At 44.4% G+C, this 57671-nt stretch carries 55 protein-coding genes, 3 pseudogenes and 1 riboswitch (2 of these 59 running past the window's edge); of the genes and pseudogenes, 36 read left to right on the top strand and 22 right to left on the bottom strand.

The features are described from left to right. The 3 genes and pseudogenes from WA407_RS09870 to WA407_RS26735 form a co-directional block, all read right to left on the bottom strand. On the bottom strand, positions 1 to 851 hold the 5' portion of the coding sequence (locus tag WA407_RS09870) for a hypothetical protein (RefSeq protein ID WP_336077466.1). It extends 85 nt beyond the left edge of the window; 851 of the gene's 936 nt are visible here — the first part of the coding sequence; the start codon lies at positions 849 to 851; its stop codon lies off the left edge, out of view. 177 nt (positions 852 to 1028) lie between these two features. Beyond that, positions 1029 to 2102, bottom strand: a complete 1074-nt coding sequence (locus tag WA407_RS09875; protein WP_336077277.1) for a polysaccharide deacetylase family protein — start codon at positions 2100 to 2102, stop codon at positions 1029 to 1031. A 169-nt stretch (positions 2103 to 2271) separates the two neighbouring features. Beyond that, positions 2272 to 2427 (bottom strand): annotated as a pseudogene (locus tag WA407_RS26735) (glycoside hydrolase family 11 protein); the annotation flags it as partial. 391 nt (positions 2428 to 2818) lie between these two features. Here WA407_RS26735 and WA407_RS09885 point away from each other — a divergent pair. Continuing rightward, positions 2819 to 3295, top strand: a complete 477-nt coding sequence (locus WA407_RS09885) for a hypothetical protein (RefSeq protein WP_336077278.1) — start codon at positions 2819 to 2821, stop codon at positions 3293 to 3295. Positions 3296 to 3380: 85 nt separating this feature from the next. Here the strand turns inward: WA407_RS09885 and WA407_RS09890 are convergent, their stop codons facing one another. The 3 genes and pseudogenes from WA407_RS09890 to WA407_RS09900 form a co-directional block, all read right to left on the bottom strand. Beyond that, entirely contained in the window at positions 3381 to 3875 is a 495-nt protein-coding gene (locus WA407_RS09890) for a hypothetical protein (protein ID WP_336077279.1), read from the bottom strand. Positions 3876 to 3968: 93 nt separating this feature from the next. Beyond that, entirely contained in the window at positions 3969 to 4475 is a 507-nt protein-coding gene (locus WA407_RS09895) for a DJ-1/PfpI family protein (RefSeq protein WP_061831206.1), read from the bottom strand. Positions 4476 to 4746: 271 nt separating this feature from the next. After that, positions 4747 to 5195, bottom strand: a pseudogene (locus WA407_RS09900) (AbrB/MazE/SpoVT family DNA-binding domain-containing protein). 198 nt (positions 5196 to 5393) lie between these two features. Here WA407_RS09900 and WA407_RS09905 point away from each other — a divergent pair. The 4 genes and pseudogenes from WA407_RS09905 (at position 5394) to WA407_RS09920 (ending at position 8410) form a co-directional block, all read left to right on the top strand. Beyond that, positions 5394 to 6775, top strand: a pseudogene (locus WA407_RS09905) (helix-turn-helix domain-containing protein). A 221-nt stretch (positions 6776 to 6996) separates the two neighbouring features. Then, entirely contained in the window at positions 6997 to 7266 is a 270-nt protein-coding gene (locus tag WA407_RS09910; protein ID WP_336077281.1) for an aspartyl-phosphate phosphatase Spo0E family protein, read from the top strand. Between the two features lie 274 nt (positions 7267 to 7540). Then, positions 7541 to 7918, top strand: a complete 378-nt coding sequence (locus WA407_RS09915; protein ID WP_336077282.1) for a hypothetical protein — start codon at positions 7541 to 7543, stop codon at positions 7916 to 7918. A 27-nt stretch (positions 7919 to 7945) separates the two neighbouring features. Beyond that, positions 7946 to 8410: a copper amine oxidase N-terminal domain-containing protein gene (locus WA407_RS09920; protein ID WP_336077283.1), complete on the top strand. Its 465-nt coding sequence runs from the start codon at positions 7946 to 7948 to the stop codon at positions 8408 to 8410. 205 nt (positions 8411 to 8615) lie between these two features. Here WA407_RS09920 and WA407_RS09925 read toward each other — a convergent pair whose 3' ends face one another. After that, positions 8616 to 9842 carry an acyltransferase gene (locus WA407_RS09925; protein WP_336077284.1) on the bottom strand — a complete coding sequence of 409 codons (1227 nt, stop codon included), beginning with the start codon at positions 9840 to 9842 and terminating at the stop codon, positions 8616 to 8618. A gap of 217 nt (positions 9843 to 10059) precedes the next feature. On the opposite strand from WA407_RS09925, the gene WA407_RS09930 reads away from it, so the two are divergent. From WA407_RS09930 to hcp, 4 genes are all read left to right on the top strand, one after another. Then, positions 10060 to 11067 (top strand): substrate-binding domain-containing protein, encoded by a 1008-nt coding sequence (locus WA407_RS09930; protein WP_250259163.1) that lies wholly within the window; start codon positions 10060 to 10062, stop codon positions 11065 to 11067. Continuing rightward, positions 11048 to 13069, top strand: coding sequence for a cache domain-containing sensor histidine kinase (locus WA407_RS09935; RefSeq protein WP_336077286.1), 2022 nt, complete (start codon positions 11048 to 11050; stop codon positions 13067 to 13069). The genes WA407_RS09930 and WA407_RS09935 overlap by 20 nt, the downstream gene beginning before the upstream one ends. Next, positions 13020 to 14321: a response regulator gene (locus WA407_RS09940; protein WP_336077287.1), complete on the top strand. Its 1302-nt coding sequence runs from the start codon at positions 13020 to 13022 to the stop codon at positions 14319 to 14321. The genes WA407_RS09935 and WA407_RS09940 overlap by 50 nt, the downstream gene beginning before the upstream one ends. 145 nt (positions 14322 to 14466) lie before the next feature. Beyond that, the gene (gene hcp, locus WA407_RS09945; protein WP_061831199.1) at positions 14467 to 15759 is read left to right on the top strand and encodes a hydroxylamine reductase; all 1293 of its coding nucleotides are present in this window, start codon (positions 14467 to 14469) and stop codon (positions 15757 to 15759) included. A gap of 42 nt (positions 15760 to 15801) precedes the next feature. Here hcp and WA407_RS09950 read toward each other — a convergent pair whose 3' ends face one another. Further along, positions 15802 to 16149 carry a helix-turn-helix domain-containing protein gene (locus WA407_RS09950; RefSeq protein WP_023987345.1) on the bottom strand — a complete coding sequence of 116 codons (348 nt, stop codon included), beginning with the start codon at positions 16147 to 16149 and terminating at the stop codon, positions 15802 to 15804. A gap of 452 nt (positions 16150 to 16601) precedes the next feature. Between WA407_RS09950 and WA407_RS09955 the strand changes: the two genes are divergently transcribed. From WA407_RS09955 to mmsB, 10 genes are all read left to right on the top strand, one after another. Further along, positions 16602 to 17144 carry a hypothetical protein gene (locus WA407_RS09955; protein WP_336077289.1) on the top strand — a complete coding sequence of 181 codons (543 nt, stop codon included), beginning with the start codon at positions 16602 to 16604 and terminating at the stop codon, positions 17142 to 17144. Between the two features lie 76 nt (positions 17145 to 17220). Next, positions 17221 to 17547: a nucleoside triphosphate pyrophosphohydrolase gene (locus tag WA407_RS09960; RefSeq protein ID WP_336077290.1), complete on the top strand. Its 327-nt coding sequence runs from the start codon at positions 17221 to 17223 to the stop codon at positions 17545 to 17547. 323 nt (positions 17548 to 17870) lie between these two features. Then, positions 17871 to 18590 (top strand): hypothetical protein, encoded by a 720-nt coding sequence (locus tag WA407_RS09965; protein ID WP_336077291.1) that lies wholly within the window; start codon positions 17871 to 17873, stop codon positions 18588 to 18590. A gap of 1084 nt (positions 18591 to 19674) precedes the next feature. Then, entirely contained in the window at positions 19675 to 20772 is a 1098-nt protein-coding gene (locus tag WA407_RS09970) for a dsDNA nuclease domain-containing protein (protein WP_336077292.1), read from the top strand. Next, on the top strand, positions 20769 to 22493 hold the full coding sequence (locus WA407_RS09975; RefSeq protein WP_336077293.1) for a hypothetical protein: 1725 nt from the start codon (positions 20769 to 20771) through the stop codon (positions 22491 to 22493). The genes WA407_RS09970 and WA407_RS09975 overlap by 4 nt, the downstream gene beginning before the upstream one ends. A 120-nt stretch (positions 22494 to 22613) precedes the next feature. Next, positions 22614 to 22886 carry a DUF255 domain-containing protein gene (locus WA407_RS09980; RefSeq protein WP_336077294.1) on the top strand — a complete coding sequence of 91 codons (273 nt, stop codon included), beginning with the start codon at positions 22614 to 22616 and terminating at the stop codon, positions 22884 to 22886. 323 nt (positions 22887 to 23209) lie between these two features. Then, entirely contained in the window at positions 23210 to 24259 is a 1050-nt protein-coding gene (locus WA407_RS09985) for a hypothetical protein (protein ID WP_336077295.1), read from the top strand. Positions 24260 to 24719: 460 nt separating this feature from the next. Next, complete coding sequence (gene chvE, locus WA407_RS09990; RefSeq protein WP_336077296.1) at positions 24720 to 25805, top strand: multiple monosaccharide ABC transporter substrate-binding protein; 1086 nt, start codon at positions 24720 to 24722, stop codon at positions 25803 to 25805. Between the two features lie 32 nt (positions 25806 to 25837). Continuing rightward, positions 25838 to 27388 (top strand): multiple monosaccharide ABC transporter ATP-binding protein, encoded by a 1551-nt coding sequence (gene mmsA, locus WA407_RS09995; protein ID WP_336077297.1) that lies wholly within the window; start codon positions 25838 to 25840, stop codon positions 27386 to 27388. Beyond that, positions 27372 to 28535, top strand: coding sequence for a multiple monosaccharide ABC transporter permease (gene mmsB, locus WA407_RS10000; RefSeq protein ID WP_254329365.1), 1164 nt, complete (start codon positions 27372 to 27374; stop codon positions 28533 to 28535). Before mmsA ends, mmsB begins: the two co-directional genes overlap by 17 nt. A 104-nt stretch (positions 28536 to 28639) precedes the next feature. Here the strand turns inward: mmsB and WA407_RS10005 are convergent, their stop codons facing one another. Together WA407_RS10005 and WA407_RS10010 are read right to left on the bottom strand one after the other, a co-directional pair. Continuing rightward, positions 28640 to 29539 carry an SDR family oxidoreductase gene (locus tag WA407_RS10005; protein ID WP_029516135.1) on the bottom strand — a complete coding sequence of 300 codons (900 nt, stop codon included), beginning with the start codon at positions 29537 to 29539 and terminating at the stop codon, positions 28640 to 28642. A 76-nt stretch (positions 29540 to 29615) separates the two neighbouring features. Beyond that, entirely contained in the window at positions 29616 to 30368 is a 753-nt protein-coding gene (locus WA407_RS10010) for an MBL fold metallo-hydrolase (protein ID WP_254329364.1), read from the bottom strand. Between the two features lie 158 nt (positions 30369 to 30526). On the opposite strand from WA407_RS10010, the gene WA407_RS10015 reads away from it, so the two are divergent. Next, entirely contained in the window at positions 30527 to 30952 is a 426-nt protein-coding gene (locus WA407_RS10015) for an Lrp/AsnC family transcriptional regulator (RefSeq protein ID WP_025720601.1), read from the top strand. 65 nt (positions 30953 to 31017) lie between these two features. Here WA407_RS10015 and WA407_RS10020 read toward each other — a convergent pair whose 3' ends face one another. Beyond that, positions 31018 to 31530 carry a GNAT family N-acetyltransferase gene (locus tag WA407_RS10020; protein ID WP_254329363.1) on the bottom strand — a complete coding sequence of 171 codons (513 nt, stop codon included), beginning with the start codon at positions 31528 to 31530 and terminating at the stop codon, positions 31018 to 31020. Between the two features lie 133 nt (positions 31531 to 31663). Here WA407_RS10020 and WA407_RS10025 point away from each other — a divergent pair, with 133 nt between their 5' ends. Beyond that, positions 31664 to 32590 carry an EcsC family protein gene (locus tag WA407_RS10025; RefSeq protein WP_336077298.1) on the top strand — a complete coding sequence of 309 codons (927 nt, stop codon included), beginning with the start codon at positions 31664 to 31666 and terminating at the stop codon, positions 32588 to 32590. Between the two features lie 50 nt (positions 32591 to 32640). On the opposite strand, the gene WA407_RS10030 is transcribed toward WA407_RS10025, so the two are convergent. Beyond that, a complete protein-coding gene (locus tag WA407_RS10030) occupies positions 32641 to 33909 on the bottom strand; it encodes an MFS transporter (protein ID WP_235307549.1) in 1269 nt (422 codons plus the stop codon). A 357-nt stretch (positions 33910 to 34266) separates the two neighbouring features. Here WA407_RS10030 and WA407_RS10035 point away from each other — a divergent pair, with 357 nt between their 5' ends. Next, a complete protein-coding gene (locus tag WA407_RS10035; protein ID WP_336077299.1) occupies positions 34267 to 36258 on the top strand; it encodes a copper amine oxidase N-terminal domain-containing protein in 1992 nt (663 codons plus the stop codon). A 209-nt stretch (positions 36259 to 36467) separates the two neighbouring features. Beyond that, complete coding sequence (locus tag WA407_RS10040) at positions 36468 to 38237, top strand: acid phosphatase (protein ID WP_336077300.1); 1770 nt, start codon at positions 36468 to 36470, stop codon at positions 38235 to 38237. Positions 38238 to 38362: 125 nt separating this feature from the next. Here WA407_RS10040 and queF read toward each other — a convergent pair whose 3' ends face one another. From queF to WA407_RS10070, 6 genes are all read right to left on the bottom strand, one after another. Then, positions 38363 to 38860, bottom strand: coding sequence for a preQ(1) synthase (gene queF, locus WA407_RS10045; RefSeq protein WP_307348252.1), 498 nt, complete (start codon positions 38858 to 38860; stop codon positions 38363 to 38365). Between the two features lie 416 nt (positions 38861 to 39276). Next, entirely contained in the window at positions 39277 to 40140 is an 864-nt protein-coding gene (gene queE, locus WA407_RS10050; protein WP_254329357.1) for a 7-carboxy-7-deazaguanine synthase QueE, read from the bottom strand. Continuing rightward, a complete protein-coding gene (gene queD / locus WA407_RS10055; RefSeq protein ID WP_025720580.1) occupies positions 40133 to 40624 on the bottom strand; it encodes a 6-carboxytetrahydropterin synthase QueD in 492 nt (163 codons plus the stop codon). Before queD ends, queE begins: the two co-directional genes overlap by 8 nt. Next, positions 40617 to 41300, bottom strand: coding sequence for a 7-cyano-7-deazaguanine synthase QueC (queC, locus tag WA407_RS10060; protein ID WP_254329356.1), 684 nt, complete (start codon positions 41298 to 41300; stop codon positions 40617 to 40619). Before queC ends, queD begins: the two co-directional genes overlap by 8 nt. A gap of 134 nt (positions 41301 to 41434) precedes the next feature. After that, positions 41435 to 41478: riboswitch (PreQ1 riboswitch) on the bottom strand. Positions 41479 to 41557: 79 nt separating this feature from the next. Beyond that, a complete protein-coding gene (locus tag WA407_RS10065) occupies positions 41558 to 42262 on the bottom strand; it encodes an AIM24 family protein (RefSeq protein ID WP_013309110.1) in 705 nt (234 codons plus the stop codon). A 25-nt stretch (positions 42263 to 42287) separates the two neighbouring features. Further along, the gene (locus WA407_RS10070; RefSeq protein WP_023987365.1) at positions 42288 to 42728 is read right to left on the bottom strand and encodes a hypothetical protein; all 441 of its coding nucleotides are present in this window, start codon (positions 42726 to 42728) and stop codon (positions 42288 to 42290) included. Positions 42729 to 43042: 314 nt separating this feature from the next. Here WA407_RS10070 and WA407_RS10075 point away from each other — a divergent pair, with 314 nt between their 5' ends. The 3 genes from WA407_RS10075 (at position 43043) to WA407_RS10085 (ending at position 45244) form a co-directional block, all read left to right on the top strand. Then, positions 43043 to 43198, top strand: coding sequence for a hypothetical protein (locus WA407_RS10075; protein ID WP_165176511.1), 156 nt, complete (start codon positions 43043 to 43045; stop codon positions 43196 to 43198). A gap of 223 nt (positions 43199 to 43421) precedes the next feature. Continuing rightward, complete coding sequence (locus WA407_RS10080) at positions 43422 to 44189, top strand: hypothetical protein (protein WP_061831177.1); 768 nt, start codon at positions 43422 to 43424, stop codon at positions 44187 to 44189. A gap of 71 nt (positions 44190 to 44260) precedes the next feature. Further along, a complete protein-coding gene (locus tag WA407_RS10085; protein WP_061831176.1) occupies positions 44261 to 45244 on the top strand; it encodes a helix-turn-helix transcriptional regulator in 984 nt (327 codons plus the stop codon). 40 nt (positions 45245 to 45284) lie between these two features. Here the strand turns inward: WA407_RS10085 and WA407_RS10090 are convergent, their stop codons facing one another. From WA407_RS10090 to WA407_RS10105, 4 genes are all read right to left on the bottom strand, one after another. Beyond that, on the bottom strand, positions 45285 to 45956 hold the full coding sequence (locus WA407_RS10090; RefSeq protein ID WP_061831175.1) for a 3'-5' exonuclease: 672 nt from the start codon (positions 45954 to 45956) through the stop codon (positions 45285 to 45287). 243 nt (positions 45957 to 46199) lie between these two features. Then, positions 46200 to 48101, bottom strand: a complete 1902-nt coding sequence (locus WA407_RS10095; protein ID WP_336077301.1) for a 5'-nucleotidase C-terminal domain-containing protein — start codon at positions 48099 to 48101, stop codon at positions 46200 to 46202. 194 nt (positions 48102 to 48295) lie between these two features. Continuing rightward, on the bottom strand, positions 48296 to 48721 hold the full coding sequence (locus tag WA407_RS10100) for an ImmA/IrrE family metallo-endopeptidase (protein WP_061831173.1): 426 nt from the start codon (positions 48719 to 48721) through the stop codon (positions 48296 to 48298). Positions 48722 to 48732: 11 nt separating this feature from the next. Next, complete coding sequence (locus WA407_RS10105; RefSeq protein ID WP_061831172.1) at positions 48733 to 49206, bottom strand: helix-turn-helix domain-containing protein; 474 nt, start codon at positions 49204 to 49206, stop codon at positions 48733 to 48735. A 332-nt stretch (positions 49207 to 49538) separates the two neighbouring features. Between WA407_RS10105 and WA407_RS10110 the strand changes: the two genes are divergently transcribed. From WA407_RS10110 to WA407_RS10155, 10 genes are all read left to right on the top strand, one after another. Then, a complete protein-coding gene (locus WA407_RS10110) occupies positions 49539 to 50015 on the top strand; it encodes an ArpU family phage packaging/lysis transcriptional regulator (RefSeq protein ID WP_013309118.1) in 477 nt (158 codons plus the stop codon). Between the two features lie 362 nt (positions 50016 to 50377). Next, a complete protein-coding gene (locus WA407_RS10115; protein WP_336077302.1) occupies positions 50378 to 51346 on the top strand; it encodes a hypothetical protein in 969 nt (322 codons plus the stop codon). Between the two features lie 10 nt (positions 51347 to 51356). Beyond that, the gene (locus WA407_RS10120; protein ID WP_013309120.1) at positions 51357 to 51575 is read left to right on the top strand and encodes a hypothetical protein; all 219 of its coding nucleotides are present in this window, start codon (positions 51357 to 51359) and stop codon (positions 51573 to 51575) included. 2 nt (positions 51576 to 51577) lie between these two features. Beyond that, positions 51578 to 53044 (top strand): phage tail sheath family protein, encoded by a 1467-nt coding sequence (locus WA407_RS10125; RefSeq protein WP_336077303.1) that lies wholly within the window; start codon positions 51578 to 51580, stop codon positions 53042 to 53044. Between the two features lie 121 nt (positions 53045 to 53165). Next, on the top strand, positions 53166 to 53573 hold the full coding sequence (locus WA407_RS10130) for a phage tail tube protein (RefSeq protein WP_007429163.1): 408 nt from the start codon (positions 53166 to 53168) through the stop codon (positions 53571 to 53573). A 76-nt stretch (positions 53574 to 53649) separates the two neighbouring features. Beyond that, a complete protein-coding gene (locus WA407_RS10135) occupies positions 53650 to 54084 on the top strand; it encodes a phage tail assembly chaperone (RefSeq protein WP_007429164.1) in 435 nt (144 codons plus the stop codon). A gap of 23 nt (positions 54085 to 54107) precedes the next feature. Next, positions 54108 to 54239 (top strand): hypothetical protein, encoded by a 132-nt coding sequence (locus WA407_RS10140; RefSeq protein ID WP_336077304.1) that lies wholly within the window; start codon positions 54108 to 54110, stop codon positions 54237 to 54239. Between the two features lie 21 nt (positions 54240 to 54260). Further along, positions 54261 to 56057 carry a hypothetical protein gene (locus WA407_RS10145; protein WP_336077305.1) on the top strand — a complete coding sequence of 599 codons (1797 nt, stop codon included), beginning with the start codon at positions 54261 to 54263 and terminating at the stop codon, positions 56055 to 56057. A gap of 36 nt (positions 56058 to 56093) precedes the next feature. After that, entirely contained in the window at positions 56094 to 56738 is a 645-nt protein-coding gene (locus tag WA407_RS10150) for a LysM peptidoglycan-binding domain-containing protein (protein WP_061830304.1), read from the top strand. Further along, positions 56735 to 57671: the 5' portion of an XkdQ/YqbQ family protein gene (locus WA407_RS10155; RefSeq protein ID WP_336077306.1), read on the top strand. It continues 41 nt past the right edge of the window; the window shows 937 of its 978 coding nt (coding positions 1-937); the start codon lies at positions 56735 to 56737; its stop codon lies off the right edge, out of view. Before WA407_RS10150 ends, WA407_RS10155 begins: the two co-directional genes overlap by 4 nt.

Genomic DNA, 57671 nt, shown 5'->3' on the forward strand with positions numbered 1-57671 from the left:
CCCAGTTCTGCTGCGATAGAATGTGCAAAGCTACGTAGGCCATGGATAGAAGGCTCCAGGGTCTCTAACTGTTGGACTGCTTGATCGGCAATGTTCACATAGCTGGCGAGCGCACCGCGTACATAAATTGCTTCCTGAATCTGTTTGGGTCCCAATCCTTCACAGTAAGCTGTCTTTTGCTCAGCACTGATATGGGACAAAAGACAGTTATAGCTATGTTCGACCAAATCTTCTGCCCAATCCGCCCAATCATCCGACATTTGAAGTACGAGTAGCGCCAAGTCTGTCATATTTGTAATGATCTGGATCAGATCGGCACGGCCTGCGAGCAGTAAAGCACCCGTTCCGGCCATTTTTAATGGACTTGCTTTCAGCGCGACCTTATTTCTTTCTCCTTGAAAATAGTCCTCTGTTCCTTCGGATATCACACTAACGGCCCATTCATCAACATACGTTCGGGCATATGACCAAAAAGGAGAGGTTGCCGGAAAAAGGTCCCGATACACGCTTATACACTCGGTATAGAAGAGCTGGCTTAAGGCGAGTTGCGTTTTACGGTTGTCTGCTGCTGTGTCCATCACATCATCTTGAATTAAATAGTGAGCCATGACGAACACGTTGCCAAGTGACAGCTTGCGGCATGTTTCGGGGGAGAGTCCGGTGAGTTCTTGCAGCCAAAATGGAAGCAAATAGCATATGTAATTACGCGTGCTGTCTTCCCGCAACGGATTAAAACGCGCCAGAAAGTCCAAACCCTCCTGCTGAAAGGGAGCTGGAAACGTGGACGTCCGTTCCTCTGCTTGACGAAATACTTTTTCCAATTCGTCTTTGTATGCAAAATACCATTCCATCGCCATCACCTGCATCTCTTATGAATATTTTTATAGCGATTTCTAGTTGTTACCCGCCATTATACAACAGATTGCAATTTTCAAGATTTTGTTATTTTTACATTGAGAATGTTGTAAAAAGGATGTCGACAAAAATCCCGGCTGGGAAGATCCCGCCGGGATTTTGTTTTTTTAAAATTAGATGATCTCTAAATAGTCAATATAAGCATCCCATGTCCCATCATCGGCTGTTACAACAAGCTCAATCTCTTGATTTCCGGTTCCATGGCTGACATTGTTTAAAGTATAGACCGCAGGACTGCTCCCGCCGTAGTAGAAGGTACCCTTCGTTTGTCCACCAATTTTCAAGTCAACTTTGGCCATGTTGGAATTATTTGAAGCACCACGGAGTGAAAAACTATGGGTGCCGCTGGTAAAATTCTGTGTGAATTTCACTGAATCATTGTTGGAGTATAAAGCCACTCCGTTGAACGGCGAGCTGATATTTGAAGTATACTGACCGCCTTTGGTCATATTTTCTGCTTCCACTTTTGTGCCTTTGTTTGGCGGCGTTTCGCCGTTTCCGCCATCAGGCGCTACCGCCCGGCCATTGCTTGGTGAGATCATACCAGAGCAAAGGTTACGGTTTTTGAGGTTCTGTGCAATTTGTGGAATAGCTTGGAGTGTAGTCTGGTACTGATCATGCATCAGGATCACATCGCCGTTTTTAAGTTTGCCCGCAGCAGCTACGATCTGTGCGGTGGAGGCGCCGTTCCAGTCTTGGGAGTCAACGTTCCACAATACTTCGGTAAGACCGTTTTGGGTCTCAATGGATTTGAGGGTTGCGTTGGTCTCGCCATACGGAGGACGGAACAACTTTGGTGCCGTGCCCGTAATGGACTGTATCGTTTGCTGCGTGCGTGTAATTTCCGATGACATCTGCGATGTGCTCAGTTGTGTCATATGCGGATGTGACCATGAATGATTACCGATCCACATGCCTGCTGCTTGCTGGTCACGTACAAGCGAAGGATTATTCTGCGCGTTTTGTCCAAGATTAAAGAGCGTCGCGCGTAAACCGTTTTGCTTCAGAGCACTAAGCAGCGCTTTGGTGTTAGAGGGATTGGGACCATCGTCGAAGGTTAACGCTACATAACCGCTCGAGCAATCAGCCGCAAGCGCCTGGTTGCTCGAGATCACCAGCGAGCCTGTGAATAAAGACAAGGTGATTGACATAATCGCCGTCCATTTTCCTGCTTTAGCTATAAACATGGGTCTACCTCCTAGCTATTTTAATATAGTATGGATGTTCCGATATTCCGAACCGATTCAACTCTTTACTAGATTTGAAATTTTAGTCGATCTCCAAATAGTCAATATAAGCATCCCATGTCCCGTCATCGGCTGTTACAACGAGCTCGATCTCTTGGTTTCTGGTGCCATTATTGCCGCTAATCGTAATTGTATTACTAGTTACATTGGCACTCCGACTGCTTTGGTATCCCTCTACAGTAAGTGAAGCTTCATACATCTTGTCCATGTCTTCTCACTTTTTGAAGTGCTCGCTGACCGAAATGGTTTTGCTCGTGCGTTTGGATGTCCATAAAAATAACCTTATTTTTTTGTTTCATTGGACTTTCCTCCTGTAGCCTCACTATGATGCAGTGCATTCTGTAGTAGCTTGATGCAACATGTCTTTCAAAAATAAAATTGTAAACGTTTACAATTTGATTTTATCATATTTTCCTTAATATATAACTTGAAAAATTTCAAGTTATATTGTAGAAAGTATAGTTATTCATTCTTACTCACTCTACAGGATAGGGTTCCCAAGGAGCGCGTGTAGATCGAAGGTTGGGTGTAATTGTGATAGCAATGTTCATAATTTCTTTTTCCCGTCTTATGGTTACTTAACAGGCGAAAATATGAATAAAAATAGCGGGAAAAGAAAATATTATTTTAAAAAGGATGAAAGAAGGGTCTGCAACATGAAAAAACAATGGAAATTGACCGCTGCTATCCTATATGGAGGAGTGATAATGTATGGTACTGCGGGTGCAGCAGGAGCTTCCGGGACCGAACCGGGTAATTCGTTGCAAATTCTCACTCCCAACGACTTTATCCAAGGGGCAGCCCGCCAATGGAATGTTGAACCACAGGACGACCACGGACATGGGCATGTTCACAGAAATAGGCACGGCAAAAGGCCTAGCGGCTTGAATCACCATCTCAACGAGAAAGTAGCTAGGTTGCTGGGCATCACTCCTGTACAGTTAGAGAAAGAGCTGGGACAAGGGAAGTCGTTGGCCGAGGTTGCTAAAAGCAAAGGCATCAAAGAAGATCAGCTCATTGATAAATTGAAGAATGAAATGACTATGGATCTGAAACGGCTTGTGAACCGTAAAGGCCCGATTACATTCGATCGTAAGTCCGGAGCTTCGAGTGAAGCTCAATTGAAGCGTTAGTCGGGGATACCGTGGTATATCTGCTCTTGAATAAGTCGAGGAGTAGATCGTTTGACAATAAAAAAAGGATGGTGGAAACCCATCCTTAAATTTCTAATTCCTTATCTTGTGCTATGTCATATTTAGTTACTTTACTGGTGTATTTATCTACATAATAGAATCCATAAGTTGCAATGTGATCAGGGAAATCTTCGTAAACTCTTATACAATATTTAGTTCCTTCCAAACCTTCAACCATTAAGTTTAAATTATATTTAACAGCATCCTTTTTTATTTTATCAGAAAGAATATTGAGTGCTTGATTTTCTGTAATCATCTTTTGCTGTTTACCTAAATACAGTTTATTATTAATGAGGCTGATTTGTCTGCTTTCTGCAATCCCAATATCCTTAACAGAGATATACGTGTTTCCGTTGTAAATCAAGCCAACGGCAGTGTTCTTTTTTGTACCCTCTAAAAATACATCAAACTTTTTCACAACAGCATTTACGCTTGTTCCAGATGCAGCCATTGCGGTTGCACCAGTAATCATCATACCAATGGTTAAGCCCACTAATAGCCCCTTTAATTTGTCATTCATTTTAATTACCCCTCTTATGTATGCTAATTCCCTCACTATAGTATCCTAAATATCACCATACATAAAGTGATTGTTGTGGGGGGAGCAGAAGAGTCAACTATCTTTAAAGAGCTTAAAAAAATCAATGGTTTCTTTTAAATCTTCATCATCCGTATAAATGTCCATCACCTTGCCTATTTCAATTGCAAAGTCCACATACTTATTTGGTTTAGCCGTAATGATATTCTTGTATATCTCCAGACCCGTTGGATGATTCACAGGATTTTTATAGGAGACACCTGCTATCTCCAGAAGTTCAGTGGCAGAACAAATGGTCGCTATCACTTTATTATCATTATTCAGTGTATTGATTAAAGCTAAAAGTTGCTTGTTCGTCTTTAATGGAGTGTTATCTCCACCAGGTATAATTAGGAGTTGAATATCCTCCGCAGACACTTCATCAAGGGCTACCGAAGGCGTAACTTTAAAATCCTCATAGGAAATCACTGGGTCTTTGGTTACACCAATCGTAACAATGTCCCCTTTGGTTTTCATAAAATAGGTTGCTAACATAATTTCAAAACTCACATAACCATCATAAATTAGAACATGTGATTTCATTTATACACCACTCCAACATTTAATTTTGTAGCTTTGTATTCGTTAGACGTGCCTTCAGGAAGTTTACATATAGTCAGAATATATCACCTTGATAGGTTTAATTCCATAATTTACAGCAAATATAGTCTGATTGTTTTTTTGGAGTCTCTAATTTTTGTGGTCATGGGTAGGAGTGGTAATTCGTTCAGGTTTAGAAGTTGAAATAACCAGTCGCACGAAATCAACCAGCGACTGGTTATTTAGCTTTGCTAGAATAAGAGTTGAGCGATACCTATAATAGCTTTTTAAGCTGGGAAATACGACCTTGGGATACGCCGAGCCATTCAGCATATTCGCCTTGCTTGGCTGTTGGATGCTCGCGCACGAGTCTTCTTAGCTTCTCAACCAAATGTTGTGAAGACAACCGATGTGCATTTTTTTCTTTGCACGCAGGTTCCTTAATAACAGGAACAGGTAATGGACTCACACCTATATTTCCCTTCAGATCGTTTATGCATTTTTTACATAAAAATGAATCCCTGAAATAGCTTAAGTCCTGAATCGAATAGCATAAGTGACAACAGACTCCAATATACTTCCGCATACTCAACAATCCTGTCTCAACATCTAAATAAAACTCTAAGGACTCACCAGCTTGAATACCCATAGAGGTTCGCATCTCTTTAGGAATAACAATTCGACCTAACGTATCAATGGACGTGTCATACCTGTATTTTTCAAGTGATCTTCTCCTTCCATTATTCAACATCCAATGATCTCCTAAAAAAAATATAAAAATCAATAAAGTAAAAGCATTTATGTTTGTTCCAAAAGATGGTATTATCGTGAAGGAAAATCAATAATTATACTATTAGTTTCCAAACTATATTGTTTATTGAAATTGAAATTCTATGAAAATGCTGAAAGGGTGGTTTATCCATGGAAATCACACCTACGATACAGGCAGAAATTCAAACCTATTTGAAACGAAAAGGCTTAACGATGACCAAGTTTGGCCATACGATTGATTTAAATGTAGGTACAGTTAGTAGCATTGTGACTGGTAACCGATCTATTTCTGTTCACCAACTGGACAGTATTACTGCGGGAATGAATTTACCACCGGATTATTTTTACGAGCGTTATATTGAAGAATGCATTGAAGAATCTCCGCTCAACTGGAAAAAAATCAGTCCTTTCTTATACCGGTGCATTGAGCTAGGACGACTGGACTGCTTGCAGCGAGTTGTAATTTTGCTATTGGATAACCCTAATTATCAGCCATCGCTCTTTGAAGTTGCCGAAAATGTATACAAAGACGGTTACAATGAAGCAGCGGCATACCTTTACAAAAAGGTGGCTGAAAGTGAGAAGCAGCAGCATTCAGAGCGATTGGCGATCTGCCAGTATCGCTTGTTCCAAATCAATATTGGACAAGATAGAGCTATAAATCTTCAAGCTGCCATTGAATTTGCCCCTTTTGTGGATCGTTTAGACGAGATAGAGCAATTAGATGCATTAAAAGATTTGGCGAACATACATCGTTCATTGAATCATTGGGACACTGTATATGAGTTAGCTCAGGAAATGGGGCGTAGAGCAAAAATACAGTACAAATTGAATCGTGACTGTGACAAACAAAAGAAACCAAGCAGGCCGCTTTTTGTATATATTGCTTACGCAGACCTGTTGTGCGCAGCCGTTTGTCATGCTCAGGAGATTACGTACAAGGTCTTAAATACATCCAGGCTCACGCCGATTTAAGTTGGGTAAAGGAAAGTGATCCTGAAACACAACATTGGATCGGTTTGTTTCAAGGATGGGGAAAAATCAATACATGTGTAAATCGGCTGATGGCAGGTGATGCTACTGTTTTGCCGGAATACGTAGAGTATATGGAAGGCAAAGATGAAATTTTTGCCGAACTCTTAAATATCGTAGAAGCAGCCAATCGGTATAATATTGATATAGATCATATCCTGAAACACTTTGAGCCTCAAATTGCAACCTATAAGGAACCAATGTCTGCTGATATGTATACTCAGCAAGTCTTGCCTGAGGAAGCTGCGCGGTTTTGGTACAAGTTAGCTAAGTACAACCTAAATAAAGGTAGATATCCATATGGTTTCAAATGTTTAATAGACGCATTGGAAAAATCTGATAAGATAAATAATGCACAGCTCTCTCATACTTGCGCAGGTTTATTTGATCGTTTCAGAGCTTGTGCCGATCCTGAAATACTGGATCAGTACGAAAAATTGTCACAGGAGGTGTGGGAAAAAAATGATCAAAAAGATGGCTTTGCTTTTGGCAATGACTAGCTTATTGTTGGTATTCGCAGTACCAATCCAAGGCTTGCCTCAAGGTCATGGAACGATTTCTACAACTGGAATTATCGGCGGTGCATAATTCGAAAGCTTACCACTGGACCAGCTTACTGCTGGTCTTTTTTTGTATTATTTTGTAATTTTTTGGTTCAAAAAAACTTCTGAAATAGTTGGACATTCCTCCTTAAAATGAAATTCATTAGGAGGTATGCAGGATGAACAGAGATGACACGTTAACGTTAATTCAACAAATGGAAAGTGCTAGACAACACTTGCATGATCTTTACGAAGAGTATGGCTTCGGACATGCTTGTGTACTTGAACAGTCTATGCTTTTGGATGAACTGATTAATCAGTACAACCGTATGTTTCAGACCAGAAAGCAGCCTCACCATGTTTTGGATCAGATTATTAACAACGACGATGTTATGTTCAGTCCATCCTCCCCTTTCTTTTTATGCAAAACTGTGACTTCTCCCACGTAACGTTTATGATTATTCTATATAATGACTTATTTTAAAATAAAATACATATTCATGTCATAAAATGTTAATCATCTTTTTGGAGGGTGGCATACTCTGCATTCACAATAGTAGCCAGTCTGGTCGCATTAGAAACAAGTGATCATTGGCGTGGAAGACCTAGCTAACAAAAAGGCAAAGCTCCATAGAGAGCATTGCAGTTTGTGGATTATATACACATTCTTAAGAGATGTGACGCGAGCTTTAAGTGCAAGGTTAAAGGTAAGGAAGTAATAGGATGATAGAGATTGCTTCACTTCTTTTATTTGTTACAAATAAAAGAAAAAAATACCCTACATTAACTATTAGAGAGCAAATTAACTATTCTAATATCTATGTAGTCAAATTTAATGGTTTGGGTACGACTGGTAGATCCGTTAAAAGAGTTACTGCTATTGCCATGAATAATGCTGGTTCTCCTAATACATCTTTTTCATACGGATTTAACTCGCCAGCTATTTGGAATAATATGAGATTCCTAATTAATAATAGTGCTGGAACCAAGTACCCCGAAAATGTTACCAATTTGAGTGATGATGTTTGGAATCATGGTGGACGAATTGATTATGTCAAGGATTCAAATCATGTAGAGAAGTATACTTTTTACAAACAATGAATTCGATTAGAAAAGGATTGATGCGTTATGTTAAAAAAGGCAGTTAACACATTACTTTTTTCCTTAATCTTCTTTTTGGCAGTAGATCAGGCCAATGCAGCTCTCCCTAAATATTTGTATAATCTTGTGATTAAGGTCAACAATGTTGAGGTTACATCCGATGCTAATCCTTATATTGAGAGAGCGACAAATACTACTTATGTTCCCATTAGATTTGTATCAGAAAATCTAGGTGAAACTGTAAACTGGAACAGAGAAAAGCAAGAGGTTACAATCCGTTCGGAAGATGGTAAGACAGTACGCTTGACAATTGGAAGCAAAGTTGCTTATGTGAACGAACAGCAGAAAATACTGCCTAGCGCTCCTGTAATGCCGGTATCTCCTAACCGTGTCATGGTGCCACTCAGATTTGTTTCCGAAGTTATGGGTGCTATTGTAGACAGTAGTAAGAAAGATGAGACTCTGTACGTAAATATCACCAAGGCTAATTAATCATTCCGTCTTCATATTGGAGTTGATAGTAGGTTGTTTCTAGTTGAGGCCTCAATAATATCAAATGGTAAACGCATTAGTCTGGAATCCTTGTTGTATAAAAGCTTTAGGTAATATGATAATTGTTTTTAATTTAGCTTAAAGCAGGACATTCCCGAATGAATCGGGAGTGTCCTTTTTTAGTGCTGTAGCATCCCTTTTTTTATTAGCCAAGCTCCTGCGTGCTTTTGGAAGCACGTTTGGAGGAAAGGAACTGGAAACGAAAGGAATGCCAGTTCAATCGCTGTCTGCCTTTGGAGCCAACAATCCAGTTGCCGCCAGGCAGATGGGCAAAGAGCCAGCTGATGCCCAGAGAAACACTTGCCACGACGACAAACGTAATGAGCGTAGCTGTAAAATGATGATCGCCCAGTGCAAGCGGGCGGGTGTAGTAGGATATGAAGGCCAGCACGAGTGCATGAGCCAGATATCCTCCAAAAGAATAACGTCCGATCCAGTTCAACATACGGCGAAACGGCTCGGATCGTGTATCTTTTTGCAAATGGAGCAGCAGTCCGTACAATAAAAGCAACTGCGAGACAATGAGCACAAAGGTGCTTGGCTTCAAATAGGTGGAAATATTAAGATTGATCGTATCGCCCGACTGGATCAGCATCGTGTGACCCATGAGCATGAACAAACCAATAAACACAAATACATTCCACGGCAACGTCTGTTTGGCCAGTCCACGCCAGGTGTCTGTCATGTAAGCACATACTGCGCCCAGCATAAAATAGAAAAAGTACATGACAAAGTTATAGGTGCGATAATCCAGCAGAGTCTGCCAAAAGGACGGCAACCCAGTGCTCCATGCAGACATGTCATAGTAGGACCATTGTAACAGCAAAGCATAAACCGTAGCGGCAATCAGCATAATAGCCAAAACAAGCTGTTTGCGTCTTTTCGTGCTGTAACGACGTAGAAACGCTTGAACCTTCCTGGCTGCTTTTGCAAATAAAGGAAACAAAATATAAAACTGAAAGATCATCACTACAAACCATAGATGATATCCGCTGACGGGGATGATCATTTCCTCGAACATACCTTTATAAAAGTAAATATTTCCCCACTGCGCCGTTGACCAGTTTTGAGTACATACCCAATAAATAACAGTCCAGCAAAGGAAAGGAACATAAATATCTCGAAACCGCCTGCCAATATAGCGAGGATAGCCAATCGGTTTGTTGCCATTATAAAAAAGCAGCGCCGCAGACAGGAAAACGAACGTCGGTGTGCCGAAACGTGTCAAATGATACAGCATTGCGAGCATAACAGAATCTGGCTGTTGGATGTCGCTGCGATAAATATATTCGCCAATGCAATGCTGAAGCACGACAGCGAGGTAGGCAAGGCCCCGTAGTTCTGTCCACTCCGCGATACGCGGCTTGCTCATCCATATCACTCCTTTTCCGCGAGATATGCACATGTTTTCCCTAGCACAATTGTAGGTATTGTAACGTAGAAACATTAGTGCAGGATTAACGCCACCTGAAAGTAAGAAGAGTGAAGTAGTTCCAATTTAATATGATTGCGTTTACAATCAAGTAAAACCAGAATAAATTAAAGTGAATTTATAACTTAAGGATACACACAGGAAGAGGAGAGGAAGGATGAAAAAAACGCTGCTGGTATATATGCTATTGATTGCGGCCTTTGCTCTCTATGTGTTCAGGTATGAACAATCTGGCCCGTTAAATGGCACTTGGGAGGATAAAGGGCTGCGAGGCAGTATCGGAGAGACCTATATAATGATTACGTTCCAGTCCGGTTTGGAGTATTGGAAAAGCGGGCTCAAGGGCTTCGAGGATGCGGGTGATGCTTTGGGGGTGACTGTGGAGTATCGGGGAGCTACCCGTTATGATGCGCAGGAGCAGACGACCGTTATTGAGCAAGCGATTGCTCGTAAACCCGCAGGGATTGCGATTTCTGCGATTGATCCTCACTCCCTGATTCCGGTGATTAATAAGGCGCTGGATGCGGGCATTCCTGTGGTACTGTTTGATGCCGAAGCGCCGGGGAGCCGGGCGTATTCCTTTTTGGGCACGGATAATTATAAGGCGGGCGTGACCGCTGCGGATAAAATGGCAGAGCTGTTGGGACGAGAAGGTCAGGTCGCTGTTCTGACGCTGCCTGGACAGCAAAATCATGAGGAACGCTCGCGTGGCTTTCGCGATACCATTCAACGGCAGTATCCTGCGATGAAGGTGGTGGAAGTCGCAGATGGCCGCGCAGACGCGATGGTCTCCCGGGATGAGTCGCAGAGACTGATGAAAGCTTATCCGAAACTGGCGGGCATTTTTGTGACCGATGCAACGGGAGGGGCAGGTGTGGGTGAAGCGGTACTTAGTCAAAAAAACAGCCATCCGCTGAAAATCATTTCTTTTGATACGAATAAAGCGACACTGGATATGATTCGTGGTGGGACAATCTCGGCAACGATTGCCCAGGGAACATGGAATATGGGTTATTGGTCGCTTCAATATTTGTTCCATCTGCATCATCATTTGACGATTCCTGCACCTTCTTCCACTGGAGACAACACTCCGTTGCCCGTGCGGGTAGATACTGGGATTTCCGTGGTCACCCGGGCGAATGTAGATGATTATTATGCGAAATAAATTTTGGGAGCGTATCCAATTAGGGGTGCGCCAAACGATGCCGCGGTTACGCTTGCGCAATATGCCTTTACGTTATCAGCTCATGCTGCTGTTCCTGTTGTTTGGCATTGTGCCTTCGCTGGGATTAGGTCTACTGGTCAATTGGACGGTGGAACGGATTATTGAACGGCAGGTGGAAGATCATACGATGCAATTGATTGGCAAGGTGAACGAAGCGCTGGACACCAAAATGGAAAATTTGCAAAACATGACGTATCTGATTGCTTTTAACCCTGATATCGGGGAGTTCTGGAAAGGGAAGACGCTGGCTGACGGCCACGCGGGTCATGTGAGTATCGTAACGCCGGAAAACCAGACTCTCACTTCCAAGCAGGCATTAAGTTCTGTACAGGAGCAGGATACGCTGTATAAAATGAAGCAATTTTTGCAGGGCTATACCACGTTATATCCTGAAATTGCAGGGATTCTGATCGTGAACGAAAAAGGCGACTATATCAGCAACGAAATGTACGCTCGAAGCACGCGTAGCCTGACGGAAGAAGGCTGGTACCAACAGGCGGCGCAGCATGCAGGCATATTCACTGTGCTAGGACAGCCGAGCCACCGTAATGTGACCACTCATGTCCGGTACAAGGACAGTGAAATTGTCTCCGTCGTTCGCTCGGTTACAGATCCGGAAACCGGACGCGTGCTAGGCGCGATTATGATTGACCTCAAGCTGCGGGCTGTATCGCAGGCTGCCAGAGATGTAACCCTGGGCAAAAGCGGGTATTTAATGGTGACAGATGCTGAGGGGCGCAGCGTGTACATGCCGGATATGCCTTTGATTGAGCGTATTCCGCCGCAATGGTTCGGGGCAGGTGACAGCGGGATGTTTACCCGTGAAGCTGGAGGCAGGGAATTGCTGTTCATGTTCAGGGCTTCCGAATTCACGGGCTGGAGAACAGTGGGGGTATTCCCGGCACGCGAATCTACACTGGAAGTGCGGCAAATTCAGTTCTATGTCATCTGTTTTGTTTTCATTGTATGTCTATTTGGCTTAACGGCATCCTTGCGATTATCGAGTTCTATAGCGCAGCCAATTTTCCGGCTGATGTCCTATATGCGGACGGCAGAGACAGGGGATCTTACAGTTCGCCAATGGAGTGACCGTGGGGATGAAGTTGGAATGCTGGGGCGGAGCTTTAACCGAATGCTGGAGCAAATTCGCCGTCTCATGTCACTTAGCGAACTGAGGGAACGGCAAAAACGGGATGCCGAGCTGCGCAGCCTTCAGGAGCATATTAAGCCCCATTTTCTATACAATACGCTAGATACGATTCATTGGATGGCCCGAAAAAATGGAGCAGACGACGTGTCCGATATGGTGGGAGCGCTATCGAGATTGTTCCGTCTCGGGCTGAGCAAGGGGGATGACTTTATTCCACTGCGCTCCGAGATGGAGCATATATCGAGCTATATGCAAATCCAGCAAACCCGCTATCGTGACCGACTTCGCTGGGAATTGAATCTACCTGACGAGCTAAAGGATCTGTTCGTATTGAAGTTAATGCTTCAGCCTGTAGTGGAAAACGCGATTTATCACGGCATCAAGGCCAGACGTGGTCCAGGCACGATTTGGATAGAAGCTAAAGCTGAGGGCGACAAGCTGCTGCTGACGGTACGTGACGATGGCGCAGGGATGACGGCGGACCGTCTGCGTGAATTGCGTGAATGGCTGGAAATACCCCTTGAGGCGATGGAAGTAAAGCAGAAGCAAAAGGGAGTTAGTACCCATGGCAGAAGCTATGGCATGCTGAATGTACAAGCGCGTATCCGGTTGTCTTTTGGCGAGGAATATGGAATTGTACTGGAGAGCAAAGAAGGGACAGGTACCTGCGTGACGATCACTCATCCGTTGCTGCTGGATATGGCGCAACTGAAGAAGCCTTATGAAAAAGGAGAGGGTCAGGATGACGAAATCAAAGGCCACACACAACTCGACTACGGCGAGTCTGATTGACCAGGCCATAACAGAAGTGACCATAGGCACAGCAAAACGTTACCAAGTATTGATCGCAGATGATGAGCCGATCATTCGTGAGGGGATACGAGATTGCATAGATTGGACGGCACTGGGCATGGAGGTGGCAGCAGAGGCGGAGGACGGAGAAGAAGCGCTGGAGCTGGTGGGTCAGCTTCATATCGACATCGTGCTGGTCGATATGAATATGCCGTTCATGGACGGGATTGAACTGATTCGGCGGCTGCGGGAAGAACGTCCAGAATGCCGCTGTCTGATTATTTCCGGGCATGATGAATTTGCTTATGCGCAGGAGGCTGTCCGACTTGGTGTAGAGGATTATATTTTGAAGCCGGTAAATGCGGATCAGCTTCATGCTGCGCTGTTGCGGCTTCGTCAGCGAATGGACGAAGAGCACAAGCGTGCCGCCTATGTAGAACAAGCTGCCGGTCAGATTGAACGGAATATTCCGCTGCTGCGCCAGCGGTTTTGCCTGGAATGGCTGGAAGGCCAACACACAGGGAAAGACATCATGGAACAGTTGGCGTTTTTACGGCTTCCATCGCGACCGCCTGCTCAGATCGGTGTGGTACGGTGGCCTGCGGCAGAGGCACGGCAGACGATTATGCGTGAGAATGACCGCCAGTTGTTTCTTTTTGCCGCTGAAAATATTATTGGCGAACTGCTGGAGGACCGACCGCATGTGTTGTTCCGCGATGCGAACGGGCTGATCGGCATATGTCTGTGGCAGGAGGCACCCGAGACGATAGGCGCTTCCATGGAACAGGCGATTGGACGCTACCTGAATATAGCGGTTCATACGCATGTGGAGTCCAACGCGGGTGGACTAGAAGGTGCAATTGACGCGTACCGGGTGAGTCGGGATCGAGTGTATGGCGAATCGCAGATGTCTCCCATCGTACGTCGGGCCCGGCAGCTCATTCAGGAAGGTTACGCCGATCGGGAACTGACGTTGGAAGCCCTTGCTTCGCGGCTACAAGTATCCGCCGTATATCTCAGCCGCGTGCTCAAAAAGGAGCTCAACGACAGCTTCGTGACCCTCGTCACGCGTGCCCGTATCCGTAAAGCAGTGCAGCTGTTGGATTCCACGACGTTGTCTATCTATGATATAGCAGAACGTACGGGTTACGACAGTCAGCACTATTTTAGCACCGCTTTTAAAAAGACTATGGGCGTGTCCCCTGTGCAATACCGTAAAGGCGGGGGAATTCAAGAAAACACGGTGGAGTAGGAAGGATTGAAATGGGGGATGAGTCCCACACTGTCTAATAATAAACTGTAAGAAAAAATGTGTGTGTAATCACACCTACGCATTCAGGGGTTTGTTACGCTGGGGATAACGAACAAATATCTATCAATATTTGGAGGAAAACAATATGTTTTGTTATCAGTGTGAACAGACGCCGAGTGGCGGGTGTAAAGTAGTTGGGGTGTGCGGGAAGGATGAGACGGTAGCGAGCTTGCAGGATACGATGATTTTTGCATTAAAAGGGATCGCTGCCTATGCAACACATGCTCGTCAGTTGGGATATAGCGATCCTGAGGTGGATCGGATCACGCACGAAGCGTTATATATGACCTTAACCAATTCTAACTTTAATGTACAAGAGCATTTGGAAATGGCGATGAAGGTCGGAAATGCAGCTGTACGGATCATGGATGTGCTGGATCGTGCGCATACGGATCGTTTTGGTATTCCGCAGCCGATTACCGTCAGTCAGAATAAAATTGAAGGCCAATGTATCGTCGTGACTGGACATAATTTGTATGCGCTGGAGGAATTGTTGCGGCAAACGGAGGGTAAAGGCATCAACATCTATACCCACTCAGAAATGCTGCCTGCCCACGGTTATCCGGCATTGAAGAAATATGCACATCTCAAAGGGAATATCGGTAAAGCCTGGTACGATCAGCGTAGACTGTTCGAGGAGTTCCCGGGTGCGATTCTCGCCACGACGAATTGTGTTATGCCGATTAAAGGCACGTATGCAGACCGCTTCTTCTCTTATGAAGTAGCTGGGCTGGAGGGAGTAGCCAAGATCATGGACGACGACTTTTCACCATTGATCGAGCGTGCATTAGCCCTGCCAGCCGCAGATGTAGATTCGGAGCAGGTGCTTACGACAGGATATCATCACGAAACGGTTATCGGGCTGGCTCCTGAGATTATTCAGGCGGTTAAAGACGGGCATATCCGCCGTTTCTTCGTCATTGCAGGCTGCGACGCACCGGGCAAAGGCGGCAACTATTACCGTGAGCTAGCTACATCCTTGCCGAATGATACGGTCATTCTGACCACGTCCTGTGGTAAATTCCGCTTTAATGACGTGGATTATGGCACCGTTGGAGATACCGGCATTCCGCGTTATATTGATTTGGGGCAATGCAACAATTCGGGTTCTACTGTGAAAATCGCTCTGGCATTAGCGGATGCTTTCGGTTGTACGGTGAACGAACTACCTGTCAGCATTGTATTGTCCTGGTTTGAGCAAAAAGCGGTCGCCATCCTGCTGGGCTTGTTCAGCCTTGGCATTCAGGATATTCGCATAGGACCGAAGCCGCCTGAGTTTATTTCTTCTGGCGTACTGGATGTGCTGGTGGAGATGTTTGGCTTGAAGCTGATTACAACAGCAGAGGAAGATATGAAAGCGATGTTGGCATTGTCGTAAGGGATTGGTGGGGAACTGCAAAGCGCAGTTCCTTTTTTTGTTTCATCGTTCATCGATTCTTATAAAGATGTCTGTAAGAATCTTTAATGCCAGCTCAGTATCTTTGGATTCACGAGTTCTTAGGAGAGTCAAAATGGTTTTTATACTCGAATCTTCTTCGGTAAGCTCATCATTGTCCTTTACATATGTAAGCAACTGATAGACGCCCACGTTCAATGCCTTCGCTATTTTCTCCAGATTTTTTAAAGATATATTTCTCTCCGCACGCTCAATGAAACCAATATAACTCGAATTGAATCCTGCTTTTTCGGCTAAAGCTTCTTGGGAAAGCCCTTTAGACTTTCGAATATCTCGAATACGCGTACCGACCAATTCTAAAAGTTCTGACATGATTACACCTCTCTATAGTAAGAATTTCACAAAATTCGATTCCAATCGCTCCGAAATGTAATATATAGACGAACGAGATCATCTCGACCTATATATTATTTATTGGAAGTCGCTTATTGGATTTTGCAAAATCCTCTAGTTAGAAGTGTAGAGAAAGAGTTACATCTAATTAATAAGTGTTAGTAAGTAAATTGAATTAAAAACTACTATATAGTAATATTTATTATGAAGCTTGTCCGATAGCTAGAAAATTATACATCTTGATGGTTACATAATTGTGCTACGTTGCTCACATTGTTTCAGGATTTTGCAAAATTCGATTCCAGTCGCTCCGAAGTGCAAGATATAGACGAACTAAACCATTTCGATCTATATCTTGTTCATTAGAAGTCGCTTATGGGATTTTTGCAAAATCCTCGTTTATGAAATTTTAATTCAGGAGTTGATTCCCTTTGAAACATTACTCCTTAAGTCCCCAACTACATAGTGATTTCGATTTCAAACTGCCTAAGTACAGCGACACCTACATATTGAATTGCATGATGGATTTTCAAAAGCTTGCCGAATACCAGATCAAGCTTGCACAGATGATGCGCGACCATCATCAGTTTCACAACTGCCTCATTCTTTGTGATCGTGCGCTGTTTTCTATGGCTAAGGCCATTTATGTTCACCGAAATCAAATCATTCCATTGTATATTCGTTTATCCGTGACTGACCTGTTCCCTTTAATTCACACAGAGGCTGAGCCCAATTTAGATATGGTGCTGTTTATCGGTACGGTACATTATCTGGTTTCGGGAGAAGATGATGTATCTAAAGAGCCGATGAAGCTGGGGGAAGTAGACAGGTTGCTTTATAAAACGGACTCTATTCTAGAGTCTCTGTCACAGCGGATCGTAGCTGATCCATCTAAGCGATATCCATCTATTTATAAAGAAAGTCCGTTCAATGAATCGGTAGATCTTTTATCAATCATACCCGGTTCTTTTTGAGCTAATGATATAATGATGAAAAGGAAGATGTTGGATGATAACTAACACTTCCACATCAGAAAGGGTGTTATTTCATATGCCTACATACAACAAACTGGTGCGGGATCGGATTCCGCATATCATTATGTCTCAAGGCAAGGAATGTCGGACACGCATTTTGGACCCAGAGGAATATAAGCAGGAACTGCGAACGAAGCTTCGTGAAGAAGCCGAGGAATATTTTGAAGCGGACAAAGATCAGGATGCGCTGGAAGAGCTGGCGGATATGCTGGAAGTCATTCGAGCGCTGGCAGAAGTACATGGGGCGAATGCAGCAGAGCTGGACAAGCTGCGGGCAGACAAAGCCGAGGCCCGAGGCGGATTCCAGGAGCGGGTGTTTTTAATTGATGTAGATGAAGCTTAACGTCAAGTGGTACACATAGAATAAACCTATTTTCTTATATATTATGTATAGATAACGTTTGATGATTCTTACGTACATGCCATTGATGAGATGTTCGTGTGAATCAATTTTTTACAACTTGTATTAGCAAGAGCTTTTTATCTGAGGCTTCAGAATTATCAAAAGTAATATTCTCCTGACTTGTAGTATGATAATACTCGGATAAATTACATTCCTTGGAGTCTTAAAATATCCTGGTTAAACAACTTTAAATAGTAATGTGTAATTAATCCATTAATTAGTGCTAATAAATTATATTTTCAAAAAAGAAAGGGAGTTCCTTAGTGCAAGAAATTATTGAAAAACTGCCTACATTAATTACTGTTGTAGGGACGATCATAGTTTGGGTTAGATTATTTATTAGAACATCGAATAAAACTATTGTGGATATGGTGGTAGAGCCAAGAAACGTGAATATGTGGGACAAATTTATTGAAATAATATTGTTGTCTTCGATAATGGTAATTATGTTTTTACTTCCAATGTTTATGTCTGAAATAAATCCTAGGATATTTGATGTTATAATGATGGTTGATATTATTTTATATTTTATAACTCTGATTATCATTTTAATTTATTGGGTATGTTCATGGTTTAAGCAAGTAAAAGGTAGAGTTCTAAATATCTCTATATTTACAAATTATTTATTAACATTTTGTATGCCTTTAATTTTAATATGTTATAACAAAAGTAAAGTCTTAAATGGAGTTAAAGAGAATTACATCTATGGGTTTATTGCCTTTTTGGCTCTTGTGGCTTTTCATTGTATCTTGATAACATTTTATCCGTCAGTTCTTAGGTACTTTAATAAACCGGAAATAAAAATGTATAAACTTGAGCGAATTCAAACACCTCATGATATTTTACAAGGTTTATATTTGCTATATATGCTGGATAATGAAAGACATGTACTAAGTGAAAATTCTAATATTGCTAAGATAGGAGATGGAGATTTTTATATTTACTATCCTAAAGAAAATGCTCTAATTAAATACTTCAAATAAAGACCCATTCAATCATAATGAGACCTACATAGCTATAGCACCAGCTGTAAATAGAAATCAACTCAACTCTCGTAGCCAAAAGCACGGGAGTTTTTAAATTGGGTAATGCTTTTTACTATATTGAATTTACTATAAATGCCCAATCCACGCCAATATCTCATTATTATCCGGCTGGAAATGAATGAATCGCCCATTTTATGTACTTAATAGCTATACTTAATTGCTCTGAATTCAAGCTGGCCTCAGACATAAACTGACTAAGCATAAATAGTTTGTCTTCCCATTTACCACGTAGCCTAATATCCATTCATAGGACAATGGTCTGAATGGGTTCTTATAAAGCTGCTAAAGCTGCTGTTTATGTATGGAATCCTGTTCAAAAGCCTCATCCAGCAGCTTAATAAATGCGGTTAAGTTACATTCTATATTTCCGCTTAAGTAAATATGTTCCTTGTCCAACCTAAGAAAATGGTACTCATCGTTCCTAATGAGTTTTCGCAAATGACTCAAATACATCCGTAAATTATGCCTTGCTTTTCCTACTGTCACTTCTCCCCATAAGAGTCATTACATAATTGTTCGGCTCATATGTATCGTTTATGTCTCCAGGTGACGTGCCTCAGCTTTCATGGTATGTAAGAAGTCATCGGTTGATTACTTTAGTTCTCAGTATAACTTAAATGAAAACGGCATAGATGGCGTTTTTTTTCTGAATAAAGCAAACATACGTTTCGATATATGTTAAAATTATTACATATTGAGTTAATGGTAAGAAAATCTATGAATGGAGATATTGGTATGGTCGACACCATTGCAAAAAGTAATCATTACTTGATTGGTCTGCTTGTAGATGATGCAACTCTGACCAGCTTCTCAGAATTGCAACCTTTTCCTCGAACATGGCAGAACGGGTAAATCAACTAATCAGCGGCAGTTTACGAAAGCCACTGAAGAAGAAAAATGTATAAAATAGAAGGGATTTGAATATATTTGTCGAAATATTCCTAATACTATAACCCCTGGTGTGACGGAGGAAATGGATTAATGCAAATTTATATAAATAATTTGTGTAGAGGAATAGACAATGAATAATCAAAGTAAAGCTGCTGTAAATGCTGGTGTTCATGGTTCGACGGGGACTGAATTTCAAAAACATTGTGCATTATACTTTTTGTTCGATAAGTATAATGATTTAAAAGATAGAAAGTACTTTATTTGTATTGAACATCATGATGATTTTTTGTTTTGTTATCAAAATAATGATGAGCTTATTTCTTCTATTGACTCTTATCAAGCAAAGAAGTCTTCTGAAAAGTGGGAAATGAGCGGCTTATATGAATTACTTAGAAAAATGACTGGAGTAGGCTTATCACTGAATGCAGATAGTATGCCTAAAGTAAATAACTATACACATAACTTAGAGTTCATAACTAACAACTCTATACAATTAAGTAATGGTCTTAGAGGAAAAAATAAGAATAAAAGTATAACTATTAACGAGAGTAATAGTAGATTAAAATTTACTGATTTAGATACTGAGATTACAAATAAAATTGAAGCAGAATTAACGAAATTGCTAGGTAAGGATCTAGAAGGTTTAAAGGAATTAAATAATGTTTCATTAGCCTATATTGATTTTCCAAAGAAAAGCGCTGGGCAGAAGGATTCACTAGTTGGACAGCTCAGTAGAATATTTGGAGCAAAGGTCAGTGATCATAGAGCTGCTGTAGATGCGCTGTTGCTTCTATTTAGAGATGTAGAAAACACTTTAAACCAAGGCAATGTTGTAAAGTTAATGGATGAATCAAAACGTGTTAGTTCTGCAAGTATTAATGATGCTATTGATATAATTACTACAAAAACGATGGCATTTGAATTGTGGCGAAATGAGGAAAAAGAAGTTTGTATAAATCTGGAAATTTCCATTCCAGATAAGAGCGAGTTTAAGCTGAATTTTATTAATAGCTTTGATAGATTTAAAGATTATCAACAAACTGAACATAAAAAAATACTCTCCTTTGTTAAGGAGAATAGTAATGTAATGTATCGCTTTACTGTCGAGACTGATTGTATTTTAGAATTATATCAAATGTTTCGAAAAAACATAAGTTCTCAATTGTCAGAGCTAAGTATAAAAGCTGCTATTTATGCTGCATATATAGAAGTAAGGGGACAATTATGAAAACAAAATTATTAATAAACAAACTATTTGCATTTTCAGAGAGTGAAAATAAATATTTTTACACAGAGTTTGATCAAGGTATAAACATTATTTATGGAAAAAATACATCAGGAAAAAGCACGGTTTTTCAGATGCTTTTATACACGCTGGGTATAAATGACAGTAACGACCACTTGAAAGAAATTATTGAAGAAGGTGCTTTTATAAGAGTAGACTTTCAAGTAATTAACAATGGAGAAAGTGAAAAAATTACTTTTGTTAGAGATGATGAAACGATATTCATTAAAAGGGTAGATAAACCTATTATGAGGTTTAATGGTATTAGAGCGAATCAGTCTGCTGAACATATTAAACTTAAAGGATTCCTTCATGAATTATTTAATTTCACACTTAAATTAGAGAATAAGGAGGGGTACAAAGCTGCTCCAATCGAAGCAATGTTTTTGCCTTATTATATACCTCAGTCAGTAGGGTGGGTATACCTTAGAAAATCCTTTAGTAGCCTTGAGTATTATAAAAATCTTAAAGAAGATTATCTTGACTATTATTTGGGAATTGAATCACTTGTTGATAGGGATAAAAAGCAGGAATTGGAAAGAAAATTGAAGAGTAAAGAAGATGAAATTAAATTTTATATAAATTTGGAAAATAGTAATGACGAGTTCCAAATTACAAAACTAGTTGATGAAGAATTTATTGAAGAGTCATTAGAATATATTAAGTTACACAGTGATAATCAGGTGCTTTTAAATGAAAATGAAGAAGAATATATTTCTAAATGCAATGAACAGAGCTATTATAAAGAACGATTGTCTTTACTGCGAAAAGTGTCAAGACATCACAAGAAACAAAACCCTTTAGAGGGAACATGTCCTGCTTGTGATCGGGAACTTTCATTTAGTATTACTTCGTCATATAAGTATTTTCAAGAAGAGAATGACACTGAGGAAGAAATGGTAAAATGTAAAGCGATGATAAAGAAGCTGCAAGGGGAAATTAATTCTTTAGGAAAACTTATAAATGTTCGTAAAGAAAATAACTTAAAAACATATGGAATATTAAAAAGGTATTTTAAGCATAATATTTCTTTTGATAGTTGGTTGAATAATAAAGTGAATATACAGTTAATTCATGACATTAGATATAAACTTGGGGTATTAAGTAACGAAAAAATTACTATTGAGAATAGCCTTAAAGGGTTTAAAACAGAAGAAGAAGTCCAAAAATCCAGAATATCAAAAAGTAAAGAATTTGAGCGTCTATTCCTAGGATATATTGATGATTTAGGTGTAAAGACCTTAAAGGAAGATAGATATATATCGTTATATAACATTTCAGCATTTCCTTCTCAAGGGGTTGAGCTTCATAAAACAGTACTTGCATATAACTTTGCTTTAAATAAATTAATAGAAAAGACTGATGGTATACATCGTTTTCCCTTTATGCTTGATGCAATTTTTAAGGAAGATATTGAGCAATCAAATAAAAATGCTATCATTGAGTTTATTGGGAAAAATAAACCGAATGATACTCAATTAATACTGTCAATTGCAGAAACTAAAGAAAATGAAAAAAGCATACATGAATATAGTAAAAAATATTTTAATGGAATGGCTAAATTGATTTGTATAGGAGAAGGGGTAAGAGAACGCGCTTTTTTAACTCATTATGATGGTAGCATGGAAGTTTATTTAGATGAAACTCTGAATATTATTAATTGATAGGAGTAATTAATTTTGTGCTACTCGATCATTTAGTGGAACGACAGAGATGTCGTTCTTCTTTTTCATATTCTGCGCCTTCCCTCACCTTTTTGGGTAAACTAACCCTAGTGATGCCCAATGACGACTCACAAAGTACCCAATAGATTAGCCAAGGAAAAGTCACCTTATTTGCTGCAACCCGCACATAATTCGGTGAATTGGTTCCCTTGGTCGGAAGAGGCTCTTGATATCGAGAAGCGCGACAAAAAGCCTGTCTTCCTTTCTATTGAGTACAGCTATTTATTGACCCACACGTACCTGTCATTTTTTAAAAGTAGTCTTTTAAAAATGGAGGAAATCGAACAGAATGAAATCATCACTGCCAATAGTCGTCTGCTCAACGGAAAATGACATCAACAACACACAAACAACGCAAAATATTTCGAATATCCAAGGAGTGGTATGAACAGTGTGGGCTAGTCTACCAGGTTTTTGGAAATATGGATATTCAATCGGTTACTGATAACATTAATGTCAATTATAGAAGAGTGTGCAAATAAGGATGAGGAATTATTCGTCACTTGCCCGCTCGAAGCGTAACGACGGATCGTTTTACTCGCAAAAGCGGAGAAGTATCTTATGAGCTAAGGAAGTTTAAATAACTAGGGACGAAATTTTAGAGCCTTATTCTGAAAAAAAGTAAGACGCTTCAAACAAATTTTAGGAGGAAATAAATGAGTAAGAAAAGAACTGGTAATTCTAAACATAAAAATATGGAAGTATTAAGAAGACTGGAAAAACAACAAGCTTGTCTATTTAAAGACATTAAACATACATGTGATGGCAATAAAAAAAACAAATTGACAATAGGGAGTCATATAATATCAGAGAAAGATTACCTATCCAGAATTGCTTCTAAAGATGATAAAGTTCTTGTTTTTAACATCCGACATGAATCGTATTATGAAAAAGAGGAAAGGGGGAAACTTGAAGATTTATTAGCTCCTGTACATATTAGTAATACAGCGAATACTAGGAATATTCTATGTGGTAAGCATGATAAGTCTCTATTTGACAAGATAGAAAATGGTATTAAGTTGGATGAGAACGGGGCGAACTATAAGCAACAATGTTTTCAGTTTGCTTTAAGAGCATTTATTTTTGATTATATTCATGAGAAAAATGTAAATGATAAAGAAATAAAAACAGGTCACAGTGAGCTTGCTAATAATCGTGCAAGTATTGGTTTATTGCGTAGTGAAAAAATTCTAAAAAAATTTCAAGAAGCTTACTTGAATAGCAATTGGGATTGTATAGAAACCAAAGTAATTACTCTTGACAAAAGAGCAAACTTCATTTCTTGTCTGTCTTTTTTTCCAATGACTTATCTTAAGTTTAGGTATAGTGGTCACGTTGGTGATAAGATATATTTGAATATATTTCCTGAAAACAACCAAACTAAGATTGTTATTTCATATTTTGTGAATAGTTCAAAACATTGTAAGCGATTAAGTGATATAATATACAGCCTATACTTGAAAAAAAATTTCAAGAAAATCGAGGAGTTTCTTACAAGATGTGTGCTGTTATATGACTTAAAAGTAACATATAATATAGACTATTTTAATAGATTAATTCATGATGAGACTAGGAAAATGCAATTTATTAAATTTTCGCTTTATATAAGGAAGGCAAGAAATTTTTCGGATATTTATAATAAAAACTTTCTCCGAATCTTTGTTTTTGAAAAATTGAGGATAAATCTTTTTGATGACTATTTGTAACTCTACGTAAGTTAGTTCACTATACATTTGGGTATATCCAAGAATTATTGACCCACACGTACCTGTCATTGATGAATTGTAAATAAAAGTGTGAACTCTTTAGATAGCCGATTTAATAATTCAACAAATCGAGACTTTGCCAATCGTAAGAAGGCTAAAGTCTTTTTGTGTTTCAAAATATATGAGCTATTTCCCGACAATCTCCATTCTCCTCAAATCCAATCCCGTCTCCCTCCCCATCACAAAGGTTAAAATTTTATAAAAAAAGTTCAAAACCAGCAAAGACCTTTCCCGGCCTGGAATGATACCATGTGTTTGCACATAAAAAAAGGAGAGGTACTCGTTGCCTCACTTATGTAAGCGCTATCTAACTTCTAGTCTAATCAGCACTGACCTGAGGATTTTGCAAAATCCTTACCTTCAAATTGACCCGCATCACATGAGGAAAGGGGAACTTCATATGAAAAAAGGAGCTGTTGTCGTATGGCTTCTGGTTTTGGCCCTGATGCTTTCGGCCTGTAATTTGGCGGAGAGTGGAACGGGTAGCAAGGAAAAAGGCTATGTGGGCATTTCCATGCCGACCAAATCGTCCGAGCGTTGGGTAGGGGACGGAGAGAATATGGTCCGGTTGTTTCAGGAGCAAGGCTATAAAACGGATTTACAGTACGCCGAGGACGTGGTGGAAAACCAAATCTCCCAAATCGAAAATATGATCACCAAGGGCGTCAATGTTATGGTGATCGCTTCGGTCGACGGAAACACGCTGACGGATGTAATTCAGAAGGCACACGACCGAGGCATTCAGGTCATTTCTTACGACCGTCTGATTCGCAACACACCGTATCTGACGTATTATGCGACCTTCGATAACTTTAAGGTGGGCGTGCTACAGGCGGCGTATATTGAGAAAAAGTTAGGACTTAAGGAAGGCAAGGGCCCATTCAATATCGAGCTATTCGGTGGTTCACCGGATGACAATAACGCTTATTTCTTCTTTAATGGTGCGATGTCTGTACTTAAACCGTACGTGGATTCCGGCAAACTGGTCGTGCGCAGCAAGCAGATGACGATGGCGCAGATCGCTACACTGCGATGGGATGGAGCATTAGCGCAGTCGCGGATGGATAATCTGCTGAGTGCCTACTATTCAGGGGCCAATCTGGACGCGGTACTATCCCCGTATGACGGCATTAGCATCGGTATCATTTCATCCCTGAAAGGGGTCGGATATGGATCAGCGAACAAGCCGCTGCCGATCATTACAGGGCAGGATGCGGAACTGGCTTCGATCAAGTCCATTGTGGCCGGGGAGCAGACGCAAACCATATTTAAGGATACCCGCAAGCTGGCTGAGCAAACGGTCGTGATGGCCAACAGCATTTTACAGGGCAAACAAGCGGAAGTGAATGACACGGAATCCTATAACAACGGTAAAAAGGTCATTCCTGCTTACTTACTTGATCCAATTTCGGTGGATCGGACGAATGTGGAAAAGGATATTGTCGGCAGTCACTATTACACCAAAGAGCAAATCGGATTGAAATAAGAGTAGGAATCCAACCGAAAGGAGCGTATCCCATGACTGGAATCATTTTGGAAATGAAGGGAATTACCAAAACCTTTCCCGGCGTAAAGGCATTGGAAAATGTAAATTTCAAGGTCAAGGAAGGCGAAATCCATTCCTTGTGCGGTGAGAATGGTGCGGGCAAGTCGACGCTGATGAAGGTACTAAGCGGTGTATATCCGCATGGAACCTATGAAGGGGATATTGTTTTCCAGGGCAAAACGTGTGAGTTCAAAGATATCAAGCAGAGCGAGGAATTGGGCATTGTCATTATCCATCAGGAGTTGGCGCTGATCCCGTATCTCTCGATTGCGGAAAATATTTATCTGGGTAACGAACGCGCCAGTGGCGGCGTGATTGATTGGAAAGAGACTTTTGTGGGTACACGCGATCTGCTGTCCAAGGTCGGTTTGAGTGAGAATCCCAATACATTAGTTACGAACATCGGGGTCGGGAAGCAACAACTGGTCGAAATTGCGAAAGCGCTCTCTAAAAAGGTAAAGCTGCTTATTCTCGATGAACCGACAGCAGCGTTGAATGAGGATGATAGTGAAAATCTGCTTAATTTGATGCTGGAATTTAAAAGACAGGGCATCTCCTGCATTCTCATCTCCCACAAACTGAATGAGGTCGCGAAGGTGTCAGATTCGATTACGATTTTGCGGGACGGGAAGACGATTGAGACACTGGATATGAAGAAGGATGAGGTTACGGAGGATCGGATCATTAGCGGGATGGTTGGACGTGATCTGACCAGCCGTTATCCAGAGCGTCATGCCGAGATTGGCAAAGTCGTTCTGGAAGTGAAGGATTGGACGGTGTATCACGAGCATCATGCAGACCGAAAGGTGCTGGATCAGGTGAATTTGAACATTCGTCGCGGTGAAATTGTCGGTATTGCCGGGCTGATGGGGGCGGGACGGACCGAGCTGGCGATGAGCATTTTTGGCAAGTCGTACGGACGCAACATTTCCGGTCAGCTGATTAAAGACGGCAAGCCGATCCAGAACAACACGGTTACGGACGCGATCAACAACGGCTTTGCCTATGTGACAGAGGATCGCAAGGAGTACGGTCTCATCCTGATGGATGATATCAAGCGTAATATTTCGTTGACTGGCCTGAACAAGCTGACGAAGGGCGCTGTCGTCAATGAGCAGGAGGAAGTCGTTGTTGCAGAGGAAATGAAAAAAAGCATGAACATCAAAGCGCCGAGCATTTTACAGAAAACGGGTAATCTGAGTGGCGGCAATCAGCAGAAGGTGGTGCTGAGCAAATGGATTTTTGCCGGACCGGATATTCTGATTCTGGATGAACCGACACGCGGCATTGATGTGGGCGCCAAATATGAGATTTACACGATTATTCATCGACTTGCCGCTGAAGGCAAGGGAGTGCTGGTCATTTCGTCCGAGCTGCCAGAGGTACTAGGTTTGTGTGACCGGATTTATGTCATGAATGCTGGGCGGATCACTGGAGAGGTTAGCCGTGAGGACGCGTCGCAGGAAACGTTGATGAGATATATGACCAAGTCAGGAGGCGTGAAGCATGGAAACCATAACTAAACTATTTAAAAATAACATCCGCCAATATGGCATGATGATTGCGCTGGTCGTCATTATGATTTTGTTCGAGGTGCTGACGGGCGGCCTGCTGTTGAAGCCGATTAATATTACAAATCTGATTCTGCAAAACAGCTATATTCTCGTGCTGGCCATCGGGATGGTGCTGGTTATCATCACTGGGCATATTGATTTGTCCGTCGGCTCCATAGCCGCTTTTGTCGGTGCGGTTGCCGCCATAATGATGGTCGATTGGCAGCTTCCAGCATGGATCGCTGTGATTGCATCTTTGCTGGTCGGGGCGTTAATCGGCGCATGGCAAGGGTTCTGGGTCGCTTATGTACGGATTCCGGCATTTATCGTTACATTGGCGGGGATGCTGCTCTTCCGTGGATTGACCATGATCGTGCTGGAAGGTCAATCGATCTCTCCATTTCCGGGGGGCTTCCAGAAAATCAGTTCAGGCTTCCTACCGGATTTTTCATCTACCGGTTATAACCTGGTATCCATCATTGTCGGTATTGCACTCACGGTATGGTTTATCGTGAATGAACTTCGCGAACGTCGTTCTCAGCTTAAATATGGATTCGAGGTTCCGTCACAAACTTTATTTGTACTCAAGTTGATTGTGGTAGCTGCGGTCATCAATTTGTTCACCTTCATGCTCGCGAGCTACGCGGGGATACCTAACATTCTCGTGCTGCTGTTCATACTGATCGTTGTGTACTCCTTCATCATGAACCGCACGATTATGGGCCGTCATGTGTATGCGTTGGGTGGAAATGAAAAGGCAGCGGGTCTGTCCGGTGTCAAAACGAAAAAGGTAACATTTTGGGTATTCGTCAATATGGGTGTGCTGGCCGCCATTTCCGGTTTGATCTTTGCTGCACGTCTGAACGCGGCTACGCCGAGAGCGGGTACGAACTTTGAGCTGGATGCCATCGCAGCCTGCTTTATCGGTGGAGCTTCGGCGTCCGGCGGGATCGGAACCGTTTTTGGAGCCATTATCGGTGGTTTGGTCATGGGTGTACTGAATAACGGTATGTCTCTGATCGGTCTGGGTATTGACTGGCAGCAAGGAATCAAGGGCTTGGTACTGTTGCTGGCGGTTGCCTTCGATATTTACAACAAAAACAAAAGATCAGCTTAAGCTCAGATTCGATATCGTAAAACAAGACACCTCCAGTCCCACTTAAAATGTGGATGCTGGAGGTTTTCTTGCTTGTTGGGTCTTGTGGCTATCAGCCAACGAAACTAAGTCGTGACCATTTGGCCGCCGTTTATATGCAGCGTTTGGCCTGTAATGTAGGAACCGTCATCCGAAGCCAGCAGCACATAGGCAGGAGCCAATTCATAAGGCTGCCCGGCACGCTTCATTGGTGTATTGCTGCCGAAGGTGCGAATGACTTCAGGCGACTGTGTGGCCGGATTTAGCGGAGTCCAGATCGGACCGGGAGCAATGGCATTCACGCGAATACCCTGATCGACCAGATTATTAGCCAAAGCGCGGGTGAAGCTGACGATAGCTCCTTTGGTGGCTGAATAGTCGATCATATTCTTTTGACCAACATAGGCTGTCACCGATGCCGTATTGACGATGCTAGCCCCAGCCCGCATATACGGCAATGCTTCTGTAGTCATATGGAAGAAGGAAATAATATTCGTATCAAATGTATCACGAAGCTGCTGCTCACTGATATCCAGATACGATTCGCGCACAAACTGAATACCTAGGTTGTTAATCAGGATGTCAATCCGACCAAAGGTTTCCATCGTTTGTTGAACAACCAGACAGCAGTTGCTTTTTAGCCTTAGATCACCTGGAATTAACAAACAACGTCGGCCAAGCCTGTGAATGACATCACGGGTTTCCATAGCATCTCGATGCTCATCGAGATAGGCAATGACCACATCAGCCCCTTCCTTGGCAAATGCCACTGCAACCGCGCGACCAATACCACTGTCCCCACCGCTAATAATAGCCACCCGATCCTGAAGCTTTCCGGTGCCGATATACTTTGGATTATCATAAATAGGGCGTGGAACCATCAGGTATTCCAACCCCGGTTGTCTATATTGATGCTGGGGAGGAAAGGTAATCGGAACTTCTTTACATTGGGTTTCTGTACCATAATAAGGATATTGCCAATTCATTGATAATCCCTTCTTTAGCCGTTTTGAAATCCAATATATTCAAAATAGGCGCAAGCGGTGACTCGGGATTATCGCCTTATCCCGAAATCGTCGCTCCATCTGCTGGAATATGGACACGTCCCTCCAAACCTTCACGGTTGATGTATTCCGTAAGCTCGGAGCGAGTTAGTAAACAATGGTTGATTGCTTCCATGTGGACAGCCACGATTTGTGTGCAAGAGGCATGCTGCGCAACAGCCGTTACATCTTGGGCAGTCATAATGATGGGATCACCAATCGTAAACCGAGCCCCTCCAGCGTTCACAATTGTCCACTCCGGACGGTATTTATCCAGTGCTTCCGCGACTTCACTGCACCAGATCGTATCCCCGGCCAAATAGACGACAGGTTCACCTGGTGCCTGAAACACAAAGCCGGATACGGGTCCCATCTGTTCCCCGATTTCTCCGGTGCCGTGATGCCCGGTAGTACGGATGAGCTCAATTTCTCCCACGGAGCCAGCCACCGAAATCGGAGTAACCTGTGTAAAACCGTCAGCAGTAATTTGTTCTTCATTTCCGGGCTGGCAGAAGACGGGAAGTTGTTTGTCCAACCAGCGTACTGCTGCCGGGTCCCAATGATCGGGATGCAAATGTGTAACGATCACAACATCAGGCTGTCCGAGTGCCTGCCATTGCGGCGGCAAGGGAACCAGCGGATTACGGCGGGCATTTTCCGTATTGGGAACCGGCGGATTTGCGCCAGCATCACTCAACATCGGATCAACCAGAAATTTTACTCCAGCGTATTCGATCCATAAGGTTGCGTTGCGGATTAGTGTGATTTTCATCTATGGAAGCTCCTTTGGTAGTGAATGTTTTTGGACAGAGTGTATTTTCGGTGGTTCTTTGTTTCTGTTACAATCATATCTGACGCAAGGAGCTACAGGCTACGGCCTGCTGAAAGGAAAACCAGCATTATCGTTTCATCATGAAAGGAAAAATAACTATGGAACTATTCGTACCTGATGACACCGATCTGCGCATTCTTCATCATTTAATTGAAGACAGCTCTTTATCGCACAAGGAGATCGGTCAGCTTGTTCATTTGACAGGCCAAGCAGTAGGAGCGCGTGTTCGAAAAATGCAGGATGCGGGCATTATCGAGGGCTATACGCTGCGCTGGAACCCTGAGAAAATTGGACAGACGATTCATGCCTTTATTACGGTTTTTTTGAATTCAGGAACAACTCACAGTGCTTTCCAGGCTTTTGCACGGGAGCATCCCTATATTGTCGAAATCCATCGAGTGAGTGGGGAAGGCTGTTATTGGATGCGCTTGCGCATGTCATCACAGGCAGAGTTAAATACCATGCTGGATGAGCTTACGAAGTTTGGTAATTACAAATTGAGTTTTTCCATTGGTGAGATTTAACGATAAAAGCTTTCGGCGTTTGTGCCGAAAGCTTTTTTATTTGGGCGAGGGCTATGAGGTCAACGTTATAGGCTTATTTTTAAAATATGCTGCAATCCGTGTTGTCCCATTTTAGTGTTGCCTTCATCGATAAAGCCGCATTTGCGATACAGACTTTGGGCAGGCAGATTACGGGCATTGACGCCCAGTACAATCTCGCGAATATGTGGGAAGTGTCTGGCGATGAATTGTGGTAGTAGAAGCAGCCCTTTTTTAGCGAATCCTTGTCCCTGATCTGCGTAATGAATAGAGAACGCGCGCAGCAACAGTGCCTCAGAAATATTCGTATAGTCCGCTAATTCATCCCCATCGTATAAAATGAAAAATCCAACGGGTCTTCTAGTAGCCGTAATCACGACAGGATGGCGGTGCGGATCTTCCTTGGCCAGTGTCAGCATTTCATCCGGCATTCCAGTAAACTGCTTCTGCTCCTCAGGCAAGTAGAAGGTATGTAAAATGGCATCATGTTCACAATGGTAAGGGACAAGCTCTACATTAGCAGTTGAAGAAGACTGTGAGGCGAATGTGGGATTATTCATCATTACACTCCGATCTGTATGGATTTTTAACTTTCTTTATCATCTAGTTTGCTAAAAAAAGAAACCTGAACTCGCCTTACTTACGTATTACCCATACATAAACTAGCATAGTCAAAAGGAGACGTCTACGGTTATGAAGCAGCTTACAGAATATCGGGAAAGCCATGATGTATTGCGTCATGAGCTGAAGAATATTGAAAAATGGGAAAAGGAACAGAAGGACATTTTTTTCTGGGAAAAAATCGGCAGATGGCCTTTTATGTTGCTGGATCGGCTGACGCCCAAAGTCATTAAAGACAAGCTGGAGCAACTGCTTAATGAAATGGGTAGTTTCATTCAGAACGGCGGCAAATATTTGGTGAAGGAAGAAACGGTTCTGAACAGGCTGAAAAAGACGGCCCATGAACATGTAATTCAGCAAAATGGCGTAGATTCCGTGTCGGATACGCAGGACCTGCCTCATGCCGGGGAAAACGCTGATTCGGAACATAGTGCCGAACCTAGGTGGGAGTTGAAGCAGGCGGCTGAGCTCCCGCTAACAATCATGGATCGGACTGCTGACGATATGACGTCGGCTCGCATTACCTTTGCTACCGCTCAGGGAGCAACAACGGGAATTGGCGGTGTGTTTACGATTGCGGCGGATATTCCTCTTTTGCTCGGCTTGTCACTCAAAGTGCTTCAGGAAATAGCCTTGTGTTATGGCTTTAATCCCCATGATAAGCAGGAACGCATTTTTATTATTAAATGTATGCAATTTGCTTCATCCGATATTGTGGGTAAGAAGGCCGTATTAGAGGAGCTGGCTTTGTTTGATGATCCTTCACGTCAGGCACAGGTTTTTTCCCAGATGCAGGGATGGAGAGAGGTCATTAACACTTATCGTGACCAGTTTGGATGGAAAAAGCTGCTTCAAATGGTCCCGATTGCGGGTATTTTGTTTGGCTCCATTGCGAACCGAAGCGCTATTAGTGACGTAGCTGAAGCAGGGAAAATGCTGTATCGGAAGCGTCGGATTTTAATGCGTTTGACAGTAGTAGAGAGTGAGGAGTTACGTTAGTTGGGTATAAAGGTGTGCAGCGGCCAAAATGGCCGCCACACGTTTGCCTGTTACACTTCGGCTCCATTTTCTTCCGCCCAACGGTTCAGGGTTTTATCTGTAGGAAGCAGGAAGGTTAAGATGCCGAGCAGTGGCAAAAAGCCGCACAGGAACATGATGTGAGTGATGCCTACCTTGTCGATCCAGTTGCCGAGCACGAGTGCGCCCACACCCCCAAGGCCAAAAGCGAGGCCCGTAATGAGACCGGACACGGTCCCGATTTTGCCGGGCACGAGCATCTGCGCATATACGACTGTGACCGAAAAGCTAGACAGCATAATAAATCCGATAATTGCCAGCAGGATCGCCGTCCAGAATTGGTTGGCATAAGGTAGTGCCAGCGCGAGTGGTGCGGCTAATACCATGGACAGAAAAATCATATTGCGTTTACCAAAACGGTCCGCGAGCGGACCGCCAAAGAAGGTACCCAGCGCTCCAGCCCCGAGGAACAGGAAAATGTAAAGCTGTGCATCAGCCAATGGCATTTTAAATACTTCCATCAGGTAAAACGAATAGTAGCTTCCGACCGAGGTCGAGTACCACGAACGGACGAATACCAGTAGAATGAGGACAATCATGGCAAACATAACGCGGTTACGCACTTCGGGCTTCATGCGGCGTGCCACCGCTTTTTTGCGTGCAATGCCTTCTGTACGTAGGACGTTACCGTACCAGCGTGCGATGAACGATTGCACCACAATTCCCGCTGCCGCAATACCTGTGAACCAGATCGCGCCAAATTGTCCTAACGGGATAAAAATCCAGCTCGTGAGCATCGGCGCCAGCGATTGGCCCGCATTGCCGCCAACTTGAAAAATGGATTGTGCCAATCCCCGACGCGGCCCGGCCGCCATATGGGATACGCGCGAGCCTTCAGGGTGAAAGGCAGCCGAGCCCAGACCCACAAAGATGACTGCGATCAGCACCGCTTTATAATCGGCAGCATAGGCGAGCAACAGCATGCCAGTCAGCGTAAAGCCCATACCGATGGGAAGGATAGCGGGCGTAGGCCGTTTGTCTGAAAACAAGCCAATCACGGGCTGCATGATTGAAGCTGTAAAATTGATCGCAAATGAAATCCAGCCGATCTGCGTGTAGTTCAGGCTCATAGATTCCTTTAAGATCGGAAAGATCGCTGGAATGACCGATTGAATCGAGTCATTGAACAGATGGACGAAACTGATCGCAATCAGTATCGCAAAAACGGTGCCTTTCGCTTGTGGACCCGGGAGGGGGAGCGATCGGCCCGTTTCAGTTTTTGTAGCAGATTTACTAGTCATGGCAACCTCCGAATATGTATGTATATTTTAAGATATAGGAAGCGATCCGTTTGCAGCAAATGGCTGAAAGTGGGATAAAGGCCACCTTTACTCATTACTGCTTGCCCATCCTGCTGGATACTCTTCATTGCTCCATTTAGTTAGAATTTCTAAAATGACATATCCAAATTCAAACATTTACCATCCTCAAAACCGATATATATGTGAGTATTTTGCATAAGTCCCAAGAGCGCTTTTCAAATCAGAAATATAGAGATCGAAGTGATCTAGTTCGTCTATATAATGTATTTTTGAGCGTTGGGAATGGAATTATGCAAAATACTGATATGGAAATATAGATAGAAAAGGGGAACCACGATGAGAAAAGCAACGAAGATTTTGCTGGCAGTATCTTTGGTATGTGGAGCGGTGGTGGGAACTGCGTTAAACAATGGAGAAACAGCAGTAGCGGCAAATGTAACGACGAACAACACTTGGAAAAACGCTAAAATTACAGACGTGATCGACCGGAATAACTACATACTGGATGATGGTTCTTTATGGAGAAAGAGTATAGATGGCCCGGTTATTGAGAAATTGAATTTGAAAGGCATTACAGGCAGTAAAGACAAGAGCCAAGGTTATTATGGCTGGACTGAGGACGGGAAGGTAGCCATCTGGGATGATAACTCCGCCCCAAAAGTGACGGCTCAATCCTCAGGAGTTAAAGAAATTACAGGTGAGGGTTTGGCTATTAAAACCGATGGGACGATCTCCTGGGGAAGAGAACAGGTTGAGGGAATATCGGATGCTATAGACGGTGACAAGGTAAGTACCTACTTTACGGTTCTTACTCGATCCGGTGATGTATGGTATTCCACAGGGTACGCAGAATCTAAGCCTCGCAAGATAGGTCATGTAGATGGTGCGCTTGATATCAAAATGAGTACGGCGTATGCTGCAGTACTTAAGGAAGATGGCCATGTCACGATGCTGGATATGCTGACCAATGAACCACCGCGCGAAGTGGGAAGTGATATTGCTTCGATTTTATGGAAAAAAGGTACACATGTCTTGATTACTGTACATCATGATGGGACTGTATGGAGCTATGACCGAATGAAGAAATATCCAGCTGTGCAGCTTAGCGGGTTGTCTAATGTTGCACGGTTGGTTGATTCGCCTGACGAGCTTTTTGCACAATTAAAGGATGGCTCTTGGGTCGGCTATAAGGACGGAATCACGACTGCGCTGAGCTTGCCTACATTAACGGGTATGTCCTTGTTGACGACCTCTAAAGAGGCTGCCATCGGCGATACGATTCAATTAAATGTACAAGAGACGTATTCGAACGGTTATCGACTAACACGTCATCCCGAAGCTAGTGAGATTGAAGTGGAGAAACCGCAGGTTGCCGAGCTACAGCAGAATGGTTCCGGTACACTCAAAGTAAGGGGCATTGGAAGCACATCCGTAGCTCTGCGGACCGAAGGAATACCCTCTTCTTTTACACTAAAGGTTTCGTCCGATCAAACCTTGACCGGGGCGGCTATACTGAACGGCAATGTGTATTTGCCTGTGCAGTCTGTGTTCAAGACGCTGGGTGGATCTGTTACCGTGGCAAACCAGACCTTTACGATCAAGCTGGGTAAAAACAATATCGTACTCCAAAAAGGGAGTTCCACCGCAATGGTGAATGGTAAATCTGTTGCACTGAAGGGCAAGGTTCAAACGGTTAACGGACAGGTTGTATTCCCGGGAACATTACTGACCGATCTGAAGTTGGGCGGATTCAAATGGAATCGTGACCGTCAGCAAGGAGAATTATCTGTGGGCGCTACCAAGCTGGTCATTGAGACGCCGGAAACGGCAAAAATTATCAGAGCCATTGATCTGGGCAGTCTGTCCAAATTAATTGGCAAAACCTATTGGGTCAATAACTTCTATAGCGCTGGAGAGCGATTTGGCAAGGTAACAGTTAAAGATATCGAAGTCAGCACGGACCCGAATGGTGTTAAATCTTACGAAGTTATTTTCCAGGGGGCCAATGGCGAAACTTATGACACGTTTTCCATCATCGGAGCTTCACGCATTCCACAAATGCTGTCTGATTCCGATCAATTTCTGACTTACGATCCGTACAAGAAATACCAATGGTCGCAAGCCATCTGGAACAAGATTAAAAATAATGAGGTAAGCTTGGGCATGAATACGACGCAGGTGCAGTTCGCATGGGGAAACCCAACAGTCAGAGAAAAGGGGGCTGCTTCAAACGGAACTCAAGTCGAAGCCTGGGTATACGGCAACCGTAGTCTTTATTTCAAGGCGGTAGCTTTCGTGAATGGCAAAGTCATAGAAGTATGGCTGTAGGGTAGCTGGTTTTCTATAACGGTTTGAACGAGGTGTCTCCAGAGTCGTATATACGGCTCTTGGGATGCCTTTTTTTCATTTAACAAAACTAAGCTCTTGATTTAACAAACTTAAGATATGATTCTTTATGTCATACATCTTGTTATTTAGATAATAGCTCCGTAGAGAAAGTATGAAGAGCACAAGAGAAGAGAGGATCTGATTTGAGAATGAAATCGCTAAGGAAACCATTATCAGTTGCATTACTATCTTTACCATTACTTCTAGGTTCCCTGGGTGGAAGTTATGCGAGTGCGGCAACCCTACCAACAACGGTAACTCCAACAGAACCGTCATGGGGATACTTCGTAGATCATTATAAAAATAATAGTTCTGCAAATAAGACGGAAAGCTCTAATCCGACTCTCGGATTGCTCTCCGAATTTAATAAGCTTTGGACTCCCGGTGCTACTTGGGATACAGGTACCAAGCTAAACAGCAGCGTGCTGGACGCCAATATTCAAAAAGTGATTGATATAGCTGCCCGTCGCACTTCCAGTGAGGCTGATGCAGCTTATTTGGATGATCGCAGAAACCAGAGCTACAGTGTGATCGACGGTCTAGGTTCGCTCACTGATGTATATCGAAAGAATGCAGGTGCCACGACAACGATCAACGACATTCCGGCAGATGCCCTGACTAAGAAATACGAAGATGAGGGAACGAATGCTGGGAGTACAAGCTCCAATCTCAGCAATATCGTAAATCTGGTAAATACCTTGCGCGGGGAATACTCTACGACGAACCCGGCTAAGTCTTATTTTAGCTACCCTCGCCCATTTCGCTGGAGCGATAACTCAGTGGTTGTTCCGAGCCTTATTCCCGCTCTCAAAGCTGATGCTACTAGCGATGGCGGCTTTCCTAGCGGTCATACCAATGCTGCGTATCTCAGTTCTATTGCTATGGCCTATGCCGTGCCGGAGCGTTATCAGGAACTGCTGACGCGAGCTTCGGAGCTGGGCAATAACCGTGTTGTTGCTGGTATGCATTCCCCGCTTGATGTTATGGGAGGACGTGTCATGGCAACAGCGATGGCTGCTGCTATCCTGTCTGATCCAGCCAATAGCAGTTTGAAGAAAGCGGCTTATCAGGATGCTCGCAAACAACTGCTGTCCCAAAAAGGTTCAGCTCCAGATCGGTTCAGCAATTATGTCACAAACAAAAAAAATTATAATCAACGATTAACATACGGATTCAGTCAGGTTAATCCAACTACGACACCAATGACAGTGCCTAAGGGAGCTGAGGTATTGTTGGAGACACGCTTGCCTTACCTGGATAGCACACAACGTCGTTGGGTTTTGGCTACTACAGGGATTCCTTCCGGGTATCCTGTACTTGATGATGCTGAGGGATGGGGACGATTGAACCTGTTTTCAGCTGCGGATGGCTACGGCGCTTTCGCCAATAATGTGACGGTGAATATGGATGCTTCCAAAGGCGGTTTCAATGCATTGGATCGCTGGCGCAATAATATCTCTGGTGTTGGAAAGCTGACTAAAAAGGGAACAGGTACGTTGAAGCTAATGGGCAACAATACGTATTCCGGGGGTACACAGATCGACCAAGGTACTTTGGAGGGAACTTCGGAAACGGCTTTCGGAAGTGGTGGAATTACGAATAACGGGGGAACTTTTCTTAAAAATGCCTCTGGAAAGCTGATTATTGGCGGAAATTACAGACAATCTGCCAAGGGAACACTTGAGCTTAACCTGCGCAGTAAAAATGATGTGCTCAAAATAAAAGGAACAGCTATACTCAACGGAAAATTACGTCTGAATTTTTCTAACAAATATGTACCGGCTAATGGTGCTACGATCTTAACTTATGCTAAACGAAATGGCGCATTTTCTTCCATTGAAACGGTAGGTTTACCAACCAATTATAAAGTGAAGGTTATCTATACAGCTAACAGTGTTCATTTGAAAGTCACTAAGTAAAACATAATTAGTTCGCTATATAACAATTGAAGTGCACCTTTAAAATACATGGGGATAAACCAGAAGGTTATCCCAACGTGTATTCTAGGGGTGCACTTTATGGTTTAAGGATAGGGAGTATCAACTTAACGGTTATCGATCTTTTCCGGGTACATATCATGGTTCATCATGCGGTGCTCCGCTATCTTTTCATACTTCGTTCCTGGCTTGCCGTAGTTGGTATACGGGTCGATAGAGATGCCACCGCGTGGCGTGAATTTGCCCCATACTTCAATGTAGCGAGGGTCCATCAGCTTAATCAAGTCATTCATGATGATATTGACGCAGTCTTCATGGAAATCGCCATGGTTACGGAAGCTGAACAGGTACAGCTTAAGGGATTTGCTTTCTACCATTTTAATATCGGGAATGTAGCTGATGTAGATGGTTGCAAAATCAGGCTGTCCTGTAATCGGGCACAGGCTGGTGAACTCCGGGCAATTGAACTTTACAAAATAATCCCGATACGGATGTTTATTATCAAAGCTTTCGAGAATGGCGGGATCATAGGCAAACGTGTATTGTGTGCCTTGATTGCCAAGTAGGGTAACGTCGGTCATTTCTTCGGGTGTTCTTCCGGTCATATGGATGAGGCTCCTTAAGTTTAGTTTGGTAAAAGAGAGAGGGAGTTATGGTGATGGGGAGGTCGCTCCGCGAAGGATTTGAGCTTCCGATCGCTGTTGAAATGGGATTCTTTCTGATAAGATGAAAGATATAGGTTAGAATCCCATTTCAAAGGCGAACGCTATCGCTTCTCCAGCTTCAATTCCTCCGCTTCGCTGCCGACCGCCGTCAACACCATAAAGTCCCTGCTTGTTTACCTGTAGGTTGGGGCAGAAGTGAATAATGCTCGCTCCTATATGAAAGGAGCGTTATTTTGCGAGAAACCCCGCCCTCACGGACGAGGGTTTCTCTTTTGGATGTCGAGGATGTACTTCGACTAATTTGGTGTAACTTGTGTATCACATACAGTTCATACGGAATATATTACATATAAGTGTTATACGCCGCGTTTGTTGCCCCATACGAGGGTGTGGAGCTGTGGGAGTACTCTTACGTCGTTTAGTCGGGAATCGTCCATGACACGGTCGATAAGCCATTCATAACGATGGAGTAGGGACTCCGCAATCTGTCCGGTGTTCTCCGTGTTTACATCTGGATTACCCGTCTGGAGGAACAGCGGTACGTGTGGATAGCGCTCGTGAACGGTGCGGGCGTAGGCAAGATCGGTGTCATCGAAGATGACGACCTTCAAGCTGCAAGCTCCAGTATAGAGCCGCGCAGATTCATTAGCGGGTTCCTTCAAGCCTGTTGCGGTTGGGACGTTGGACGTAGCTCGGGGCTCACCAGCCATCTTCCGGTTCGACAGACGGGCGACGATATCATCCAGCACATCCCAGTTGGTCGTCATACCCGAGCTAGGTGGCTTCGGGGATAGGGTTACCTCATCGATATCGTACAGCCATTCCTGCCAGCGGGAGCCTTGTGTTTCGACAGCGGTGGCAATGCCTTGGCTCCGTAGCAGGGTGATTAGCTCCCCAAGCTGCGGCAGCAGGGCAGGATTGCCTCCAGAAAGGGTCACATGCGAAAACCGTTCGCCACCGATGGCCTTCAGCTCCTGCCAAATGTCAGTGGCACTCAGACGACGGATCTGATCCTTGGCGCTGCCGTCCCAGGTAAAGGCAGAGTCACACCACGAGCAATGGTAATCGCAGCCTGCGGTACGAACAAACATCGTCTTACGACCAATGACCATCCCTTCGCCCTGAACGGTGGGTCCAAACACCTCCAGTACGGGAATAGGGGCTATTTGGGTCCCGTGGGAGGCTATCATGGGTTGGTGAGTAGTCACGGTATTACTCATCGAGCATCCACTCCCGTCGGAACTCGGCGTAGCTGGTAGGTGTCTCGAACAACCGTACAAACTCGGTACGTCCACCTTCGACACGGTTGCAGTATGCATCCGAGGTCAAGGCGGACTCCATTTGTTCAAAGATCCAGACGACCATATTTTCCGCCGTTGTATTCATTGGAGGAAGCGTCTCATTCAAGTAACGATGGTCCAGAAAAGGTTCAATCCGCTCTTTCCAGATCGTTTTGATGTCACCAAAATCCAGCGTTAGACCCGTTTCGCCGGGTATACCGCTTATGCCAAAAACGACGATGTAGGTATGACCGTGCAGATTTTTGCATTTGCCTTCATAGCAGTGCAAATGATGTGCTGCATCGAATGTAAATTGTTTGCTGACTAGTACACGTTTGCGGTGATAACGCAGCTGAGAGTGCTCAATGTCTGTCCCGAACTGCTGGAGCTTGTCGACAATGCGGAAGGTACCTGGCTCACGCATGACCTTCAACTCCTTGGGAGGAAGCTCCGCGCATCACGAGATATTGCTCGAGTCCAGCACGGCGAAGTTTGCAAGCAGGGCATTCGCCACAGCCGTCGCCAATGACGCCGTTATAGCACGTTAGTGTACGTGTTTTTACAAATTCAAAAGCTTTCAGCTCATCGGCCATCTGCCAGGTTTCGGCCTTGTTCAGCCACATGAGCGGGGTATGAATCACAAAGGGATAGTCCATCGAAAGGTTCAGTGTGACGTTCAGCGATTTGATAAAAGAATCCCGGCAATCGGGATAGCCGCTGAAATCCGTCTCACAAACGCCTGTAATCAAGTGACGCGCTCCTTTTTGCTTGGCGAGAACTCCCGCGAAGCTCAGGAACAGAAGGTTGCGACCATCTACAAAGGTGCTAGGCAGTTCGCCTTCCTGTTGTGTAATGTCAATGTCGGTACGTGTGAGGGCATTAGGGGCTAGTTGATTAAGCAGGCTCATATCCAGTACCGTTTGTGGAACACCCAGTTCACGGGCGATTCCAGCGGCTACTTCGATTTCCTGCTTGTGGCGTTGACCATAATCGAACGTCACGGTTTCTACTTCAGCAAAATGTTTTTTTGCCCAAAATAAACAGGTTGTGCTGTCTTGGCCGCCGCTGAATACGACGACCGCTTTTTCGTTTGCAAACATAAAAAAACCTCTCGATCTTCTTGGAATGGTGCAAGACACGGAGTCTTGTCACTTGGAAGAAGGAGAGTTCTTGAACCGACTTCAACAAAAAACAGGCCTTGCCCCGCGAATTCATTTTTCTTGCGGAGGACAAAGCATCGTTAGTTTTTTATAGAGGGAGTTCGCGAACCTCTCCCATGCATGACGCATGGACTTTCTTCATTAGTATCTGCCACGAGGACAGACGGCTTTAGCATTGTCATTATAGCATGGCAGGGCTATTTGATAAACACTCCACCAAATGGAATGACTTCCCGTAAAAAGCGCTTGATCACGCCATCGTCGTTCATATCCTGTTGGAGCCGTCGATGATGTTCCCCGGCATGGAATAGTACGGTACCCTGTCCGGTCATTTTAAAATGATAGTTCATATGCTGGCTGGCCAGATGGTTGCCGTACACGGTCAACTCCAGTTTGGCGTTTTCGGGATAGGCAATGACGCTGCTCGCATCCACATATATCGGCTCTGTCGGATGAAGCTGTTCTTGACATACCAATCCCTGCGTCAAAAGACCGATTTGACCCACACCGTCAAATTTCATTTTTATAACATCGCGGCTAAACAACATGTTTTTCATGCTTAGCAGCTTGGTACGCATTTGAATACCGGAGCTGTACCAGAACAGGTTGCGAAAATCGTATAACAGATCATCGCTTCCTTCAAGCTTAATCATTTTTAGACTAAAGCCAGGTGGAAGTGCGGCAATTAGGCGACAAGCTCCGGTGAAATCGGCCTGAATCAGTTTGTGTTTGCGATACATGCCCTTAATGTTCATTAGTTTATCACTACGGCCTGAGCTGGGTCCGCGGTATGCGATGATTTGCTGCGGATGCAGAACGTGCAGCTTTTCTCCTTCCGCCAGATCGAGCGTTACGACCGAACCGACGCTTTCATCATGGTGTTGTCCTGCTTGTATGTCCATTCAGACCTTTCATCCTTTCAGGCAGTTAGTATCTTCCCGAACGTCGACGCATCCCGTAACGCAACAGTCGGATACCGATAAAATAACCGGCCAGCAGAATTATAGCTGTGATGATGAGCATTTTATTTCGGTGTGAAGCCTGATCGCGCTGGGTTTGAAGATTTTTTAATTCTGTGACAGTGTCAGTCAGCTTGCGGTTTTGCTCCAGTAATTGGGCGTTTTGCTCTTGATAGGCTTCTAAGCTGTTACGGGCCTTCTCCAGATCCTCCTGTGTTTGTCGGTAGCTTTCCTTGAGCTGATACACATCACCGGGTAACCGCGAAAATTGCTCGAAGCCTTGGTACACATCATCCCAATAAGCAGCATGTACTTCGGGTACACGAGTTATCCCAAAAATAAACAAAAGTGCTATAGCAGCGCAGACAATGCGGCGGTACAAAGCAAAACGACAAGTTGGTCGTGCCAAGAGATGTTCCCCCTTTTGATAAACCAAGATGTTAGATGATACAGATCATTACCCATATGACATGGTTACGTATAATATAACGATTCGGATGCAGATTTTAGAATAAACAGACGACAAATATGGGGAAAATGTTTTCAAAAAAAGTCGATATATTAGTTTAAGTGTACCTTAAAACGGGTATATCAAGGAAGCGGCAACATTCCGGCATTTTTCCCAGCATACGAGTAAAGAACGATCCGCACCTGATCAGGGGCTTAAGTTGAATAAATGAACTGAAATATATTAAAAATTGATATAAAAGGAGATTTTGCAAGATGAATGAGAGAGAACAAAACTATAAAACTTTAAAAATCACTGTAAATGGAAAGCCGTTATCAAAGGATCTCGTCGTAGATAGCACTACTTTTGCTCCTATATCTGATATTTGCACAAAAACGAATGTTTCTTTAACAGAAACTACAATCTCATAAGTTTAAATATAGAAGTAGACTATAATATGGCCCGGCATACGCCGGGCTATTTTTGCGCATTCATGTAATTCAAATGGTTTAAAATGTTATTTACCAAACTAGGTCCCCCTTCATAAAGATTCCCATGTATAATTTTCACAATCAAACATACGTTCCCTGACAATATAGTGTCAGATAACACTGTTAATTTAGAGTTACATGTTCTTTTAGGGGGAATTTACCAGTGGTGAAGTCAATGCTCAATGTAACGTACACATGGGACAAAGAGTCTATATCTGCGAATGGGTCCAAACAAGTAAATCTACTGATAGAATGGGGCTATGGAGCTATACGCAAAAGAAAAGGAAATCTAATACCGAAAGCAGCGGGATGTGACCTTCAACTCCAGTTCATTCCAGAAAACGGGGTAAGTCTATTAAAAGCTGAAGGGGTAAGGCTCGGTTTTAAACGCTCGGAAAACGGAGATAGCATGTTTGTTCACTGTGGTGATGTAAGGCGGGGAAAATATAGACAGGCTATTTTGACGTTTTCTATACCGGCTCACTCGTCCGGAAGACATACGATTGGAATGATGGAGTGGAGCTGGCGCAAGCCATCGCAGGAAAAGCGAACGCTGATCCGGACAGACCAGCTCTACATTCATTTTACGCATCATCTTGGTCTGCTGAGCATTCCATCCAACCCGAAGGTGGAAAAATACATAAAACTGAATGAGACGCCTCCTATTGTAAAAAAGGCATTGCGTATGTACGAGAAAGGGGAATATGAGCAAGGGGCGTTCATCCTTACCAGACAAGCAGATGAATTACTTATACGTGCAGCAAGAAGCGATGATATGGACTACCTGCAGGAAGCCGAGTTGCTTCTGGCTATACGTAATAAATGGAGTGGTACTTTTGTATCATTTACAGCGTATAGTTCTAAAGTCTTTTTTAATAAGGCGATATCGCTAGAAGATGTTCGTTTTACTGAAAATGATACTTTGAGATAGGCAATTATGCTAGTTTATTTGTGTAATATAGTGAGTCTAATTTACTATCTTTTTGTAAAGGAGAGACTTCCTTGACTGATCGGTTGATACGTTTAATGCGGATTATTACTATTGTTCAGGCAAATCCAGGGATATTGGCAAGAGAGCTTGCCGAACGTTGTGAAACATCAGAACGTACCATATACCGAGATATGGAGGCGCTAAGCGCTATGCATATACCGATTACGAATATGGGGCATGGCAAGGGGTACATTTTTATTAGCAATTTTGCTTTGTATCCTCTAAATTGGACGGAAGAAGAGGCAGAGGCTTTTACTAAGCTGGGAGAGATTATGGAAACGGTAAAGCCTCTTTTACCGCCAGCTTTTGAAAGTGCTTATGAGAAAGTGATGGCCTCTAGTCAGAAAAAAAAGATGGACCAGACGAGCTTCGCGCAGGAAATGAAAAATATTGTCCGGCTCGGCTCGACACTTGATCGGGAAAACCAGCCCTATCTGCTCAGGCTGATTGTTTTAGCGAGTCTTACGCAGCAGACGATTGAAGCGGAATACAGCTCACCTCAAAATGAAGATGTATCACTCGTTCAGGTGGATCCTTATTGTTTGGTTCCGCAGGATCGGCGATTCTATATGCTTGGTTTTTGTCACAAGCAATCCGCGATGAGAACCTTTCGGATCAGTCGATTTCGGAACATGAGAATTTTGCCGTATACGTTTCAAAAAAATACAACTGAAATGGAAATGTTTTTTAAAGGGACCTGGTCGGTGACCAAAGGAAATCAGAATATCCGGTTTGTGGTACGTTTTTCTGCCGAGTCTGTATATCGGGTCAAAGAAGAGGAGCTGTTCATCAAGCCTTTTCTTAGGGATTTGCCGGATGGAAGTTTGTTGTTTGAGGTGACGGTCAATCATGACCGTGAATTTTTGGATTGGCTCACTTCCTATGGAGCTGAGGCCGAGATCCTGGAGCCTTTACGGTACCGCAAACGAATGCAAGAAATGCTGCGGACCTGGGGGACATTCTATTTCGATAAAAAGGCAGGGAATCAAGAATAACAGGGGGAGATCCCCCGGAACGGGCCGGGGAGCTATCCGCTTAACGGTCCTTAAACAGGTTGGCGAGATTGCCAAAAGGACTGTACTGCTCCTGTTCTTCTTCTGGTGAGGAGTAGACGAGCTTCGATCCACGGCTTTCCTCATCGTCAGCAGCATTATGAACTAATGTAATACGATCAAAATGGTACATGAAAACCTGAGCGGTGTTCACGGCATCATCCAGTGCCCGGTGTTGTTGACCGTCAAAGTCAATGTTGCACAATTCCAGCGCCTGAGACAAGCTCAACTGACGGTATTTTCCATTGGAACCAAACAGACGGGAAATCTGCTTCTGTATATCATTTGTATTATGAATCCATCCGAGATCTACATGATGGGTACGACAATGGGATACCAGCTTCTGACGGTCATCCGGGCCCCATGCGCATAAATAATAAGGGGAATCCGTACCGAGCCAGGCTATGAATTCCTTCACAGCTTCAGGAAATAGTGGAGCGGCATCAATATCTCGTTGAGTAATACCCGTGAACTGAACGGTATCTGTAGAGAGTACAGGCCGATTCGAGGGTCTTACAAAACTGTGAAACGTATCCGCAACGTATAGGCCATCGTCTCCCTGAACAACTTTGACGGCACCAATATCAATGATTTCGGAGGAATATCTGGCGTTGCGGCTAACAGTAAATTCAAGATCGTAAATAATATATTGCATTTCAGGACTCCTTTCACACATATAACTGATCCCGATGGGTATCGGGACGAATGTTCTCTGCCCGAATGACTCTTCTCCATCATACCTCTCGGTTCACAACTTGTCAGCGGTTAAAAGGTTTGCTTTTAAAAAAAATATGCGATGTCCAAATGAGCTTGGACTATCGCATATCTAAAAACGCCTGACATACAGCAGCATCCGAAACCACTAGGATTCCGGATGCTGCTTTTGCTAGCTATTGAATTAGGCCGGGAGGTCTAACTTTTGTCCCGGATAAATGCGGTGAGGATTCTTCAACTTATTCAACTGCTGAAGCTGTTGCCAGGTGGTACCATGTTTGCGGGAAATGTCATACAGCGTATCCCCGGATTTCACAACATATACATGGTTATTTGTAACTTGTGCAGAATTTGATGTCTGCTGTGGCTCGGCTGTTTGAGACTTTGCCGGCGCCGGTTTTGCGGGTGCTGGTTTCGCAGCCGGTGTAGGAACGGGTTGCGGCTTTTCCTGCACAGGTGCAGGTGTTGCGGTTGAGGCAGACGGCCCAGCTTGTGTGGCAGGGACAGAAGTTTTACCGTCAGCCTTGGCTTCTTGAATGCGACCGTCCGCTTGTACTTGCAGGCTAGCGGAGCCGACCTTTTGCATATAGCGGATTAACGCCTCATCAAGCGAGCCGAACATACCTGCTTGTGGATATTTAGCGAACATCGTATATTGGTCACCACCTACGGCAGTAAAATCATTGGTGGCCAGTGTGTATGTTGCCTCAGGATCAAGTGTTTTTCCGCCGATCAGGATGGAATGAACACGGCTGCCTTTGGCTGCTGATGTGTCTATTTTGAAGGTGATACCTGATACCTGTGGGAAACCTCCGCTTGGCTCTGGATAGGAGGCTGTACCATTTTCCAGTGCGGCCTGAATGTCAGAGCCCTTCACTTTCAGGGTAACGATCTGGTTGCCGAAGGGCAGTACAGTGATGATGTCTCCCTTGGTTACCGTTCCCGTCTTGATGGAAGCCCGGATGCCGCCACCATTCGTTAAAGCCACGTCTGCTCCCGAAACGTCACGCATAGCATCGGTGAGCAAGTCACCGAGATTGGTTTCACTTGCACGTACCTTTTCGCGTGCTCCTTCCAAATCCACACTCGTTTGCGTTACAACCTCTTTAAGAATAGGTTCCTGGTCCTTTTGAATGGAGGCGATCAATGCAGCAATCTCAGCGTTGGGCTGAACATCGACTGCTTGAGTCGAATCAATCAGCTTGGCTTGCTTTTGCGTAACCTTACCGCCGTCGACCCATAAGTCCACAACACCCAGATACTTGGTGTATTCACCTGCGCTAGCGATCAATGTACCATTGTCACTAACCAAGCCTTTTTCCAGTACGGTATGGCTGTGTCCATCGATGAAAATATCAATGCCAGGCACTTCCTTAACAACCTTGAGGCTGGTGTCCTTACTAGACGCATCCTGCCCCAGATGACCAAGAACAACAACGACATCTACTTTGCTGCGGATTTCATCAACAGCCGCTTTGGCCTCAGCCGCAGGATCGGTGAATTGAATACCCTCAACATTTTTGGGATTGGTCTTATATGCCGTTTCTGGCGTAGTCAGACCGATAATACCGATTTTAACGCCGTCCACTTCTTTAATAATATAGGGTTCGAACAAACGTGTTCCGTCTGTTTGTTTAATATTGGCGCTAAGCATAGGGAACTGAATTTCCTTACTTAGCTCAACAAGATGCTTCCAACCATAATTAAACTCGTGGTTACCCGGAACCATAGCATCATAGCGCAGCTTGTTAATCACTTTCACAATACTTTCACCGTTAACCAAAGTAGCGAAGGTCGTTCCGTGAACGGTATCCCCGTCATCCAGCAGTAGTGTATTGGGATTGGAAGCCCGGTACTGATCAATGATACCCGCCAGCTTGGCGAATCCCATTTCCTTGTCGTTCGCGACCACGTGGGCATGGGTATCGTTCGTATGTAGGATGGTGATGTGTTTACCGCTGACTGGAGTCGTTGCCGTTCCCGCTGTTCCCACATTGGTTGCTGGGTCTGCTGCTGCTGTACCGAGACACCCAAGTAAAAGCGCGGCAGTCGTCAGGATTGACGAGAGTTTTTTCCATGAGTTCATGTTGTTCCTTCAACCTCCCATAAAATGAATGAATTAGAGAAACCGCTTACGACCACATTTTATCAGATGATTGTAAAAATAACTTCTATTTTATATCAAAGCATTAAATTTTTTTGATATATCGGTTGTTAAATCTATCGTCTAGTTACCTATATTATAGAGGAAGTAATCAACAGCAGCGCACAGAATGAGAACTAATGTTCTGATTTATGATTAAAAAAAAGGGCAGTCTCTTTGGGCAGCCCGATCCGGGGTAAATAGTGATCCAACGTTTCGTCAGCTAGTGGCGGTTTTCCTTCACTCAGCAAAAGCACGGCAAACCGATTGGCCTGCTGTTCAAATTTTCCTGGGGAAAAGTAGGAATGCTCCTCCATAAAAAAGCGGCTAATGCCTTTATGCAGTCGGTCATGTCCCAATTCATGCGCACAGACGAACCGTTCCCATTCGGGTGTGAGGCCATTGTGGATAACGATAAATCTTCTACGCAGCTTGTGGTAATACAGCCCTTTGGTTGTGGGGCCTAGATCGCAGTATCGGATATGGATACCTAGGGCTTTCGCAATATCGAAGGGGCAGTTGGTACGGTATTTTCGGACAAGTCTGTGAATGAGTTCGTTCATACGCTCACCTGCTATCCCTGATCTTTGCCCGTTCGGGGCTCTTTGGGCTTTTTATGTTTGTTCATCTGCTTGGCTTCCCAGAACAGACCTGTCAGCACGTCCTTAATCCGTTGACGATCTTTTTCATCCAGCGGAATGCCATCGAACATTAATTCGTCGTCTTCCTCCAGCATTTTTTTAAAATCCCGGCGGTCTTTAGAGGTTGCCCATTCCGGCACAGTAGAACGATAAAGTTCATGTGGACTTGGCTCCATTGAATCATCGTCTCCCCAATATCCGGCGGCCTTCATCATTTCGGTATAGGATACGCTAAGCGCGTCCGCTATTTTGCGGAGAGTAGAGGGTTTGGGAATTCCGCGCAGTCCATTTTCAATGCGGGAAATTTGTGAATTGCTAATACCTGCGGCATCTGCCAATTGGTTGATGCTCCATTGTTTGTGCTCACGCTGCTGCTTTAAGTAAGTTCCGAATGCTGGCTGTTCCACAATGGGGGCTCCTTTCTGCAAGAGAATCATAGATATTAGTTTTATTATACCATTAGGTAAATAGTAAAAGCACGTAATATGCCAAAAGGCATAGGAAAATGAAGCGAATATCCTGTTATTGGAGGTATACTGCTTTTTTTGACGATGGATACCTATCCTAAATAATGTTATGTTATACTCAAGATACGAACAAAAGGGGAACAAATTGTAAACACGAGCGTTTTTCTATTTCAGGATTTTGCAAAATTCGATTCCAGTCGCTTCGAAGTGCAAAATCCTCATTTAAAAATACATCATTGTCAAAAGGCATAAGATAAGGAGTGTTGCTTTACATGAGAAATAACTTACCCGAATTGGACCGTCGCAAAACGCAGAATGCATTGGAGGGTGTGTTTGAGAAATACCGGATTTATAAAACGATTACTTTTATGGATCGGGAGAGCTTTATTACTGCTGGCTATACGGATCGCCCGAACGGACCAACGAATGTGACAAGCGATCCAACGGCTCGGACAGCCGTATATAATGTAGATGCTCCTGCCGCCCGCTTGGCCTACTGCGAAATGGTGGATGCGGTAGTGAGTCGCTTGAATGAACGCGAACAGCTGCTCATCCGTGAACGTTATTTAAAGGATGACGATGTGTTTGATTACAAGGTTTACAATTATGTGTTAGACCCGCCAGTCAGCAAGGATACGTATACGAAGCTTCGTACGCGTGCTTTTTACAAAATGGCGCTTGCGCTGGCGGACCAAGGCGTTTTGAATCTGGCAGGCTTACAGAAGGGCGCGGATCGAAAACTGGGTTAATGTAATAATTATCTACTTGTTCTCATTTCTATTTTAAAATCGTTTCCTAAAAGGCGTTGATTTCCTGTAATAACAGGGATCAAGGCCTTTTTTTATGATGGGAACACATGTTCTCAAAAAACCTCCCAACATCATCCCTAGTCTCTGCTTTTATCGTCCATTTCCCCGGCAACGTATTCGTTATTAGGGTGTAAGATTATATCATCGGGAATCAAGACAAGAGGACATACCGAAGACACACACAGTCAAACGTTAGCCGGCCATTAGGGCCGGTTTTTTCATGCGGTGATCGTCTCTGTCGGTTCCCGGGAATTCGTTGAATAGAAAGGAGGAGTCGTGTTGCCTAAGCAAGGGATGCTGCAATGCATGAGTACGAGGCTACGCCGGCTGAGAACACGGAAGTGGAAAAAAGCCTGGCTGAACAGCCACAACATGCGAACGCAGGGTACGCAAAGGTGGCATGCCGCAGGATGAGACAAGCCTTTAAGCAAAAGCTCATTGAAATTATTCCAGCGCTGCAAGGGCGTGTATACGATGTTCAGCCACCGTCGCAGACGGCAGAGGAGCCGTATGCTGTTATGGCGCTGGGCGAGGAAATCTGGAAGTCTTCCTGGGCTGGCTATCGGCAGGTTGTTCGCATCAAGCTGTACGCAGGACAAGCCGGGCTGGCGCAGGCTGATGTATGGGCGAATGCCCTGATTGCTGGGCTGCACCGGGAACCAGTGACAGGTGCAGGTGAGGACACATCGGCTTTTACCGCGCACTATTTGGGCGTGCGGGATGCAGAAAAGCTGGACACTGTTACGGGCAAGGCCTATAGAACGCTGCGTTTTGGCGTGTATGTGCCTGAGTCGGAAGGTGGTTCACCCGCTCCAGCAAACGGTGCTACACAGCCGGAAGAGTGGCTGGCCGCGCTGGTCCGCTGGACGCAGAAGCAACTGGGCGAAACGTGGTCGGTATACGCCAACGCATGGCCCGCACAGCCGGGGCGGCAAGCGGTACTATGGCGGATGAGCGGCTGCGAAACTAGGATGGCGGGAGCCTCCATGTATGAGCTGCGCAAACGGTTCATCGGGCATATTACCGCCCCGGACACCACTGAAGAAAACCGCGCAGCTTCCGCACTGATTGAGGGCTTTGCCGCTCAAATCCAGCTTCCTCTGGATCAGGACAAAGGCCGTTATATGTCTACAGCTGAAGCTTCAGCCGATTTGCAGGCGGATGCCATTTTAGATGGTCAGCTTCGGCTGACGCTGGTACAGCGGCGTATGCGCCCAGCTGAGGAAGCGGCGTTGATTCGCAGAGTGGAAATTCATCCTATTTTGAAATGAGGTGGTCCGAGTGACCTTGGAAAACCATGAGAAGGCCCCGGTATATGCCGGGCAGGAAGCAAGTGGCCCTCGCTATACGCTGGAGGAGCTAAAGGAGCACGCAGAACAATTGTTTTCCGTGAAAGAAGAAGTGCTGGCAGGCGCCTTTTTTGGCACACAGGACAAGCTGTTTACGGTAGCAGAAGCACACACTAAAATCGAACAATTTATGAAAGCGAAGGTGGACTAATTATGGCAGGCGGAACATGGGAAAACACGAATAAACCGGTATTGCCGGGTTTGTATATGAATTTTCAGGCAGCAGCAGCTTCAGCGATTCAAGGTGGGTCGCGTGGTACGGTCGTTGTACCCGTTAAGGCGAATTGGGGCCCTGTACGTGAGTTTGTAGAGATCGGCAGTGAAACGGCAATCAGTCAAATCTTTTCGGGTGACAGTCTGGACGGTGCGACCGCGTATTCGACGCTGTATCTGGCTTTGCTGGGCGGTCCGAAAAAGCTGTTAGCTTACCGTTTGGCAGATGATACAGCTGCTGAAGCATCTGTGACGCTGAAAAGCGGCGGTGAGACCCCAGCGGATGTGCTGCGCCTGAAGGCTTTGTATACAGGTAGCCGTGGTAATGGTTTTGCTGTAACTGTACAGCCAACTTTGGGTGATGAGCAAGCACGTGAGGTGCGCCTTTATGAAGGAACCAAGCTGCTCGGTACGTACAAAGGCAGTGACGGTACGGCTGCCTCCATTGCCAAGGCCATGAACGAGAACAGCGAAAACGTATGGGTGAAGGCTGAGGTTGTCGGCGACGGCGGCATTCCGGTGGATGTCAGCGGCGTACACCTCACTGGCGGCAACAGCGGCAATAGCAAGCTGGTTAATGCCGATTACATCGCGATGCAGGAGGCGCTTGAAGGACAGGAATTTAATGTTTTGGCCCTGGATTATGCAGCTGATCTGGCATTGCTGCAAAGCTTCGCGGCCTGGATCAAGCGTGTCCGGGGCGAAGGTAAAGGTGTAATCGCTGTATTCGGCGGTTCTGCGGCAGATGATATGTCCAAAACAGCCGTCAGCTTGGCCTCTGCACGTTCCCTGGCACTGAACCATGAAGGCATCGTGAACGTCGGTACAGGCGTACGTCTGGCAGGTACGGACTACAGTTCTGCCCAAACGGCTGCTTATGTAGCCGGACTGATCGCAGGCCAACGTCTGAATCAATCGGCAACATATGCGGTTACGCCATTTGAGGATGTAACCCGCCGCTGGACACGTTCCGAGCAGGAGCAGGCTGTCCGTAATGGTGTCTTCCTGCTGTTCTTCGACGGACGTCAGGTCAAAGCGCTGCGTGGCATCAACAGCTTGGTGAACCCGTCTGCCGGACAAAATAACGCATGGAAGAAAATCCGCTCCATCCGCGTTATGGACGCTATTAACGCTGACTTGCAGCGTGCAGCCGAAGAGACATACATTGGCAAAATCAACAACACGGTGGAAGGTCGTCTGGCGCTTATCGGTGCAATCAAAGAATACCTGGCACAGCTGTCGCTGAGCAACGTCATCGAAGCAGACGGCTACGATGTCATTCTCGACCCGGCTTACTACGGCGATGCACCAGTCATCAAACCGGAGCCGGATCAAGTGTTCCTGCAATGGAACGTGAAGCTCACCGACGTGATGGAGCAGCTGTTCGGCACATTTTACGTGCAATAAATAAGCATTTTACGTGTATAAGCAATTCAAGGCGATCAGCAGAAATAAAGTAGCTTGTTAACAACGAGGATTTTATGAAATCCCGAACTATATTATGGATTATTTTGAGGAGGAAAAAGAAATGTTGGATGCTTCAAGAGTCATTTTAGGTACGTATGGTCAGGCGCATGTGGACGGGGTGTGGCAGACGAATATCAATAAGCTGGAAGCTAGCGTAGAGATGGAAAAACGCGAGCTGAATCTCGTGGGCAACGAGTGGAAGGTGCACAAGCGCGGTATCAAAAAGGGAACGGGAACGATGAGTGGCTACAAGGTCACATCCGATATGATTCGTCGCGGTTTTAACCGTTTTGAGATTATTACAAAATTGGATGATCCAGAAGCCTTCGGACATGAAAGTATTCGTCTTATTCGTTGCACTCCTGACAAAATTCAACTGGCCAACTGGACAGCAGGTGAAGAAGTACAGGAAGAAACGACCTTCACCTTTGAAGGCTATGAGCTGCTAGATCCGATTGTAGCAAACTAAATTGAAAGACGGGGGATGGGATGCTGTCAAGCGTTCTGTTCCCCAAATACAAATGAACAATAAGGGAGAATGACTTATGAGCTTGAATGAGAATATGACAGAAGAACAAATTTTGGACAGCCTGTTTGAAGCTGCTGAAAAACTACCTGAGGAAACGGTCCGCATCAAGCGCCTCGATATGAAAATTGTGCTGCACGGCCTGACCTCGAGTAAGGTGGACAGCATTCGTGAACGCTGCACGATTCGCCGAACCGTGAAGGGGGCAGTAGATGAGAAGGTAGATACTGAAACGTTCAACGCCTTGTTGATTTCGGAAGCTACCGGCAAGCTAGAAGTGAAAGGCTTGTCCCTTAACGGTTGGGGCGATCCCCGGATTACAAGCCGCTTGAAGCTGTCCGGTGGCGAACAGTCTGTCCGCCGTATGCTGCTGGCGGGTGAACTGGACGCAGTAGGGGATAAGGTGCTAGAACTGTCCGGTTTTGGCGTTGAGATTGCTGACCTAAAAAACTAATCGGCTCCGGGGGAATGACGACGATGCTGTACCACTTGTGGGTCCGGCACCACCTCCGCCCCGGAGACTTTTGGCGGCTTTCCCGCGGTGAGCGTATACTGCTGCTGGCGTTTGCCGAACAGGAAATGGATAGCATAGCAGCTTCAAAATCATAAACAAGGAGGTGAACATGATAGATGGCAGAAGCATTAAATTACCGCATGAACCTTGTGATCGATCCTAAAAACGTCATTAAGGCGAACAGAGAATTACGTGCAATGGAACGTTATTTTGAGCGGATTCAAGGACGTGTGTTGAAAATCGGCCGCACCCGCATGGCCCCGGAAATTGTGCTGAACGATATGGCTTCTAAAGGCTTGGATAATCTGTTGAACAAGATTAATCGGGTCAAATCTCAGATTATTAACGCCTCGGGGAATGTAAATGTGAAAGTAAGCTCTCAAGACGGATCAGGCTCGCAGAAGGTTGATAATAATCCAAGTATCGTTTTGCTAAGCACTGCGGTGCAATTAAATACTGTTGCAGTGAATGCGAATACGACAGCTATTGCTGGTTTAATTGCTAAAGTGGGTTCTACGACGCCAGCTGCAGAGAAAAAAGAGGAGCCTAAGGGGGCATGGGCTAGCATAAAAGAGCTTGCTGGTAATGGTAAAAAGCTTGGTGATGGGATTAAAAATCTATCTGAAGCTCCTGAAGCTTTCAAAAAATTCAAGGTTGATTTCGCTAATCTTAAGGGACCCGTCGAAGGAGCTACTCGTACAGAAAAGATTAAGGATATTTGGAACAAATCTTTAGCTGCCGGGAAATCTGGGGGGGATTTTTTATCTAAATTTAGTGGTGGGGTTTCAGATGTTATGGAAGGTTCGGAGGGACTATATGGACAGGCTAAAAGCTGGGGGATGATAAATCCAAGCGAAGCCGCTGGTGTAGTACCTAGCACTGCAAGTTCAAGTGCTGCCGCAGATGCAGCCTCAAGTATTATCAGACCCAGTAGCGTTGCTGGTGCAGCTGAGGAAGCAGGATCAGGCTTGTTCAAAAACCTTTTAAAAGGTGGCGCGAAAAAGCTATTGGGTCCCTTAGGTTATGGAATGGATGTTATGAATATAGCTAAGGCTAAAACTGGTAAAGAACGTGCAGAAGCAATTGGTTCTACCGTAGGCGGGACGGCTGGTTCTGCGCTAGGTGGAGCTATAGGCTCATTTTTGCTTCCGGGTATTGGTACTGTGGTTGGCTCTACGCTCGGAGGTATGGCGGGAGACTTTGTTGGTGGGAAAATTGGTGGATTAGTCTCAGATTATGGTCCAGCCTTGATGGACAAAGCGAAGTCCGCTGGTAAATTCCTTGGAGAAAAAGCTTCCCATGTTACAGGCTGGCTTTCGGATAAGGCTGGAGACTTCGGTAAAGGCTTTTCTGATTTCTTTTCTTTTGGTAAAAAAGATGAACCTAAGAAAGAGCCAGCTAAGCCGCCTGAAGTACCTAAACCAGCAACCTCTAAACCAGCAATCCCACCTCATTCGAATTTAGGTAAGTCATTTGAGCCCTTAACGCCTATGGCTATAAATTATAGTGCTCGTGCAGTTGCAAACGTACCTCCGCAACCAGGTGGAAAAGGCGTCCCTAATCCTTATGGACCGATGGCTATCGCTAACCAGGGAGTCAATCCAAACCCACTACTGAATACTGCAGCTCATGCGAACAATGGAGCCAAAGCTAAAGGCAAAGGTAATGGTAATCCGACACCTCAAGTAGTACAGATCAGTCCTGAACAAATGGGAACACTGTCTGGCTTTTTGAAGGATTTTAAAACGGAAACCACCAACCAATTCAATCTTCCTGTGGGGGCTGTACAGGTCACTGTACATGAGAACAAGCTAGATGTGGATGGGCTTATTACGCAAATTGGCTACCGTCTCAAAGCTGAAATTCTGCGTGCAACGCAGAATACCAAGCCAGCAGGCGCTGGAGCTATGTAATGGAGTAGATGGTAGCAATGGGGAAGGAGGAAAGAGATGGAATTTAGTTTGACGGATGGTAAAGGAAAAAAGTTTCAGTTTCCAGTAAATCCTGAGGAAGTGACGATCTCACGGCAAAAGGGATTTGATACAACGACGATTTTATCCTATGGGGAGTTTGACTTCCCACAAGGGGAGAAGGTGAAGGAAATCTCCTTCTCTTCTTTTTTTCCGAAAGAATACAATCCAGCGTATTGCACATACAAAGATATCCCTGATCCGCAGGAGGCCATGAACACGTTGAATGGCTTTTTGTTATCCAAGAACCCGCTACGTTTTATTATTACGGAGACAGCCGTGAATGTGCCAGTAATTGTGGCATCTCATAATTCGATCTTTCGCGGCGGCGAGTATGGGGATGTGAATTTTGATCTGTCACTGCGGACCTGGAGTGATATGAAAGTTGCCAAAAAAGCTGGCGTCACGGGTAGTAAGGCGGCTGCGGTCAACAAAAAGCCCCGCACAGATATGAAAGAAAAGAAAAAAACATATACGGTTAAGTCCGGGGATTCCTTGTCCAAAATTGCCAAGCTGGAGTTGGGGGATAGCTCCCAATGGAGTCGTATTTATCAGCTTAATAAAAAGGTCATTGGACAAAATCCGAATGCAATTAAACCGGGGCAAAAGCTGGTGCTGTCATGAGCTATAAAGTCATTTTACAGGATAAATATGATTTGTCGCCGCTTGTGGAGAACATTAATTTGAGGGATTCGCTGGAGCAAATCGCCTATCAGGGCACGGTCAATCTGGTCGTTACGCCGGATATGCCCGCCATTTCCCCTGGGATGTCTATTCGGGTTAGCGGAATTCCTTATGGTAAAAAAGATTATGTTCCCTTGTTGTCCCCCGCAGTGGTCTGGGAAGTAGAAACCTCTAACAACGGGCTCAAACGTATGACGCTGACGTTATATGACCGTACGGTGTATTTGGACAAGTCCGAAGATGAATATTTACTTCCTGCCAAGCAGACGGCTACTCAGCGTTTTCAGAAGTATGCTAGGGACTGGAAGCTGAAAATCGCTTCATTGCCAGATACGAAAAAAACGCTAGGACGCGCCGTATACCGCACACAGTCCATCTATTCTATGATGCTGGGAGATCTGCGCGAAACGGCAAAGGCGGGGGGAAAGCTGTATCATCCACGGATGATTTCTTCCGGCTTGGAGCTGTACGAGCTGGGAACGAACAAAGATGTGTATGCTCTGGAGAGAGTCACGGATACAACTCAATCCCGTACGCTGGAAGGTGCGGCCACAAGAGTGAAGGTACTGGCTACGGCTGCCAGTGAATCAGGCAATGAGGTACCGTCCAAGGTGATGGCGCTTGAGGAGAAGGACATTGCCAAATATGGGACACTTCAGGTGATCGTACAGGATGACGAAGTCAAGTCTGGTGCAGCAGCACGTGAGTTGGCCAAAAGTAAGCTGAGAGGCATACAGCAAACGATATCAGTAAATGCACCGGACATGAACACGATCCGAGCAGGAGACGCGGTAATGTTAGGCTCCATAAAGTTATTGGTCATTTCGGTGAGCAGGGAATTAGGTAACCCCGGCAGTATGTCGCTGGAGCTCG

Source organism: Paenibacillus sp. 203 (genome assembly GCF_037027525.1).
Lineage (GTDB): Bacteria > Bacillota > Bacilli > Paenibacillales > Paenibacillaceae > Paenibacillus > Paenibacillus polymyxa_B.

What these genes read in the sequence shown, in the direction of transcription:
- WA407_RS10035 (WP_336077299.1), top strand. Translation starts at nt 34,267, where the DNA reads ATGAGAAAAGCAACGAAGATTTTGCTGGCAGTATCTTTGGTATGTGGA.
- WA407_RS10100 (WP_061831173.1), bottom strand. Translation starts at nt 48,721, where the DNA reads ATGAACGAACTCATTCACAGACTTGTCCGAAAATACCGTACCAACTGC.
- WA407_RS10140 (WP_336077304.1), top strand. Translation starts at nt 54,108, where the DNA reads ATGCTGTACCACTTGTGGGTCCGGCACCACCTCCGCCCCGGAGACTTT.
- WA407_RS09930 (WP_250259163.1), top strand. Translation starts at nt 10,060, where the DNA reads ATGAAAAAAACGCTGCTGGTATATATGCTATTGATTGCGGCCTTTGCT.
- mmsB (WP_254329365.1), top strand. Translation starts at nt 27,372, where the DNA reads ATGGAAACCATAACTAAACTATTTAAAAATAACATCCGCCAATATGGC.
- WA407_RS09925 (WP_336077284.1), bottom strand. Translation starts at nt 9,842, where the DNA reads ATGAGCAAGCCGCGTATCGCGGAGTGGACAGAACTACGGGGCCTTGCC.
- WA407_RS10095 (WP_336077301.1), bottom strand. Translation starts at nt 48,101, where the DNA reads ATGAACTCATGGAAAAAACTCTCGTCAATCCTGACGACTGCCGCGCTT.
- WA407_RS09940 (WP_336077287.1), top strand. Translation starts at nt 13,020, where the DNA reads ATGACGAAATCAAAGGCCACACACAACTCGACTACGGCGAGTCTGATT.
- WA407_RS09960 (WP_336077290.1), top strand. Translation starts at nt 17,221, where the DNA reads ATGCCTACATACAACAAACTGGTGCGGGATCGGATTCCGCATATCATT.
- WA407_RS10075 (WP_165176511.1), top strand. Translation starts at nt 43,043, where the DNA reads ATGAATGAGAGAGAACAAAACTATAAAACTTTAAAAATCACTGTAAAT.
- WA407_RS10020 (WP_254329363.1), bottom strand. Translation starts at nt 31,530, where the DNA reads ATGAATAATCCCACATTCGCCTCACAGTCTTCTTCAACTGCTAATGTA.
- WA407_RS10040 (WP_336077300.1), top strand. Translation starts at nt 36,468, where the DNA reads ATGAAATCGCTAAGGAAACCATTATCAGTTGCATTACTATCTTTACCA.
- WA407_RS09975 (WP_336077293.1), top strand. Translation starts at nt 20,769, where the DNA reads ATGAAAACAAAATTATTAATAAACAAACTATTTGCATTTTCAGAGAGT.
- WA407_RS09980 (WP_336077294.1), top strand. Translation starts at nt 22,614, where the DNA reads ATGACGACTCACAAAGTACCCAATAGATTAGCCAAGGAAAAGTCACCT.
- WA407_RS09895 (WP_061831206.1), bottom strand. Translation starts at nt 4,475, where the DNA reads ATGAAATCACATGTTCTAATTTATGATGGTTATGTGAGTTTTGAAATT.
- WA407_RS09910 (WP_336077281.1), top strand. Translation starts at nt 6,997, where the DNA reads ATGAACAGAGATGACACGTTAACGTTAATTCAACAAATGGAAAGTGCT.
- chvE (WP_336077296.1), top strand. Translation starts at nt 24,720, where the DNA reads ATGAAAAAAGGAGCTGTTGTCGTATGGCTTCTGGTTTTGGCCCTGATG.
- WA407_RS10150 (WP_061830304.1), top strand. Translation starts at nt 56,094, where the DNA reads ATGGAATTTAGTTTGACGGATGGTAAAGGAAAAAAGTTTCAGTTTCCA.
- mmsA (WP_336077297.1), top strand. Translation starts at nt 25,838, where the DNA reads ATGACTGGAATCATTTTGGAAATGAAGGGAATTACCAAAACCTTTCCC.
- WA407_RS09950 (WP_023987345.1), bottom strand. Translation starts at nt 16,149, where the DNA reads ATGTCAGAACTTTTAGAATTGGTCGGTACGCGTATTCGAGATATTCGA.
- WA407_RS10010 (WP_254329364.1), bottom strand. Translation starts at nt 30,368, where the DNA reads ATGAAAATCACACTAATCCGCAACGCAACCTTATGGATCGAATACGCT.
- WA407_RS10005 (WP_029516135.1), bottom strand. Translation starts at nt 29,539, where the DNA reads ATGAATTGGCAATATCCTTATTATGGTACAGAAACCCAATGTAAAGAA.
- WA407_RS09935 (WP_336077286.1), top strand. Translation starts at nt 11,048, where the DNA reads ATGATTATTATGCGAAATAAATTTTGGGAGCGTATCCAATTAGGGGTG.
- WA407_RS09885 (WP_336077278.1), top strand. Translation starts at nt 2,819, where the DNA reads ATGAAAAAACAATGGAAATTGACCGCTGCTATCCTATATGGAGGAGTG.
- WA407_RS10130 (WP_007429163.1), top strand. Translation starts at nt 53,166, where the DNA reads ATGTTGGATGCTTCAAGAGTCATTTTAGGTACGTATGGTCAGGCGCAT.
- WA407_RS10145 (WP_336077305.1), top strand. Translation starts at nt 54,261, where the DNA reads ATGGCAGAAGCATTAAATTACCGCATGAACCTTGTGATCGATCCTAAA.
- WA407_RS09920 (WP_336077283.1), top strand. Translation starts at nt 7,946, where the DNA reads ATGTTAAAAAAGGCAGTTAACACATTACTTTTTTCCTTAATCTTCTTT.
- WA407_RS09970 (WP_336077292.1), top strand. Translation starts at nt 19,675, where the DNA reads ATGAATAATCAAAGTAAAGCTGCTGTAAATGCTGGTGTTCATGGTTCG.
- WA407_RS10025 (WP_336077298.1), top strand. Translation starts at nt 31,664, where the DNA reads ATGAAGCAGCTTACAGAATATCGGGAAAGCCATGATGTATTGCGTCAT.
- WA407_RS10065 (WP_013309110.1), bottom strand. Translation starts at nt 42,262, where the DNA reads ATGGACATACAAGCAGGACAACACCATGATGAAAGCGTCGGTTCGGTC.
- WA407_RS10110 (WP_013309118.1), top strand. Translation starts at nt 49,539, where the DNA reads ATGAGAAATAACTTACCCGAATTGGACCGTCGCAAAACGCAGAATGCA.
- WA407_RS09915 (WP_336077282.1), top strand. Translation starts at nt 7,541, where the DNA reads ATGATAGAGATTGCTTCACTTCTTTTATTTGTTACAAATAAAAGAAAA.
- WA407_RS10135 (WP_007429164.1), top strand. Translation starts at nt 53,650, where the DNA reads ATGAGCTTGAATGAGAATATGACAGAAGAACAAATTTTGGACAGCCTG.
- hcp (WP_061831199.1), top strand. Translation starts at nt 14,467, where the DNA reads ATGTTTTGTTATCAGTGTGAACAGACGCCGAGTGGCGGGTGTAAAGTA.
- queD (WP_025720580.1), bottom strand. Translation starts at nt 40,624, where the DNA reads ATGCGTGAGCCAGGTACCTTCCGCATTGTCGACAAGCTCCAGCAGTTC.
- WA407_RS09890 (WP_336077279.1), bottom strand. Translation starts at nt 3,875, where the DNA reads ATGAATGACAAATTAAAGGGGCTATTAGTGGGCTTAACCATTGGTATG.
- WA407_RS09875 (WP_336077277.1), bottom strand. Translation starts at nt 2,102, where the DNA reads ATGTTTATAGCTAAAGCAGGAAAATGGACGGCGATTATGTCAATCACC.
- WA407_RS10125 (WP_336077303.1), top strand. Translation starts at nt 51,578, where the DNA reads ATGGCAGGCGGAACATGGGAAAACACGAATAAACCGGTATTGCCGGGT.
- WA407_RS10090 (WP_061831175.1), bottom strand. Translation starts at nt 45,956, where the DNA reads ATGCAATATATTATTTACGATCTTGAATTTACTGTTAGCCGCAACGCC.
- queE (WP_254329357.1), bottom strand. Translation starts at nt 40,140, where the DNA reads ATGAGTAATACCGTGACTACTCACCAACCCATGATAGCCTCCCACGGG.
- queC (WP_254329356.1), bottom strand. Translation starts at nt 41,300, where the DNA reads ATGTTTGCAAACGAAAAAGCGGTCGTCGTATTCAGCGGCGGCCAAGAC.
- WA407_RS10015 (WP_025720601.1), top strand. Translation starts at nt 30,527, where the DNA reads ATGGAACTATTCGTACCTGATGACACCGATCTGCGCATTCTTCATCAT.
- WA407_RS10030 (WP_235307549.1), bottom strand. Translation starts at nt 33,909, where the DNA reads ATGACTAGTAAATCTGCTACAAAAACTGAAACGGGCCGATCGCTCCCC.
- WA407_RS10115 (WP_336077302.1), top strand. Translation starts at nt 50,378, where the DNA reads ATGCATGAGTACGAGGCTACGCCGGCTGAGAACACGGAAGTGGAAAAA.
- queF (WP_307348252.1), bottom strand. Translation starts at nt 38,860, where the DNA reads ATGACCGGAAGAACACCCGAAGAAATGACCGACGTTACCCTACTTGGC.
- WA407_RS09985 (WP_336077295.1), top strand. Translation starts at nt 23,210, where the DNA reads ATGAGTAAGAAAAGAACTGGTAATTCTAAACATAAAAATATGGAAGTA.